The organism is Geofilum rubicundum JCM 15548 (assembly GCF_000974365.1).
GTDB lineage: Bacteria > Bacteroidota > Bacteroidia > Bacteroidales > Marinilabiliaceae > Geofilum > Geofilum rubicundum.
The window spans coordinates 1-57,671 of the sequence record NZ_BAZW01000010.1; the positions used below are offsets into that span (position 1 = coordinate 1).

General features: G+C 44.9%; 50 protein-coding genes, 2 tRNA genes, 3 pseudogenes and 1 CRISPR repeat array (1 of these 56 running past the window's edge). Of the genes and pseudogenes, 32 read left to right on the plus strand and 23 right to left on the minus strand.

Annotation, left to right across the window (positions count from 1 at the left end; all coding sequences use genetic code 11):
* Positions 1-4 precede the first annotated feature (4 nt).
* Positions 5-295: direct repeats of the CRISPR family, unit length 29 nt; unit sequence TTTTAACCGCACCAGCGTGGAATTGAAAT.
* 127 nt (positions 296-422) lie between these two features.
* A pseudogene (locus JCM15548_RS23290) lies at positions 423-1,391 on the minus strand (aldo/keto reductase).
* A gap of 222 nt (positions 1,392-1,613) precedes the next feature.
* Here JCM15548_RS23290 and JCM15548_RS07200 point away from each other — a divergent pair.
* The 3 genes from JCM15548_RS07200 to JCM15548_RS07210 all read left to right on the plus strand — a co-directional run bounded on the left by JCM15548_RS07200 (position 1,614) and on the right by JCM15548_RS07210 (position 4,228).
* Positions 1,614-2,933 (plus strand): serine hydrolase domain-containing protein, encoded by a 1,320-nt coding sequence (locus tag JCM15548_RS07200; protein ID WP_062123877.1) that lies wholly within the window; start codon positions 1,614-1,616, stop codon positions 2,931-2,933.
* Positions 2,934-3,017: 84 nt separating this feature from the next.
* Complete coding sequence (locus JCM15548_RS07205) at positions 3,018-3,377, plus strand: VOC family protein (protein WP_062123879.1); 360 nt, start codon at positions 3,018-3,020, stop codon at positions 3,375-3,377.
* Positions 3,378-3,424: 47 nt separating this feature from the next.
* Complete coding sequence (locus tag JCM15548_RS07210; RefSeq protein ID WP_062123880.1) at positions 3,425-4,228, plus strand: AraC family transcriptional regulator; 804 nt, start codon at positions 3,425-3,427, stop codon at positions 4,226-4,228.
* On the opposite strand, the gene fumC is transcribed toward JCM15548_RS07210, so the two are convergent.
* Complete coding sequence (fumC, locus tag JCM15548_RS07215; protein ID WP_062123882.1) at positions 4,225-5,622, minus strand: class II fumarate hydratase; 1,398 nt, start codon at positions 5,620-5,622, stop codon at positions 4,225-4,227. The genes JCM15548_RS07210 and fumC overlap by 4 nt on opposite strands.
* 145 nt (positions 5,623-5,767) lie before the next feature.
* On the opposite strand from fumC, the gene JCM15548_RS07220 reads away from it, so the two are divergent.
* Positions 5,768-8,014 (plus strand): pectate lyase family protein, encoded by a 2,247-nt coding sequence (locus JCM15548_RS07220; RefSeq protein ID WP_062123884.1) that lies wholly within the window; start codon positions 5,768-5,770, stop codon positions 8,012-8,014.
* 69 nt (positions 8,015-8,083) lie between these two features.
* Here JCM15548_RS07220 and JCM15548_RS07225 read toward each other — a convergent pair whose 3' ends face one another.
* From JCM15548_RS07225 to JCM15548_RS07260, 9 genes are all read right to left on the minus strand, one after another.
* Complete coding sequence (locus tag JCM15548_RS07225; RefSeq protein WP_062123886.1) at positions 8,084-9,502, minus strand: SDR family oxidoreductase; 1,419 nt, start codon at positions 9,500-9,502, stop codon at positions 8,084-8,086.
* An 81-nt stretch (positions 9,503-9,583) separates the two neighbouring features.
* On the minus strand, positions 9,584-10,279 hold the full coding sequence (locus JCM15548_RS07230) for a lycopene cyclase domain-containing protein (protein WP_062123888.1): 696 nt from the start codon (positions 10,277-10,279) through the stop codon (positions 9,584-9,586).
* Positions 10,280-10,380: 101 nt separating this feature from the next.
* A complete protein-coding gene (locus JCM15548_RS07235) occupies positions 10,381-11,154 on the minus strand; it encodes a fatty acid desaturase (protein WP_083985026.1) in 774 nt (257 codons plus the stop codon).
* Between the two features lie 203 nt (positions 11,155-11,357).
* Complete coding sequence (locus JCM15548_RS07240) at positions 11,358-12,230, minus strand: NmrA family NAD(P)-binding protein (RefSeq protein WP_062123889.1); 873 nt, start codon at positions 12,228-12,230, stop codon at positions 11,358-11,360.
* A 20-nt stretch (positions 12,231-12,250) separates the two neighbouring features.
* On the minus strand, positions 12,251-12,463 hold the full coding sequence (locus JCM15548_RS26215) for a DUF6363 domain-containing protein (protein ID WP_369403681.1): 213 nt from the start codon (positions 12,461-12,463) through the stop codon (positions 12,251-12,253).
* Entirely contained in the window at positions 12,361-13,032 is a 672-nt protein-coding gene (locus JCM15548_RS21020) for a patatin-like phospholipase family protein (protein ID WP_083985018.1), read from the minus strand. Before JCM15548_RS21020 ends, JCM15548_RS26215 begins: the two co-directional genes overlap by 103 nt.
* Positions 13,029-13,154 (minus strand): hypothetical protein, encoded by a 126-nt coding sequence (locus JCM15548_RS25160; protein ID WP_262486927.1) that lies wholly within the window; start codon positions 13,152-13,154, stop codon positions 13,029-13,031. Before JCM15548_RS25160 ends, JCM15548_RS21020 begins: the two co-directional genes overlap by 4 nt.
* Positions 13,155-13,219: 65 nt before the next feature.
* The gene (locus JCM15548_RS07255; protein ID WP_062123895.1) at positions 13,220-13,741 is read right to left on the minus strand and encodes a hypothetical protein; all 522 of its coding nucleotides are present in this window, start codon (positions 13,739-13,741) and stop codon (positions 13,220-13,222) included.
* 130 nt (positions 13,742-13,871) lie between these two features.
* Positions 13,872-14,813, minus strand: a complete 942-nt coding sequence (locus tag JCM15548_RS07260) for a glycoside hydrolase family 43 protein (protein WP_062123897.1) — start codon at positions 14,811-14,813, stop codon at positions 13,872-13,874.
* A gap of 245 nt (positions 14,814-15,058) precedes the next feature.
* Between JCM15548_RS07260 and JCM15548_RS07265 the strand changes: the two genes are divergently transcribed.
* The gene (locus JCM15548_RS07265; protein WP_062123899.1) at positions 15,059-17,326 is read left to right on the plus strand and encodes an aconitate hydratase; all 2,268 of its coding nucleotides are present in this window, start codon (positions 15,059-15,061) and stop codon (positions 17,324-17,326) included.
* A gap of 104 nt (positions 17,327-17,430) precedes the next feature.
* On the opposite strand, the gene JCM15548_RS07270 is transcribed toward JCM15548_RS07265, so the two are convergent.
* From JCM15548_RS07270 to JCM15548_RS07280, 3 genes are read right to left on the minus strand one after another with little or no spacing between them, the layout of a single operon-like run.
* Complete coding sequence (locus tag JCM15548_RS07270) at positions 17,431-19,335, minus strand: DUF3858 domain-containing protein (RefSeq protein WP_083985019.1); 1,905 nt, start codon at positions 19,333-19,335, stop codon at positions 17,431-17,433.
* Positions 19,336-19,379: 44 nt separating this feature from the next.
* A complete protein-coding gene (locus JCM15548_RS07275) occupies positions 19,380-20,084 on the minus strand; it encodes a DUF3858 domain-containing protein (RefSeq protein ID WP_157482510.1) in 705 nt (234 codons plus the stop codon).
* Positions 19,985-21,433, minus strand: a complete 1,449-nt coding sequence (locus tag JCM15548_RS07280) for a transglutaminase family protein (RefSeq protein ID WP_062123905.1) — start codon at positions 21,431-21,433, stop codon at positions 19,985-19,987. The genes JCM15548_RS07275 and JCM15548_RS07280 overlap by 100 nt, the downstream gene beginning before the upstream one ends.
* Before the next feature lie 216 nt (positions 21,434-21,649).
* On the opposite strand from JCM15548_RS07280, the gene JCM15548_RS07285 reads away from it, so the two are divergent.
* Complete coding sequence (locus tag JCM15548_RS07285; RefSeq protein ID WP_062123907.1) at positions 21,650-22,126, plus strand: Dps family protein; 477 nt, start codon at positions 21,650-21,652, stop codon at positions 22,124-22,126.
* A gap of 316 nt (positions 22,127-22,442) precedes the next feature.
* Here JCM15548_RS07285 and JCM15548_RS07290 read toward each other — a convergent pair whose 3' ends face one another.
* Entirely contained in the window at positions 22,443-23,486 is a 1,044-nt protein-coding gene (locus JCM15548_RS07290) for a BamA/TamA family outer membrane protein (protein ID WP_062123909.1), read from the minus strand.
* Between the two features lie 134 nt (positions 23,487-23,620).
* Between JCM15548_RS07290 and JCM15548_RS07295 the strand changes: the two genes are divergently transcribed.
* The 3 genes from JCM15548_RS07295 to JCM15548_RS07305 all read left to right on the plus strand — a co-directional run bounded on the left by JCM15548_RS07295 (position 23,621) and on the right by JCM15548_RS07305 (position 25,665).
* Positions 23,621-24,157 (plus strand): IS1096 element passenger TnpR family protein, encoded by a 537-nt coding sequence (locus tag JCM15548_RS07295; protein WP_062123911.1) that lies wholly within the window; start codon positions 23,621-23,623, stop codon positions 24,155-24,157.
* Positions 24,158-24,171: 14 nt separating this feature from the next.
* Positions 24,172-25,089: a tRNA (adenosine(37)-N6)-dimethylallyltransferase MiaA gene (miaA, locus tag JCM15548_RS07300; RefSeq protein ID WP_062123913.1), complete on the plus strand. Its 918-nt coding sequence runs from the start codon at positions 24,172-24,174 to the stop codon at positions 25,087-25,089.
* 132 nt (positions 25,090-25,221) lie between these two features.
* Positions 25,222-25,665, plus strand: a complete 444-nt coding sequence (locus JCM15548_RS07305) for an NUDIX hydrolase (RefSeq protein ID WP_062123914.1) — start codon at positions 25,222-25,224, stop codon at positions 25,663-25,665.
* Between the two features lie 46 nt (positions 25,666-25,711).
* Here the strand turns inward: JCM15548_RS07305 and JCM15548_RS07310 are convergent, their stop codons facing one another.
* Genes JCM15548_RS07310 through JCM15548_RS07320 form a run of 3 tightly spaced genes read right to left on the minus strand, consistent with a single transcriptional unit; the run spans position 25,712 to position 27,952 of the window.
* Complete coding sequence (locus tag JCM15548_RS07310) at positions 25,712-26,443, minus strand: class I SAM-dependent methyltransferase (protein WP_062123916.1); 732 nt, start codon at positions 26,441-26,443, stop codon at positions 25,712-25,714.
* Positions 26,443-27,420, minus strand: a complete 978-nt coding sequence (locus JCM15548_RS07315; RefSeq protein ID WP_062123918.1) for a glycosyltransferase family 2 protein — start codon at positions 27,418-27,420, stop codon at positions 26,443-26,445. The genes JCM15548_RS07310 and JCM15548_RS07315 overlap by 1 nt, the downstream gene beginning before the upstream one ends.
* Positions 27,410-27,952 carry a DUF4199 domain-containing protein gene (locus JCM15548_RS07320; protein WP_062123920.1) on the minus strand — a complete coding sequence of 181 codons (543 nt, stop codon included), beginning with the start codon at positions 27,950-27,952 and terminating at the stop codon, positions 27,410-27,412. The genes JCM15548_RS07315 and JCM15548_RS07320 overlap by 11 nt, the downstream gene beginning before the upstream one ends.
* A 369-nt stretch (positions 27,953-28,321) precedes the next feature.
* Here JCM15548_RS07320 and JCM15548_RS07330 point away from each other — a divergent pair.
* From JCM15548_RS07330 to JCM15548_RS07340, 3 genes are all read left to right on the plus strand, one after another.
* A tRNA-Thr gene (locus tag JCM15548_RS07330) sits at positions 28,322-28,395 on the plus strand.
* Positions 28,396-28,411: 16 nt separating this feature from the next.
* Positions 28,412-28,494 (plus strand) — tRNA-Tyr (locus JCM15548_RS07335).
* An 80-nt stretch (positions 28,495-28,574) separates the two neighbouring features.
* Positions 28,575-29,189: an L-threonylcarbamoyladenylate synthase gene (locus JCM15548_RS07340; RefSeq protein ID WP_062123925.1), complete on the plus strand. Its 615-nt coding sequence runs from the start codon at positions 28,575-28,577 to the stop codon at positions 29,187-29,189.
* Positions 29,190-29,350: 161 nt separating this feature from the next.
* Here JCM15548_RS07340 and JCM15548_RS23295 read toward each other — a convergent pair whose 3' ends face one another.
* The 3 genes from JCM15548_RS23295 to JCM15548_RS07350 all read right to left on the minus strand — a co-directional run bounded on the left by JCM15548_RS23295 (position 29,351) and on the right by JCM15548_RS07350 (position 32,847).
* Positions 29,351-29,485 carry a TrkA C-terminal domain-containing protein gene (locus JCM15548_RS23295; RefSeq protein ID WP_227625562.1) on the minus strand — a complete coding sequence of 45 codons (135 nt, stop codon included), beginning with the start codon at positions 29,483-29,485 and terminating at the stop codon, positions 29,351-29,353.
* The gene (gene trkA, locus JCM15548_RS07345; protein ID WP_227625563.1) at positions 29,482-30,690 is read right to left on the minus strand and encodes a Trk system potassium transporter TrkA; all 1,209 of its coding nucleotides are present in this window, start codon (positions 30,688-30,690) and stop codon (positions 29,482-29,484) included. Before trkA ends, JCM15548_RS23295 begins: the two co-directional genes overlap by 4 nt.
* 87 nt (positions 30,691-30,777) lie before the next feature.
* Positions 30,778-32,847: a ComEC/Rec2 family competence protein gene (locus JCM15548_RS07350; RefSeq protein ID WP_062123926.1), complete on the minus strand. Its 2,070-nt coding sequence runs from the start codon at positions 32,845-32,847 to the stop codon at positions 30,778-30,780.
* A gap of 166 nt (positions 32,848-33,013) precedes the next feature.
* Between JCM15548_RS07350 and JCM15548_RS07355 the strand changes: the two genes are divergently transcribed.
* From JCM15548_RS07355 to JCM15548_RS23300, 6 genes and pseudogenes are all read left to right on the plus strand, one after another.
* Complete coding sequence (locus tag JCM15548_RS07355; RefSeq protein ID WP_062123928.1) at positions 33,014-33,796, plus strand: polysaccharide biosynthesis/export family protein; 783 nt, start codon at positions 33,014-33,016, stop codon at positions 33,794-33,796.
* A gap of 27 nt (positions 33,797-33,823) precedes the next feature.
* On the plus strand, positions 33,824-34,675 hold the full coding sequence (locus JCM15548_RS07360) for a GumC domain-containing protein (RefSeq protein WP_062123930.1): 852 nt from the start codon (positions 33,824-33,826) through the stop codon (positions 34,673-34,675).
* Between the two features lie 47 nt (positions 34,676-34,722).
* Positions 34,723-36,165 (plus strand): polysaccharide biosynthesis tyrosine autokinase, encoded by a 1,443-nt coding sequence (locus tag JCM15548_RS07365; RefSeq protein ID WP_062123931.1) that lies wholly within the window; start codon positions 34,723-34,725, stop codon positions 36,163-36,165.
* A gap of 177 nt (positions 36,166-36,342) precedes the next feature.
* On the plus strand, positions 36,343-37,131 hold the full coding sequence (dapA, locus tag JCM15548_RS07370) for a 4-hydroxy-tetrahydrodipicolinate synthase (RefSeq protein ID WP_227625564.1): 789 nt from the start codon (positions 36,343-36,345) through the stop codon (positions 37,129-37,131).
* Between the two features lie 228 nt (positions 37,132-37,359).
* Entirely contained in the window at positions 37,360-38,112 is a 753-nt protein-coding gene (locus tag JCM15548_RS07375; RefSeq protein ID WP_062123933.1) for a nitroreductase family protein, read from the plus strand.
* A gap of 58 nt (positions 38,113-38,170) precedes the next feature.
* A pseudogene (locus JCM15548_RS23300) lies at positions 38,171-39,378 on the plus strand (serpin family protein).
* 332 nt (positions 39,379-39,710) lie between these two features.
* Here JCM15548_RS23300 and JCM15548_RS26220 read toward each other — a convergent pair.
* A pseudogene (locus tag JCM15548_RS26220) lies at positions 39,711-40,468 on the minus strand (SDR family NAD(P)-dependent oxidoreductase).
* 223 nt (positions 40,469-40,691) lie between these two features.
* On the opposite strand from JCM15548_RS26220, the gene JCM15548_RS23305 reads away from it, so the two are divergent.
* The 5 genes from JCM15548_RS23305 to JCM15548_RS07410 all read left to right on the plus strand — a co-directional run bounded on the left by JCM15548_RS23305 (position 40,692) and on the right by JCM15548_RS07410 (position 46,098).
* Positions 40,692-41,231, plus strand: coding sequence for an AIR synthase related protein (locus tag JCM15548_RS23305; protein WP_227625565.1), 540 nt, complete (start codon positions 40,692-40,694; stop codon positions 41,229-41,231).
* Positions 41,232-41,236: 5 nt separating this feature from the next.
* Positions 41,237-42,919, plus strand: a complete 1,683-nt coding sequence (locus tag JCM15548_RS07395) for an AIR synthase-related protein (protein ID WP_227625566.1) — start codon at positions 41,237-41,239, stop codon at positions 42,917-42,919.
* A 78-nt stretch (positions 42,920-42,997) separates the two neighbouring features.
* Positions 42,998-43,735, plus strand: a complete 738-nt coding sequence (ubiE, locus tag JCM15548_RS07400) for a bifunctional demethylmenaquinone methyltransferase/2-methoxy-6-polyprenyl-1,4-benzoquinol methylase UbiE (protein ID WP_062123939.1) — start codon at positions 42,998-43,000, stop codon at positions 43,733-43,735.
* Positions 43,736-43,804: 69 nt separating this feature from the next.
* On the plus strand, positions 43,805-44,512 hold the full coding sequence (gene porT / locus JCM15548_RS07405; protein ID WP_062123942.1) for a type IX secretion/gliding motility protein PorT/SprT: 708 nt from the start codon (positions 43,805-43,807) through the stop codon (positions 44,510-44,512).
* 14 nt (positions 44,513-44,526) lie between these two features.
* On the plus strand, positions 44,527-46,098 hold the full coding sequence (locus tag JCM15548_RS07410) for an NAD(P)/FAD-dependent oxidoreductase (protein WP_062123943.1): 1,572 nt from the start codon (positions 44,527-44,529) through the stop codon (positions 46,096-46,098).
* Between the two features lie 51 nt (positions 46,099-46,149).
* Here the strand turns inward: JCM15548_RS07410 and JCM15548_RS07415 are convergent, their stop codons facing one another.
* The gene (locus JCM15548_RS07415) at positions 46,150-47,007 is read right to left on the minus strand and encodes an AraC family transcriptional regulator (RefSeq protein WP_062123946.1); all 858 of its coding nucleotides are present in this window, start codon (positions 47,005-47,007) and stop codon (positions 46,150-46,152) included.
* Between the two features lie 268 nt (positions 47,008-47,275).
* Between JCM15548_RS07415 and JCM15548_RS07420 the strand changes: the two genes are divergently transcribed.
* The 9 genes from JCM15548_RS07420 to JCM15548_RS07455 form a co-directional block, all read left to right on the plus strand.
* Entirely contained in the window at positions 47,276-50,365 is a 3,090-nt protein-coding gene (locus tag JCM15548_RS07420) for a SusC/RagA family TonB-linked outer membrane protein (RefSeq protein ID WP_083985023.1), read from the plus strand.
* 57 nt (positions 50,366-50,422) lie between these two features.
* Positions 50,423-51,928, plus strand: a complete 1,506-nt coding sequence (locus JCM15548_RS07425) for a RagB/SusD family nutrient uptake outer membrane protein (RefSeq protein WP_062123948.1) — start codon at positions 50,423-50,425, stop codon at positions 51,926-51,928.
* Between the two features lie 39 nt (positions 51,929-51,967).
* Positions 51,968-52,849, plus strand: a complete 882-nt coding sequence (locus JCM15548_RS07430; RefSeq protein WP_062123950.1) for a hypothetical protein — start codon at positions 51,968-51,970, stop codon at positions 52,847-52,849.
* Positions 52,850-52,941: 92 nt separating this feature from the next.
* Positions 52,942-53,976, plus strand: a complete 1,035-nt coding sequence (locus tag JCM15548_RS07435; protein ID WP_062123952.1) for a hypothetical protein — start codon at positions 52,942-52,944, stop codon at positions 53,974-53,976.
* Positions 53,916-54,443: a hypothetical protein gene (locus tag JCM15548_RS07440; protein WP_157482512.1), complete on the plus strand. Its 528-nt coding sequence runs from the start codon at positions 53,916-53,918 to the stop codon at positions 54,441-54,443. The genes JCM15548_RS07435 and JCM15548_RS07440 overlap by 61 nt, the downstream gene beginning before the upstream one ends.
* 34 nt (positions 54,444-54,477) lie before the next feature.
* Positions 54,478-55,674 (plus strand): hypothetical protein, encoded by a 1,197-nt coding sequence (locus JCM15548_RS07445; RefSeq protein ID WP_227625567.1) that lies wholly within the window; start codon positions 54,478-54,480, stop codon positions 55,672-55,674.
* Positions 55,637-55,960 (plus strand): hypothetical protein, encoded by a 324-nt coding sequence (locus JCM15548_RS23310; protein WP_227625568.1) that lies wholly within the window; start codon positions 55,637-55,639, stop codon positions 55,958-55,960. The genes JCM15548_RS07445 and JCM15548_RS23310 overlap by 38 nt, the downstream gene beginning before the upstream one ends.
* A gap of 42 nt (positions 55,961-56,002) precedes the next feature.
* Positions 56,003-57,019, plus strand: a complete 1,017-nt coding sequence (locus JCM15548_RS07450; RefSeq protein ID WP_062123957.1) for a glycoside hydrolase family 130 protein — start codon at positions 56,003-56,005, stop codon at positions 57,017-57,019.
* A 61-nt stretch (positions 57,020-57,080) separates the two neighbouring features.
* Positions 57,081-57,671: the beginning of a sodium:solute symporter gene (locus JCM15548_RS07455; RefSeq protein WP_062123959.1), read on the plus strand. The gene runs 1,044 nt beyond the window's last position; 591 of the gene's 1,635 nt are visible here — the first part of the coding sequence; the start codon lies at positions 57,081-57,083; the stop codon falls past the right edge of the window.

Here is a 57,671-nt window from a genome sequence, read left to right on the forward strand (position 1 = left end):
CCACTTTTAACCGCACCAGAGTGGAATTGAAATGCATTAAAGACTTTGGATATAGAACCGATGTTCACCTTTTAACCGCACCAGAGTGGAATTGAAATGTCAATAGGGGCTGAAAGTAAGTTGGGGGAAAGCCTTTTAACCGCACCAGCGTGGAATTGAAATGGGAGAGGATCACCGCATGAGGGATCCCTATCACCCTTTTAACCGCACCAGCGTGGAATTGAAATATCATGTACCAGCCACATGCGTGCTCGGTGGCGTTCCATTTTTAACCGCACCAGCGTGGAATTGAAATTACACTATTTCTCTGATTGTATCATCTGACTTTTCTTTTTACCGCACCAGCGTGGAATATTCCAACTGGCAAAAAAAAGGTGCAAAAAAACGAATAGTGGCGTTCTGGTATTGATATGGTTAAATAATCACCAATTATCTTCCGGATCAGGCGTGTAAGATTTGTACCATTCATTTTTACCGCCTTGTGCATAGTCGTAGGATCGATCGAGCAAATCGGCCATCTCATTCTCCGAAAGAGGTTTGAAATGTCGGGCCGTTTCAATGTTTTCTTTTAACATTTTCAGCGAGTCCATGCCAGAACAAAGGGTTGAAATGGGCATGCTCATGGCAAAGCGCAGGCATTCCTCCACCGTGGCGGCCCCTTTATTCACCAATACTCCGTTGCCAGCCATTGATTTCATGCCGATTATCCCGATGTTTTTCTCTACCGCTAAAGGCAATACATTTTGGGTAAAACTCAAATAATGATGATCCATTGGATTAATGGGCATTTGAACAGTTTCCCAATCAAAGCCCCGGTTAATCATTTCCAAATGTATTTCCGGCCGATAGTGGCCTGTAAAGCCGATATGCTTAATTTTCCCCTGGTCCTTCATCTTTAATACAAAGTCCAATACACCGGATGATTAAATTTCATCCACTTCCTTCATTTCATCAATTTCGTGGAATTGCCAGACATCAATCACATCCGTTTTTAATCTTCTCAGACTATCTTCCAGGTGCTGTTGGGCCCTCTTCGGCTCCCGACCATGATGCTTTGTCATTAAAATCACTTTTTCGCGATACCCATTCATTAAAGCTTTCCCCATTCTCTCCTCACTTCGGCCTTTATGATATTCCCAGGCATTGTCCAGAAAATTCACTCCTTCATCAATGGCTGTGCGAATCAGTGCAATGGATTCCTGTTCTGTGAGTAAGTTTTTACCTATATTGTGTCCTCCAACAGAAAGAAGAGAAACCTCCAGTCCTGTTTTGCCCAGCTTTCGATAGGGTAGACCATTTTTTACCACTATGCCGGTAGACATCATTCCAATGGACAGCCCTGCTGCCGTTGCTGCTGTTCTCTTTATAAATTCACGCCGATTGAGTACCATAGTGATATTTTTTTAGTTTATATCTAAATATAATGATTATCAAACTTTTATGCCTGAAAGTCTGTGTTTTTATGTGGTGTGTGGGCTGTTTTTATGGCGATCTTTACAAACCTGTTACTTCTGTAGTCGCCAGTATTAAAGTGGATGAATTAATTAGTTGCATGAAATTTATTAAAAAGTGATATTTGCCTTATCTTTCTTTAGTCACTAATTCACAACAGGATGAAGCTTTTTTTGGTGTTTTTAATGGTGATTGGACTGTCCGGTCCCATCGGTTTTGCTCAGGATGTGGTGTGGACGCCACTCGATAATTATTTAGATACGCTGGAAGCGCACAACAAGTTTATGGGGAGCATCGCCGTTTCTAAAAACGGAGATGTTGTTTATGCGCGGTCGCTTGGCATGGCGGATGTGGAGCTGGAAAAAATGGCGGATGCCCATTCGAAGTACCGAATTGGTTCCATCTCCAAAACATTTACGGCGGTTTTGGTTTTTAAAGCGGTTGAAAAGGGTTTGTTAGATTTGGACCAAAGCATTGACGGTTTTTTCCCGACTATCAAAAATGGAGATAATACCACCGTCAGGCACCTGCTTTATCACCGCAGTGGGATACATAATTTTACCAATGATGAATCCTTCAAGAACTGGCATACCGAGAAAAAGTCGCAGGAAGAGTTGTTGGCGGTCATCACAGAGGCGGGAAGTGATTTTGAACCGGATAGCATGATGGCCTACAGCAACTCCAATTATGTGCTGCTTACCTTCATGCTCGAAAAGATTTTTGACAAACCTTATGCGGATTTACTGACCGAACACATTACGCAACCGCTTGGTTTAGAAAACACCTATCTGGGAGGACCCATTGATCCCCTTAATAATGAATGTCGGTCCTATGTTTTTCATGATAGGTGGGAAGTGAGTCCGGAATCTGACATGTCTATTCCCTTGGGGGCAGGTGGTATTGTTTCGACAACCAGTGACCTGGTAAAATTCAGCGATGCCTTGTTCGGGGGACGACTGCTTACAGATGAGAGTCTGAAACAAATGACCACCGTGCAGGATAATTTTGGGGCCGGACTGATTCTGGTTCCTTTCTATCAATTAAGGGGTTTTGGCCATACAGGTGGGATTGATGCATTTTCTTCGGTGTTCAGCCATTTCTCAGAGGGCAACGTTTCTTATGCCCTGACTTCGAATGGCACTACTTTTAATACCAATGATATTTCTATTGCTGTTTTGAGCACTGTTTACGGTAAGCCTTTTTCGCTACCTGAGTTTAAAATCTTCGAAGTGGATGCTGCCGATTTGGACCAATACCTCGGGGTTTATGCTTCTTCTGAAATTCCTTTAAAAATTAGCATCACCAAAGATGAAAAGGGCTTGATTGCCCAGGCAACCGGTCAGTCGGCCTTCCCGCTTGTGGCGACTGAGAAGCATGTTTTTAAGTTTGAAATGGCCGGGATTGAGATGACCTTCAATCCCTCAGAAAACAGCATGCTGCTTAAGCAAGGGGGAGCGCAATTTAACTTTAAAAGGGAATAAAGATGTCTCGATTTTCCAATTTCCTGATGGGGAGGGGAAGTAGTTTTGTGCCGTGATTTTGATGTTTAATTTAACAACAAGAAAATGGAAAAATTGATTTCATGGGTGGAAATCCCTGCAGCAGACTTCCAAAGGGCAGTGAAATTCTACAACAAGGTTTTGAAGCTGGACATGAAGGGAGAGGATTATGGGACGGAAAAAATGGCTTGTTTTCCCTCCGGAGAAGGGGCCATCGTAATGGCAGAAGGATATGCACCGTCTAAGAATGGGGTTATTGTGAGTCTGTTGGTGCCCGACAGTATTGATTTGACGGTCGCCCGAATTGAGGAAAACGGTGGGAAGCTGACCCATCCCAAAACAAAGATCGAAGCTGAGGGAATGGGTTATTTTGCGGTGTTTTTAGATATTGAAGGAAACCGGATAGGGCTTCATGAAAAGTTGTAGAACAAAGGGGGATTCGCGGCAGCGCATCCCCCTCACAAAAATAGTCAATGAGTTTTAACCTGGCATATCCTTCAGAGCAATTAAAGCCCTATATCAAACAATATTGGGCCATTGAGAATGTCTTGAAAAGCGGGGAGTCCTATTTACAGCGGATCGTCCCAAGCGGCCTGCCAGAAATGATCTTGTACCTTGATCACAAACCAAAGTCTGAAAAAAGGCCAATTGAAGCCCATTGTCTGCTAAACGGGCAGCACAACGACTATTACGACCTTATCATATCTGAAAACTTGTCGATCTTCTCGGTCTTGTTTCAACCCCAGGGCGTGCGAGAGTTTTTTAATTTACCTTTCAATGAACTGACCAACCAAAGTGTGCCTTTGGCGTTTATAAACCAGACTTTGAGCCGGGAATTGGAAAGCCGGCTTTCTGAAGGTATTTCGTTTACCGATCGGGTGAATATAGCTGAGGATATTTTGTCCGGGTTACTGACGGTCCATTCAAAAGACTACGATTTTAAAAGGATGAGCCATTCTCTTGAGCTCATCAAAAAGGCCAAAGGGATGGTGGACATTGACTTTCTTTCCCAACAAGCCTGTTTGAGCAGGAAGCAATTTGAGCGCTTGTTTTCAGAGCACATTGGTATTTCACCCAAGCAATATTTAAGAATTATCCGGTTTCAATCTGCTCTCCACAATAATTCCCAAAGTAACCATTGGTCGATGACGCAGTTGGCGCTTGAAAGTGGCTATTACGATCAGTCTCATTTCATCAATGATTTTAAAGCATTGACCGGATTAACGCCTAAAAAATTCTTTGCCGACTGTGACTCTGTTTCTGATTTTTTTGGTTAGGGGATCATACCGGTCATGGCTGAGGGATCTACCCACTGGTTGAACTGGTCCTCCGTTAGCAGGTTGAGGGCCAGGGCGGCGGCTTTGAGGGTGGTGTTTTCGGCGTGGGCTTTTTTGGCGATTTTGGCGGCGTTTTCATACCCGATGTGGGGGTTCAGGGCTGTGACGAGCATCAGGGAGTTGGTGAGGTGTTCCTCAATGCGGGGGTGGTTGGGTTCAATGCCGATGGCGAGGTGGTCGTTGAACGACTGGCAAGCGTCGCCGAGCAGGTTGGCGGATTGTAAAAAGGCATGGATCATGACGGGTTTGAATACGTTGAGTTCAAAATGTCCGCTGGCGCCGGCCATGGTGATGGTGGTGTCGTTGCCCATGACCTGGACGCAGACCATGGTGAGGGCTTCTACCTGGGTGGGGTTGACCTTGCCGGGCATGATGGAGGAACCTGGTTCGTTGGCGGGGATGGTGATTTCACCGATACCGGAGCGGGGACCGGAGGCCAGAAGGCGCAGGTCGTTGGCTATTTTGGTCAGACTGACGGCCAATTGTTTGAGGGCGCCGTGACTTTCTACGATGGCATCATGGGCGGCCAGGGCTTCAAACTTGTTTTCGGCTGTGACAAGGGGCAGGCCGGTGAGTTCGGCTATTTGGGCGGCCACTTTTTCGGCATAGCCGGCAGGGGCGTTGAGGCCGGTGCCGACCACGGTGCCGCCCAGTGCGAGTTCTGCCAGGTGGGGAAGCGTATGGCGCAGGGCTTTGAGTCCATGCTCCAACTGAGATACATAGCCTGAAAATTCCTGCCCCAGCGTTAAAGGGGTGGCATCCATCCAATGGGTGCGGCCTATTTTAACCACCTGCATCATGTGTTCTGATTTCAGCTTCAAGGTGTCTTTCAGCTGCTCTATCTTTGGGATGGTATGTTCTACCAGTTTTTTGTAGGCGGCTATATGCATGGCGGTGGGAAAGGTGTCGTTCGACGATTGGGATTTGTTGACATCGTCGTTGGGGTGGATGTCCGGATGGCCTTCTCCCAGTTGGTTACCGGCCAATACATGGGTTCTGTTGGCAATTACTTCGTTGCAGTTCATATTCGATTGGGTGCCCGATCCGGTTTGCCAGACGACCAATGGGAATTGGTCGTTGAGTTTTCCCGCAATGATTTCATCGGCTGCCCGGGCTATGAGCCGGGCCTTCTCTTCACTTAAAACCCCCAGTTCTGCATTGGTTAAAGCGGCTGCTTTTTTGAGGTAGCCAAAGGCTTGTATGATTTCTAAAGGCATGGAGCCGGCAGGTCCAATGGGAAAGTTGTCTACTGAACGTTGCGTTTGTGCGCCCCAATACTTGTCGGCCGGCACCTGCACCGGCCCCATGGTGTCTTTTTCTGTTCTATAGCTCATCTTTTTAATTGTTTTTAGGTGAACGGACCTTAATATACCAATTTGTCCATCAACTGTCAATAAAACATCTACCACCTGGCAAGTATTAATGTGTAATTTTGTGGTCTTATGTTAATGCTTATTTCAATCCTTAAAGCCCTTAACGATGAAATTACCATTTATTTTTTTCTTGCTTTTTCTTTCCGTAGTTCCTTTTCAGGCACAGACGGTTGATGTGATGGATGCCGATGGTTGGCTGGAATCGGCTTATGTCAAATGGGCGCCTGTGGAGGGTGCCGACAGCTATAACGTGTACCTTTCCGGAGAAGGCCTGGTGGATCAAAAACTAGATGATCCTTTGATCCGTTCTTACGGGACTTATTTCCGGGCGGATGCTGTGGGACTAAAAGCCGGAACGTATATTTTTAAGGTGGCGGCCGTTGTGGATGGTGTTGAAGGGGCTGTTGCAGAATCGACAGAATTGACCGTGGAGGCGCACGATCGCAGTGGTTTTGCTTTTGTCAATGGAAGGGTGCCGGGAGCCTGTCAGGCAGATGGCACGCCCAAATCGGAGGCAGTGATACTTTATATTACCGAGCATACAAAGAATACGGTCTCTCTGGATGTGACAGGGGCCAATGCCAACCCTTGCGTGGGCCTTCAGGAAATTCTCGATGGTTTCAAAAAAGGCTATGACAATCGTCCGCTCATTGTCAGATTGATTGGACAAATTACTGATTTGACCTACATGCTTGGTGGCGACATCGTCATTGAAAATAAAAACAATGCCAATGGTTTTATTACGCTGGAGGGCATTGGCGATGATGCCGTGGCCGATGGATGGGGCATTCGCATAAAAAATGCTTCCAATATTGAAGTGCGCAATTTGGCGACCATGAATTGCAACAGCAATGAGGGCGATAATATTGGACTGCAGCAGAACAATGATCATATCTGGATTCACCACAACGATTTCTTTTATGGCGCTGCCGGTGGCGATGCCGATCAGGATAAGGGAGATGGTGCGCTGGATGCCAAAAAATCGACCAACGCAACCTTTTCATTTAACCATTTTTGGGACAGTGGTAAGAGTAATTTGTTGGGGAATGGAGGGGAGGAAGTAGGGAACTTTACCTACCACCACAACTGGTATGATCATTCGGACAGTCGGCATCCACGTGTGCGGCAGCACACGGTGCATGTGTACAACAACTACTTTGACGGGATTTCTAAATATGGTATTGGTAATACAACGGCTGGTTCTGTTTTTGCGGAAGGGAATTATTTCAGGAATTGTAAATATCCGATGCTGATTTCCAATCAGGGCTCTGATGTGTATGGCTCAAACACCAATACCTTTTCCGGTGATCCGGGAGGGATGATTAAAGCCTACAATAACCATATCGTTGGTGAAGCACGCTTTGTGGATCAAAAAGCTTTTCCCAATGATTTTGATGCCTATGTGGTTGCCAATAAGTCAGATCAGGTGCCTTCGGACGTGACCACCGTTTCGGGTGGACATGCCTACAATAATTTTGATACCGATGCCGCCATGTATGCCTATTCGGCTCAAAGTCCCGAAGATGCCCGGAACACCGTCATGCAATACGCGGGACGCATGTTCGGGGGTGATTTTCAGTGGAGCTTCAATAATGCGGTGGACGATGCAGCTTCATCTGTAAATACGGCACTGAAAGCGGCGCTCGTGAATTACCAGACGGAATTGGTCGCCGTTCAGGGGGAAGGCTCCGGCGATGGTGGAAGCGATCCGGGCGATGGTGATCCGGGTGATGGCGGAGACGGTGGCGGAGAAGTGAATCCCGGAGATGTCATTCATAATTTTACACTGTCCGGTCTCAACAGTACTTTCTACTCGATTTCCGGTAATTTGTCTGATTCCAAGGGGGCGGTGGTCTATGACGGACTGACTCTGACGCAATGCCTGAAGATTGAATCTGCTACCTCCATTCAATTTTCTATTGACAAAGCAGCCACCATTACGCTGGTATTCAACACCGGCTATAGTGGCAAAATTAAGTTGAATGGCACAGACCATAACATTGCGGACGGTATTTTGGAGATCCACCTGGAAGAGGGCGATCACGAGATCACCAAAAACACCACGGCCAACCTCTATTATATGAGCCTTGCGTACGATTCAACTGTAGGGATGGATGATCGCGGAACAACACCCAAAGTGCTGGTTTATCCCAACCCGGTCTCTAGTATTCTTTCACTTTCATCGGTTGAGGATGTGCAAAAAGTGGAGGTGTATTCCTTATCCGGGATTTTGTTTAAATCTTTAAACTCGGGATTCGATCAGATAGATATGAGCGACTTGAGTGCGGGTACTTATTTGGTGCTCATTCATACCCGGCAGGCGATTGTTAAACAAATGGTTGTTAAGAAGTGATGTTTCATCGCCTTAGTGTACTATAAATGAAGTTAAAAGCTGCCCCACCGGGCAGCTTTTTTTAACCATTTATCTGGCTATTCGCTTCAGTAAACCGTTGAACAGGAGCGCATGAAAAGGCAGAACGGCATACCAATAGAGCCGGCCATACAGGCCCAGTGGCCTGAAAGTGGCGGTCTGGGTGAGTATTTGATGCTCATCTATTTTAAATTCCAGCCAGGCTTCTCCGGGCAGTTTCATTTCAGCATATAAAAGCAGCCTGTTTTCTTCTTTGCTGGCCACCAGAACACGCCAAAAGTCCAGGGCGTCGCCCACCAAAATATCGGTATCACTTCTTCGCCCTCTTCGCATGCCTACGCCGCCATTTAGCTGGTCAATAAACCCTCTGATTTCCCAGAGCCAGTTGCCGAAATACCAACCATTTTTACCGCCAATGGACCAAATCCTGGACAGGGAGGCTTGTTGATCTGTTATTTTTGCTTTCCGTGTGTCTTTAAAGCATCCATTGACCGGAACATCCATGTAATGCGCCACGCCTTTCTTTAACAGCTTGCTTGTCTGGGCATCCTTCCAACTGGAAAGCACTTGGTTTTGTTCTATTTTATCGAAGGCCAGCTGGATGGAGGAATCATAATCGATGAGGTCGATTTTGAGGAGGGCGGCCAGATTGTTGGGTTGACAAATGACCTCAATTTTCATACTGTTGACCAGGTTTTTGGCCAGTGAATAGGAGGTGGAGGTGACAAAATATAACCAATAGGAAGATAGTTTGGGCGTCATCACGGGAACCACGTAAATGTGTCTTGTCAGACCTCTTACGCGGGCAAAATGCAGGAGCATTTCTTTGTAGGTCAGGATGTCGGGGCCACCAATGTCGAAATTTTTATGATAGGTTTCTGGTCGACCAATTACGCCGTATAAAAATTGAATAACATTGCGGATGGCAATGGGCTGACTTTTGGTTTTCAGCCATCTGGGTGCCACCATAACGGGAAGTTTCTCGACCAAATCCCGAATGATTTCGAAGGAGGCGCTTCCTGAACCGACAATGATTCCGGCTCTTAAGGTGGTCAGAGGGATGCTGGCCCCGGAAAGGATGCTTTCCACATTTTTCCGTGACATTAAGTGTTTTGACAAGGCACTTTCGTTAACAATGCCACTTAAATAGATGATTTGCCGGGTCTTTGTTTCCTTAATTCTTTCTTTGAAATGGAGGGCGCAGGTTTGCTCCAATTTTTCGAAGTCATCACCCTGGGTAGACATGGAATGAATCAGATAATAAGCGATGTCAATGTCTTCCGGAATGGCTTTCAGACTTTCCTTTTGCAGAAAGTCGACTTCTATGATTTCTAAATTGGAGGGGACATGTTTTTGGTGAAACCGACTTTTATCTCTTACACAGCCGACTACCTGATGGCCATTGTCAATAAGTACAGGCAATAAGCGTTGGGCAATATAACCCGTTAAGCCGGTCAGTAGGATTTTCATTTTGGTATAATGTTTTCATTCATTCATTCATTCATTCATTCATTCATAGGGGCGCACAGGCTTATGAAAAGCGGACTGCCCTTAATTTTTCTGAGGCTTATATAATTTCTCAAACTGACTCATGGCCAGTAGGTTCAGTAGCATCAGGCTGAAGGCGTAACCCACATCTTCAATGGGAATGGTTCCCCATCTGATGCCCAGGTTTTCGGCGTTATTGTACCAAACGACTTCGCCCTCTATCATGGTGCCGGTTAATAGGCTATTGACCAGGAAGAAGGGGATCATAATGACCAGAAAAGACAGATAGTATCTGTTGAGTATGCCCGTCTTATCAAACAATCCCCAAATAATAGCAAGCACAAGCAGAATGTAGTTGAAGCGGGTATAGGCTTTATCGATATTCAAAGCAACAATGGCCACTAAAATCAGAATAATTGGCCACGACAACATCTTTACAGCACTATTACTTATTCTAAAATTGGGGAAATAGGCTTCCAATACGTAATGAATGAAAATGGAGGCATAAGGGATGAGCATGAAAAAGAGCCATTCTTCAATTGGCAGACCAAAAATCACTAATTCAGAGTGGTACTCAGGATTGAATCCCCAGACGCCGTCTCTGACAAAGAGGACATCGAAATAGATATAAACCGCCCCTACAAGGATGGTGGAGGGTAGCAGACTTTTCCATTTTTTGTAAAAACTGACTTTACGGTCGAAGCTCAGAACAAAGGGTATAAGAATGGAAAAAACCAAAATGGCGGTGTATAGCGGCATGTCTGTTTATGTTTTTATTGTTTTTTCTTAAACAATCAAATAGAGGGGATTGTTTTTGCTGATAATGGTTATTTTGCCTAACGACCTAACAACCTAATGGCCTATCGACCTAATGACCTATCATCGCTTCGCGGGACTGCGCTTCGCTTGCCTCTCGACCTCTCGACCTCTCGACCTCTCGACCTCTCGACCTCTCGACCTATCGACCTTTTAATCCGGTACAGTTTCCACCAGGGCGTGTGGGGTGATGCATGGTGCTCATAATGGTAACCAAAAAAGAAGCACGACAAAAGAGCCCATAAATGATTGCGCTTTTGAGATCTGGCCTTGTGGGGTTTCATCTCCTCGGTGTGTGGTCGGCGGTGGGGCCGGTAGGTGCCAAAGTAGAAAAGCTGAAAGGTGGATAGTATGGAGGGGGTGATCCAAAGGACCAAGAGCTGTTGGTCACTGAAATAGAGCAGGCCAATGTTGTAAAGCGTAGCCATGATAAGAATTTGCCATATGGTGAGGTACTGCTTCATGAAGGAAAACCACCAGATGAAAAAGTTCTGGTGCCCCGTATGATAATCCGGATCATCTTCGGTGGCCACGTGGGCATGGTGCAGGTGGTGCTTCTTCTTAAGTTGCGGGTACCAGAGTCCCGCATACAGGGTGGAGGACAGATACCCAAAGAAATTGTTAATGCGCTTGTTGCGCGAAATGGTTCCATGCATGGCATCGTGGCCCGTAATAAAGAGGCCGGTAAAAAGCCAGGTCTGTATTAAAAGATGCAGCCAAAACCAGACATCTGTCGGGTCAACTGGCTGGTATAGCAGTATGTATCCCAGGTGGGATGCCCAGCTAATCAAAACTAAGAGTGCAATTATAATCCCCATGGCTGAACGGTTATTGTTATTTCCATTGAAGCGACTTCCGAAAGAAGGCACCTGCTTTATGGTATCTGTCTTTTTAAGCCTGATTAAAAGTAAGGCTTTTTTATCGCACTATGAATAACAGTTATTTTCCTTTTATGTTTAGGAGCCTTCACCATCAGGTCATAACAAACAGCAGGTAATGCCCAATGAGCGCCCTGAGAGGCTTAAAGGACATCCAACTTTGACTTTTCCCGACGGATAAATGTGCCTAAATCGCCTGGTTTTTTATGGGTTAATCGTTCATAAATACTTGAAATTTCGGGTTCTTTTTGAAATCTGGGTAAAAAATGAAGAAGAATCATAACCATTATCATGCCTTTGGGCATTCCTTCCTGGTGTTTCATCCGGTAAAAACGGAATGGGTTGATATTTCTATAGCGCAAGGGATTCCGGATAATCTCATTTATCAGATGGGTGACTTCCTGAAAATTTTTGTTTTCATAGCCGGTTATTTCCAGTGCCTGATTTTTGTAGATCTCGAATTGATCAAGAAGCAGGGCACCAAGTTCTCCAATATTATCGGCATCCACCCAATTGAACCTGGCACTACCCGCTGGCAGAATGATTTCCCGCTTTGTTTGGATGTCAGACAGCAAGGTTGTTGTCAGGTTTTGCATGAAATAACTCGGCCGAAGAAAAATGTGATTCAAACCATAGTCTTTGATCAATTGCTCTATCTTGTTATGGGGAATGACCTTACTTTTCTCGGCGCCTTGCACCGACAAAAAGACAATGTCTCTGATATGGCTCTTTTTAATGTACTCAAGAAGAGGTCTGAAATTTTTTTCAATGTTGGACAGATGGGGCGGCCTCAATAAGAAAACCCTGTCCATTCCGCTTAAAGCGGAATAGGTGTCAGGATTTTCAAAATCAAAGTGCCGCAAATTCAGGTTTGAGAAATCTTTAAAAAGAGCGCTCGCTTTCCCGACATCTCTGACACCGACAAAAATTTCATGCGGCAAATCGCTCTTTGATAAATGTTTAGTGACTTCATAACCTATGTTACCGGTGGCACCGGTAATGAAAAGATGCTTCATGGGTGTCCTCGTTATCTTGTTTAGCTATTCCTCAACCAATCTTGCAGGGCTGGCAGCACTTCTTCCATTTGTTGCAGGGCGCTGTCGTAGGACTTTCGCAAAATGTCGGGATTGTTCTCCAGACGCGATACTATAGAGTTTTGGGAGGGTCGAATGACGAAAACCCTGCCTTCTGCTTCCAGCCGGTCCAGTTGGTCGAGGGTTTGGTTGTATTCATGGGCACGCGCTTTAATGCGCTCCACCAATTGGGGATAATGGCGATAGACCAGCCTGAGCATCCAGTCGTTCCTGACAGGCTTTTTGCGATAGCCTTTGGGGCGTGTGAGCACAACCACCGCTCGCTCATTGCCATCCGCCAAGCTTTGTTGACTGGGATGGAATCGCTCAGTCCGCCATCCATATACAACTGGTTGTCAATGTTTTTTGGGCGGGCGATAAAGGGCAGTGAGGAGGTCGCCGTCAGCCAATCCCGAAAAGCGATGGGATTATTGGTCTTGAGTGCTTTGTATTCCGGCTTTCCGGTGCTGATGTTGGTCACCACCACATGAAGACGGGACGATGATTGGTTGTAGGCCTCATAGTCGAAGGGGATAATTTGCGTGGGGATGGTATGGTACACAAAGTCCCAGTCGAAATAGGAACCCCGTTTCAGGTAGTTGCCCAGACTGCAATAGCGTTTGTCTTTAACAAAGCGGTTGACCTCCAGATTGCGCTGATACTGGCGGGACACGTAAGAGACGCTGTAAGCGGCGCCTGCCGATACGCCTATTAAGTAGTCGAAAAACAACTGGTGCTGCATCATGCGTCGAGCACGCCGGCGGTATAAACGCCTCTGAATCCGCCGCCTTCCAATACCAGGGCAACGCCTTTAATGGCGCCATCTTTATCTAATGACAGGGTGTTTTGGGTTGCTTGTGTGCTCACTTTGAAATTAGGTTTGTCTTTTATTAATTTTTCAAACAGGGGGAGGATTATGGTCGATTAAATAGTTAGCCCAGAGCCTCCTTTTCATGGCGGATGCTGAGATTCAGCCAATCACTTAATTTGGCGAGTTCCTCCTCTGCTGCTTCGCGATTTTTGAATTTGCAAATGGCCTGGCCTTGCCGGCTGTTGCCGTCATGAATAAAAATACGCCAATCGGGTTCGGACACGTCCACCGATCGGTTGCTCATGCTGTAAACCCGGTAAGCCATCCGGGCGTGGGTCAATCTCAATTGCATTTTTCGGTGTACATATTTCCACTTTCCCACCTTCCATATGCCCCAAAGGTTATTGTAGAATTTGATGCGAAAGTGTTCGGTATCTATGGCGCATCCGGCTGCAGAGAAGGCCATGAAACTGCCCAGCAGGAGGAGTATCCATCCGGAGATGGATAAATGAATGGTAAAAACACCTACGATCATCAAAAAGGAGCCAACGACACCGCCTGACGGACCAAAACTTTTATCCAGGCGATAATGGATCACCTTAGGCTCTGGTTGGGGAGCCTTATTTGAAGTTGAAATGTTCAATTTGTTGATTTTTGTCGAATAATAACGACTAAAGGTACAAAAAAAAGAGACGATCAAAAACGATCGTCTCTTTTAAGAACAGAACCAAACTTACTCAAATGAATCAACCCGAAGGCTGATTTTTTGTCAACTACTCAGCAGGCTGAACCCCTTCTGAGGTCATTATTACGCGTTTCAGGGTGCCATCTTCGTTGTAGTGAAGATAATCCACACAGACCGAGCGCCGGTAACTGCTGCCGGCTGTTGGGAGAGAACCGTTGTGATAGATAAAATAGTCTTTGCCTTTATATTCAATAATGCTTTGGTGATTGGTATTGCTGTTGCCAGCCACTTCGTTCAAAATATCTTTGAACTCCCAGGGGCCGGTCAGACTTTTACTCATGGCGTAAGCGGTCTTTTCAGGAAATTGATAGGCATAGGTCAAATAATACCAGTCGCCTTTTTTATGAATGTAAGGGGCTTCGGTAAAATAGGGTAGATCGATGGTTTGAATGGGGCCATCCAGCTCAATCAGGTTGTCTTTCAGCTTGGCATAGTAACAAACAACGTTCCCCCAAAAAATGTAGGCTTCCCCATTGTTATCAATATAGACGGCCGGATCTATGTCGTCCCAATAGCTCGACGAGTGCTCGGTGGTCATGTCGTTGGTCACCAGGGCAGCGCCAATGGCATCCTTAAAGGGACCCGTGGGAGAATCTGAAACAGCCACCCCCATTGATTTGCCGGGTATGGTGCCATGCTCAACAGTGACGTACCAGTAAAATTTCCCGTCTCTTTCAACCACGTGCGAGGCCCAGGCCTGACCATCTGCCCATTCAAAGGCAGAAGCCGGGAAAGCACCTTCTTCTTTCCAGTTAACCATATCAGTGGATGAAAAAATGAGCCACTCGTTCAGGACATAGTGGTTCTGGTCGGGCAGTGCCTCATCATGCCCTACGTAGAGGTAAACGGTGTCATTGTAGACTACGGCTGCAGGATCTGCTGTGTATTTATGGGTAATTACCGGATTTTGGGCCAGGATTGCTGTTGATACAATAGCTGCCAACAGGGCGATCAATGTTAGACTTTTCATTTGTTTGCTTTTTATAGGTTTCTGTGTGACAATTTTAGATATTTTTTTTGGAGAAGGCTTCATCTTTTTTGGGTCGGCGTGTGCTTTTCAACAAGTGTCCCCATTTATTACAAATTTGTCCCCGATGGAGACCAGTTAAGCGAACAAAACAAAATACAAGTTGTAACTGTTGTTTAAATGATTGACAATTTTTCCGTATTTTTGAGCTAATAAATAAAAAAACTGATATTAATCACTATTTGACTATGGCATTCGACATTGACATGATTCGCAGGGTATATGCCCAATTTGGAGAGAAGGTGGACCAAACACGCCAATTTTTAAACCGGCCACTCACGCTGACTGAAAAAATTCTTTATGCCCACCTCTCCGGTGAATGGCCCCATCAACCTTTTGAACGTGGAAAATCTTACGTGAATTTTGCTCCCGACCGGGTAGCCATGCAGGATGCTACTGCTCAAATGGCGCTGCTGCAATTTATGCAAGCCGGACGCGATAAAGCGGCCGTGCCTTCTACAGTTCATTGTGATCACCTTATTCAGGCCAAGGAAGGGGCTACAGTGGATTTGAAAAATGCGCTGAATTCGAGTAAGGAGGTCTTTGATTTTCTGGCTTCTGTCTCTAATAAATATGGCATTGGTTTTTGGAAACCGGGCGCAGGTATCATTCACCAGGTGGTGTTGGAAAACTATGCCTTTCCGGGAGGAATGATGATTGGTACCGATTCTCACACGGTGAATGCCGGTGGACTGGGCATGGTGGCCATTGGTGTAGGGGGTGCCGATGCGGTGGATGTAATGGCGGGCATGCCGTGGGAGCTTAAGTTTCCGAAGTTGATAGGTGTGAAACTGACTGGCCAATTGAATGGATGGACCTCTTCTAAGGATGTCATTTTGAAAGTGGCAGGCATTTTAACCGTTAAAGGAGGTACCGGAGCCATTCTGGAATATTTTGGCGAGGGTGCCAGAAATTTATCGGCCACAGGTAAGGGAACCATTTGTAATATGGGTGCCGAAATTGGTGCTACTACCTCCACTTTTGGTTACGATGAAACCATGGCGGAGTATCTGATAGGTACAGACCGCAAAGAGGTGGCTGAACTGGCTGATGGTATTAAGGAACATCTGACAGGGGATGCGGAAGTGTATGCGCAGCCTGAAAAATATTTTGATCAGGTGATTGAGATCAACTTGTCCGAACTGGAACCGCATATCAACGGACCGTTTACCCCCGACCGGGCTACACCTTTGTCGCAGTTTGCCGAGGAGGTGAAGAAGAACAACTGGCCTAAGGAATTGGAAGTCGGTTTGATTGGCTCTTGCACCAACTCGTCGTACGAAGATATTTCGCGGGCGGCATCGATTGCCCGACAAGCGGTGGATAAAAAACTAAAAGCAAAGTCTGAATTTACCATTACACCGGGTTCTGAGCAGGTGCGTTTTACGGTGGACCGGGATGGCTTTTTGAATGATTTTGATAAAATTGGCGGTGTGGTGCTGGCCAATGCCTGCGGTCCGTGTATCGGACAATGGGCACGTCATACAACGGATCCCAACCGTCGCAACTCCATCATTACGTCCTTTAACCGGAATTTTGCCAAGCGTAATGATGGCAACCCCAATACGCATGCATTTGTGGCCTCACCGGAGGTGGTGACGGCTTTTGCCATTGCGGGCGATCTGACCTTCAATCCGATGACGGATACATTGATCAATGAGGAGGGCCAGGCGGTGAAGCTGGATGAACCTCAGGGACTGCAAATGCCCCCCAAAGGTTTTGCGGTGGAGGATGCGGGTTACCAGGCACCTGCCAAAGATGGCAGTCAGGTGGAGGTGCTGGTGGATCCCAAATCGGAAAGATTGCAGTTGCTGGAGCCCTTTGAGCCCTGGAACGGTGAGAATCTGACCGGACTGAAGCTGTTGATCAAGGCCAAAGGGAAGTGTACCACCGACCATATTTCGATGGCGGGACCATGGTTGCGTTTCCGGGGACACATTGACAATATTTCGAACAATATGCTGACCGGGGCCATTAATTACTTTAATGATGCCAGTGATAAGGTGAAAAATCAACTGACCGGGGAGTATGATTCTGTACCTCAGGTTCAACGCACTTATAAGGCGGCTGGTGTTGGTTCTGTTGTGGTGGGCGACCATAACTATGGTGAGGGCTCATCCCGCGAGCATGCGGCCATGGAGCCGCGTCATTTGGGTGTAAAGGTTGTTTTGGTGAAGAGTTTTGCGCGTATCCATGAGACCAACCTGAAGAAGCAAGGTATGTTGGGACTTACTTTTGAGAATGAAGCAGATTATGATCTGATTCAGGAGGATGATACCCTTAATCTCATTGATTTGGCGGATTTTGCCCCGGATCGACCCATCACGGTTGAACTGGAACATGCCAATGGTACCAAGGATACTTTTAAAACCTTGCATACCTATAATGAACAGCAGATTGAATGGTTCAAGGCGGGTTCTGCTTTAAATCTGATTAAACTGGAGAATGCCAGGTAAGGGGTTCTTGGATGAAGACAGCCATTGACGAAGTTTATACTTGATTTGAGCTTGTAAATATTTTATTGTGAAAAAATCCCCGGAGCCTGAGCTCCGGGGATTTTTTATGCTTTTCGTTTCAAAATCACTTTGGCGTTGTCCACTTTCTTAATTTGCCGCAGCGTTTCCTGTAATTCTGTATATTCATCTTTGGGAATGTCCTTGTTATTGAGGGAGAATTGTCGGGTAAAAACAAGGCGATTGTCCTTTACTTCGCAACTGTACTGGTAGCTGAAGTAGTTGTTCTCAATTTTTTTGGCCTCCGGGAAGTGTTCGACTTCGAAGTTTTCCGGAATATTGAGGTGAACACGTGAAATCTCTGTCAGGGGATAGGGAAATTGAACATCAAAAGCACGTTCTTCTGAGGGAGGTAATTTAATTTTTAAAGGACTCAATTGGTTGAGGGGTACAAATAAGCGGTCGCCTGCCCGACTGGCATATTGGCCGGCACTAAATTGAATGGTTAATAAGGCACTTGCCTTCTCATCTCCCTCGTTGGTCAGGTTGAAGTTGTTTATGGTCAGGTTGTTGACAGGCAGATGGGTGAGCAGATAATCCTTTTGCATCTTTTCGGTTCCCATGGTGAGGAAGCCGTATTCTTCAAACAGCAAACCGGAGGCATGAATGGCATAGTCGGCCGTGGCATCTCCGTTTGGATCAATCTTAAGGGTCAATTGCTTATCCAGGATATTGCTTTCCTTGTCATATCCGGGCATATCCACCAATTCGCCACCGTTTTCTCCTACCAGCAAAGCTTTGCGATTGGCTATGGCCGATCCTACATAACCGAAGGGATTGTAGGGGTTGGTACATTCCAGCCAAATGGTGTCCTTGTCCATAGGTACGGCTAAAATCGCATGATTGGTCTGATCAGCGGATGCAAAATCGGTGAATCGGATCCGTTGGTTGTCTGCTCCTATCTCTGCATAGTAGGAAGGTATGTCTATGGCCGATAGCAGGGAGCGGGTGTAATTGCTGAGGGCTTTGCAATCACCGTAACCATATTGATCCACATCTGCTGCCTGCATAGGTTGAAAGCCTTGTATGCCGACACTGATGCAGACATACCTGGTTTTGTGTTGCATGTATTGATATACTGCTTTGACTTTGTCCCGGGTGGTTGGCAAGCTGTCTGTCATCGCCTGAATGCGGTCGATGGTGGCCGCAGGTAGCTGTGTGGTCCCCTCTATGAGGCTTTTCACCCAATTGCCGTACCCCTGCCATGTGGTGTATTCTCCGGAGTACCCCTTATAATCGTATTCCACAGGGGTTAGAGAAATATAGGGAAAGACAGAACGAAAGTCGGGAGCGTAGGCTTCTCTTTTTAAGGCCTGGAAATCTTTTAGGGTCCATTTCTGCTGCCAGGTGTTGACATCCGGCTCTGTTTTATGGGTGATAAAGTCATGGTTCTGTGCCATGTAGGTGTAGGTCAATTCTTTGGGGGTGGTGTATTGAAGAGAGGCCTCTTCAACTGCTACGCCATATCCTTCAACGGGCACCCAAAAGTCGATGTGAAGGATGCCGGTGGTAGTAGTGGAGTAGGTGTATTCTACGGTATAAGGGTATTTGTTAATTTTCGGGGCATAGAACATGGAGCGACTGTCGCTGTAAAAAACGAAATCCTGAAAGTCCGAATAGTCGACGTAATCTTTCTTTTTAATTTGTTGGACAAGGTCGCCCTGAGCATCGTATATTTTCCCAGAAACATGGTTAATTTTGGTATCATCGGTATAGGAAAGTTGAAACAGACCAGCAGATTCACCTTGTTTGTTGAGCACAGTTATGGCTACCGCTACAGTGGTCTTAATTTTGTCAACAGATACACGTTCAATGTCTTTATGGTAGTAACGGTAGATGGCATGGGCATTTTTTTCCAGATTGGCAGGTACCGTCGAATAACCCGACTGGTGCTTTTGGCCGGAAATGACAACTGTTGTCATTAATAAAAGGAACGAAAGGGTAGTTCTCATAGGTGGCTGATTAATAGCGGTTAGGTCAGGTTTGTGGGCAGATACTAGTTTATTTTTTTGAGCACGACTTTTTCACTGTGTTTGTTGAGCAGGTAGGCGTAGGTATCTTTTACCCCCTTATATTCTGCCGGAAGAAAGAGGAGCCGGTTGATTCTGAAATCACTGTAGGTCTGTATGGTATTGCCATTGAGCGCCACTGAAAAGGTGAGCTGCATGCTTTGGTCTTCCATGGCGACTCTGATGGATTCCGGAATGCTCTCTATCTCATAGCCTTCCGGTATTTCTATGGAAGAAATAACCATATGCCGCCGTGGGTAGGAGAACTCAATGGGATACTCTCTGTTGTCCAGTTTTAAAGGATTTTCATAGGTCTTAAAAGCCAAAAGCGGGGAAAAAGCAACGACTTGTCCTAGCCTATCGGTGTGTCCTGTTATGGTAAGTTCCAGTGAATCGATGAGTGATTGGTGTGGAATTTCGAGGTTGGTAAAGGTCTGCCTTTTAATTTTTATGCCGGGATACTCTTTTTCCAGCTTCTCAATGACCGATAAGCTGTCATCCTCAGACGTATAGCGCTTCCGTTTTGCCATGGCCGCATAGCCTGAATTTTCCTGCTTGGCCAAACCTTCAAATGTTCCGTCTTCATTCATTTTTAAGGTGACCTGGGTAAAGGTCGTAAAACTATTGGGGGTTTCCAGACTAATTTCTCCAAATCTGTTGGCATCAATGATGTGCCTTTGCCATTGAGACATCTCTCAGGTAGCAGATCAATGGCTGAGAGTGGATCAGTGGCATCCATCAGAATGTTTTGATCCTCCAGTTCTACCATGGCAATAACGTAATTCAGGTCGGTAATGGACGCATGGGACAGGGGTAAAATGCCATTGCCTTGTGTGCTTAGGACCACAGGGAACGCCTGGATATCCATGCTTTTGAGCAGGGAGACCAAAATCAGGTTGATATCTGCACTGTTTCCATGGCCCGCTTCCCAGGCTTGTTTGAGATGCCGGTCTGAAAGAAAGGAATAACTTCCGTTCCATTTCATTTTTGACTGGACATATTCCAAGGCTTTTTGCACCATTTCTATTTCATTGGTGGCGCTGGCTTTAATCAGATCAGCATCGTTTCCAATAAAATTGTCACGATTCAGGGCTCTACCAAAGCGCTCGTGCTCTAAAAGCTCTTTGGAGACATCGCTCCAGCTGTTGGAGTAGGATTTATAGGGCGAATTCGGAAATCTGGTGCCTTCCAGCTCAAAGGTCATGCGGGTCAGATAGTTTTTTGAGGCCTTTAAAAAGCGTTCTTTTTTAAAGGCGGGGACATGGTTGGCGAAGTAGGTGGTAATTTTCTCCTGATACCGCTCTTCATATTCATGCCTTCTACTTTCTGTAACATTACCTTCTGTGCGATACATGTAAGTGAACTTAAGGGTTCTTGCAGCCGTTTTAGTATTGTGGTGGATCCTGTAATAGCCATATGTTGAAGGTTTGTAATGGAAATACTCAGGTATACCTACCCAATATTCGCTGTATAGCACGGGTACTTCCCGCTGAAAGTACCATTCCTGTATATTGAAAAGAAAATCACTGACGAGTTCATATTCAATTTCAACCACAGAACCAGCTTTTACATCGGGCATTGCAATTTTTACAAGCGTAATGTGATCCGTTTTTTCTTCGTAAATGATTTGTTTGGTATCGAGTTTGGTTTTAATGATTTTCCCATTTTCCAGATTGTAGGTAATGCCTTTTATGCTGGCTATTTTTTCTTTGTTGAGACCCTTGTTGTATAAAGATATTTCAAAATTGCCCAGATCAGAAGCTGCTTTGTCAAGAATTTTTACTCTTTTATGATTTTTAAAGACCATTTGAAACCCTTTGTCTGAGCCGGGGTCACCTTCCCTTATAGTGGTGTTGCGATACACAAAACTGGTAGCGCCTTTCTCGAAGAGATAATAGCCTTGGGCAGACGAGTCAATGGGGCAGACAGACGATTTCATTTCGTCCATGGAAACCTTGCCCAATTTGGGGGTTTTTTGAATTTCTGCCGCAAAAGCCGACAGGGAGAGTGATAAAATCAGGGTTATGGCCGTAAGTTTCATAGTAAAGATTTAATATTATGATACACAAAAATACACTAATTTCTATATCGGCCAAGTCTATAGTCTATTAATTTTAGCTATTTGACCAAAGCAGTTATATGTTCTATCTTTGAGTATCGAAATCAGAATGAAACCATGACACAAACGGGCATGTACGTTTTTATACCACAAACAGGTTGGGTTTAACATGCTAAACCAACCGAAAAAAATCATATTATGAAGAAGATAACAGATATTTTAGGATTAAAAGAGAAAGAATCCGCTGCCGTAGCCGAAAAGTTGAATGAGCTACTGGCCAACTACCAGGTGTTTTATCAAAATTTGCGTGGTTTTCACTGGAACATAAAAGGCGACCGCTTTTTTGTCCTGCATGCTAAATATGAGGAATTGTACAATGATGCCGTCATGAAAATTGACGAGATTGCTGAGCGTATCCTGACCGTTGGCGGAAAACCTTTGCATACTTTTGAGGATTACCTGAAAGTGAGCAGTATTCAGCCAGCCAAAGACAAGTCGGATGCGGAATCAACCATGTCCGTTACCCTTGACAATGTGGCGGCATTGATCAAACTGGAGCGGGAAGTGCTGCCATTGGCGGAAGCTGCTGATGACGAAGGTACTTTGGCCCTTATTTCTGATTATATTTCCCAGAAAGAAAAATTGGTTTGGATGCTGACTTCTTTTATGAAGTAATGTTTTATCCATCAACTATTGAAAAAAGAGGTTGTCCAATAAGTGGCAGCCTCTTTTTTTTCGATTTGAAATGTTCAGTTTCCCAAAAGCCTTCCATCCAGAGCCCCAATTTTCATTAAGCGGCTGTCTGAGAAAATCAAAGTGTCATAACTAAAGCTCCGTGCTACTCCATGAATTCTTCGTGAAGCTCTGTGTAACAATTCTTTTTAAAAGGCTTCCTTCAGGGAGATGAAAAGTCCCTGATGCCCTTCGGAACTCCAGCCTGCGTCTATCCGGATGTGGAGTGGCTCATCGGGCAGAATCCGAAATCTCAATCCTATGCCATTGGAGCAATCAACTCCTTCCTGCTCAACCGGAGTTGACGGGCCGATTGTCCCACTTCGGAAAAGACGACCGCTCCAAAACGCCACCAAACGGGGACACGGAGTTCACCTCTCAGGAGCCAGGCAGAATGATCCACCACGCTTTTGGAATGGCCAATGCCGCGTAAACGGTCTTTACCGCCCAGTTGGGGCAGCATGAAAAAAGGCGTGCCCGGGTCACTGTATTCCCATAAGGACTGAAAAGCCAGTACTGTGCGCCCCACACCATAAAAATGTCTTAAATCCAGCAGGTAGTTGTTATAGGTATTGGCATTCGGACCCCCTTTCTGAAATAGGGTCCATGCGGCTTTAAAATAGCTGCCCGACCGGGGGTAGAGCACATGGTCCCGCTGGTCGAATAAAAGAACCGGACCAGCACCGGCCAGCCATCCGCCTTCACTGCCGCTCAGTTGCTCAAAGGCTAAGTGGGCATTCCGGTTGTCAAATTGGTAGTGCCAAATTTCGCTGCTCATGCCCACATGTAATTGATGCCCCAGGTGTCGCAGTATCTCAGTTTTCAGGCCGTAGCGGCTAGATCGGTAGTCGATCGGCTGCGCTGTTTTATTCTGCGACCACCTGTCCCAATAGCGGTCGTTGATGCGCAGTGCTTCGATGCGGCCTGAAAATTGCCATAGGGATGAGAGGTACCAATCCAGTTCTGAGCGGACTTCTACCATCCCTTTGGTCGAGAATTGCATGGAGGAGGTGAGGGTGTTGACCTCCCTATTGGCAGGTTGGCTATCAGGACTGCCCCAACTGTAAACAGGCATGAGACCAAACTCCAGTCCGGTGCGCGAAGAATAGCCCCCTGCCGGGTAAATGGCCCAAATACCTTTCGGCGTTGGGAAGGTTAAATGGTCAAGCATTCGTTCGCCTAAATCAGCGAGTCCCGAAATGCGGTGCTCCGATTTGAGGGTGGCATGCTTATTGTTCTGACCATGAGCTCCTTCTTTGTGTATCACTGTAAGGAGTAACAGCAGAATATAGAACGGACGCATATTGTGTTTTATTTGGGGTGCAAATTAGAAAAGAATGTCTTACTTTTGCACGCTTTTTGTCCAAAAAGTGAAACAAAGTGCTTTGTTTATCCGTTAGGTGGGAAGTGTAAGCGCTATTAAAAACAACCCTTTTTATGATTTATTTCTTTCGGGCCATAAGTAACGAGTCTGATGAATTTCTTTTCGATATTGCGATTAACAGTGAGGCTAAGTTCGTTGATCTGCATCATTTTATTCAACAGCAGCTCAATTTTGATCCTGCTCAAATGACCTCTTTTTTTCTGACAGATGAAGACTGGCAAAAGGAGAAGGAGATCACGCTGATTGATATGATGGTGGATGACGATAGCTCGGCTGTGATGGATCAGGTGCGTCTGGAAGAATTCCTGAATGCGCCTAAGCAGCGGTTGTTGTATGCGTTTGACCTTTTTGCTGAGCGGGTGTTGTTTATGGAGCTGACCGATATCACGGAGGGTAGTGTGAAGGAAACGACATGCGTTCGAATGGAAGGCACGCCTCCGCCTCAGTTTTCTGAGGAGGGTTTTTCTTTTGATGATGCGCTTTTATCGGATGGCTTTGATGAGGAGGGGGCCGATGATTTCCTCAGTTATGGAGACGATTTGCCGGATGATTATGCCGACGAGGGGAGCGATATGAATGATTTCTATTAATAGTTTGTGCTCGCATGACCAAAACAATGGTTGTAATTGCCGGACCAACCGGTGTAGGAAAAACCAAAACAGGCATTGAACTGGCCAGGGCTTATAACAGTGAAATAATCTCTGCTGATTCCCGCCAGATATATAAAGAAATCCCCATTGGAACTGCCGCCCCCACTCAGGAGGAGCGTGCAGGCGTTTTGCACCACCTGATGGGCACCCACTCTGTTTTTGATGACTACAATGCTTTTGAGTTTGAGCAGGACGCGCTGGCGCTGACGGAGACGTTTTTTCAGAAGCGGGATGTGCTGTTTATGGTTGGTGGCTCCATGATGTACATGGATGCGTACTGCCATGGCATTGATGAACTGCCAAGTATTGATCCCCAGTTGCGTCTCGACTTAATGGAGCAACTGGAGACCGACGGCCTTGAAGCCCTGCGGCTTCAATTGAAACAACTCGATCCGGTGTTTTACACACAGGTTGATTTGAAAAACCCCAAACGGGTTATCCATGCTCTGGAGATTTGCCTGATGACGGGCCAACCTTATTCCCTGCTTCGTACCAATCCCAGGAAGGAACGTCCGTTTAAGATCATTCGTATTGGGCTCAACCGGGATCGGGCCGAATTGTACGACCGCATCAATGACCGAGTGCTGGAAATGATGGGAAAGGGGCTGGAACAGGAAGCGCGGGCTTTGATCGATCATCAGCACCTCAACGCGCTTAACACGGTGGGCTTTAAAGAACTGTTTGCCTGCTATAACGGCGAATATGATTTGGATCGGGCCATTGAGTTGATTCAGCGGAATTCCCGGCACTATGCCAAAAAGCAATTGTCGTGGTTCAATCGCAATCCCGAAATCCACTGGTTTCACCCTTCGGCGATTCATGACATGCTTGAATTAATAGAAAGGGAAAGTGGTGCGCTGGTACACAAATAATTTGTAGCCCCAACGATAAATGAGTAGCTTTGTAACAGAAGGCCGGTTTCCTCTTACGTTTAATCTTTTTCACGGTTTACAAACTTCACCCGGAAGCCGGCCTTTCTTTAATTTTCTATCAGAAAGCTTTTTATGGCGTCAAATTTTAATATTCGGGTTTATGGAATTTGCATCCGTAAAGGTCATGTTTTGCTGTCGGATGAGCTTTTTAACGGCATCAAAATGACGAAGTTTCCAGGTGGGGGACTCGATTATGGAGAAGGCACCATTGATTGTCTCAGACGTGAATTTGAGGAGGAGAAAATTGGGGTAATTACGGCTATAGAACATTTTTACACCACCGACTTTTTTCAGCCGGCCCTTTTTTTTGAAGCGACCCAGCTGCTGAGCATTTATTATAGAGTGGAAGTACAAACCAGTAGGGAGTTTCCAATGAGCGATGAGGTATTGGCCACCAACCTACCGGAGCCTCAAAAATTGCGATGGGCCTCCATCGCTCAGCTCCAACCTGAAGTGTTGACCTTTCCTATCGACCGGGTGGTGGTCCAGCTGCTGAAAGACCAGGCATATTTATAATAGCGTATTGTGATAGCGGCCTGAAGCCGCTCGCTTAAACTATGGGCTATCGCTTTTGAGCGCTTATGACCAGGGGCATACTTCGCTCAGATAATTCAGATCCGTCAAAACCTCCGAAGAACCGGATGCTTTCGAACCCCGATTCCTGAAGCAACATCTTTAAAAAATCACGACGAATGGGGTGGAGGGGAACACTATTGCGAATGATTTGTTTGGTGGATTTTACCGTTAAATGGGTTTTGAAATTGATCATCTCATCCTGCTCACGAAATTCATAGCGACGTTCAAATCTAATGTGGTCATTCTCAATGGTCGGCAGTCCGTCCAGCCCCTCGTCCAGCACATAATCGTAGTTGATGATTTGAATGAGCAGGTGGCCGCCTTGTTTTAAGAGGGTGGCCGACTGGTTAAAAAAGGAAAGGATGTCGCCCGAACGCAATAAATGCACCAGCGTGTTACCAAAACAAACCACCGCATCCAGAGATTGTGGTTCAAACAGCTTGCTTATCTGCAGCATATCTGCTACCTGAAACCTTAATCCGGCCCGGCCTTGTGCTTTGGATTGGGCCATCTTCACCATTTCGCTGTCCAGATCAATGCCTGTAACCTGGGCACCGGCATCAGCCAACAACAGGCTTAGGTTGCCGGTGCCACAACCGATGTCTAAAAGGGTTTTCTGGGTTAAATCTGATAGTTGTTGCGCTGTAAATTTTACCTGCATGGGAGATGCCGGGAATATTTGATCATACCATGGGGCAATACTTTGGTAAAAAGCCATTATTTTCCTCCTAATTTTTCACTGATCTGATAGTGGTTTCTGTCGGGCCTTATGCGGCCCACCAGTTCGGCTATAAATCCGGTCATGAAGAGCTGGGTTCCCAGAATCATGCAGACCAGACTGATGTAGAAATAGGGACTGTTGGTTATAAGGGGGGCTTCCACGTGGTGATAGACCGACCATAATTTGCTAATGCCCAGTCCCAAAGCCGAGAAAAAACCAACGATGAAGGTGATGGTGCCCAATGAACCGAAGAGGTGCATGGGACGGTGCCCAAACTTGGAGATAAACATCACCGACAGCAAATCCAGAAAACCTTTGACGAAGCGTTCGATGCCAAATTTGGTGACACCGTATTTTCGTTCACGGTGTCGCACTGTTTTTTCACCAATATTGGTAAATCCGGCCCGCCTTACCAGAATGGGAATGTAACGGTGCATTTCACCATATACTTCTATGTTGTGGACCACTTCATTTCGGTAGGCCTTTAAACCGCAATTGAAATCATGCAGTTTGATGCCCGATACCACGCGTGCGGTGTAATTAAACAATCGGCTGGGTATGGTTTTCCCCAGCGGATCGTAGCGCTTTTTTTTCCATCCGCTGACCATGTCATAGCCTTCGTCGGTCACCATTTGCATCAAAACGGGGATTTCATCAGGGCTATCTTGCAAGTCGGCATCCATGGTAATAACCACTTCTCCTAAGGCTTCATTGAAACCGCAGTGCAAAGCTGCTGATTTGCCATAGTTTCGCCTAAATTGTATGCCGCGGATTTCCGGATATTGTTGCGACAGTTTTTGAATGACCTGCCAGGAAGTATCTTTGCTGCCGTCGTCTACCATTATTATCTCAAAGGGCTTTTCAAGTGGACGCACCACTCTGCAGATCCATTCTGCCAGCTCAGGTAGGGATTCTTCTTCGTTGAGCAAAGGAACGACAACCGATAATTGTAATTTTTGTGGGTTATTGGACATCTCGCATGACTTCTTGGAAGGGATCTCCCTTACGTTTAACAAATAGGGCGACTACCAGCGATACGATTAATCCGTTGAACAGACCGCCAATCGCATTGGATATTAACAATACCCATGGATTGGTCGACATTTCTATGGATCCCTGCATGTTTTCAACGGCCGATTCTGACATGCCTAAAGCCAGATAAGCTTCTTCAGCTTCTGCAAACATCAGATCTCTTAAACTGGGATCGACAAAGCTAAACATGATGAAATAATAGAAGCCGATGATTATACCAGCCAGTGTGGATATCCGGATTCCAAATAACAGGCCCTGCCCATAGGAGAGAAAACCTCCATGAAACTTGTCCCTGTAACCACGCATGGTTTGGTAAATGATGGCACCGTAAATGATCCAGCTGAAGGCCGCCCAGGCTGAGCCAAACATTTTGTCGACCACATAAAGGAGGAAGAGAAAAAGTGATATCCCTATTCCCAGCTTGGCCCCACTGGAAAACAGGTATTGGGTTCTTGCAGAATTATTATTGTCCATATATTTATAAAGGTGTGTTGTTGTTTTGATTCAGCTAAACTAATAAAATATGTGCTTGCATGCATTACTAAATGCGGATAAAAGCGTGCTTTGTCAGGGTTAAAAATACGAAAATATCATTTACAATCCGGGTGGCCGAAAAAAACAGCCATTTTACTTCATTTATAAATAGCTGGTTTTTTGAAACATCCATCAATAAAGGAAAAAAGAACGAAAAAAAAAGACGAAAGTGCTTGCCATAATTGGGGAATTTTCTACTTTTGTCGTCGGGTAAGTCCTGTACGACCAGCTCCTGCTGAACTCCTCCAGGGTCTGACGACAGCAAAGGTAGGCGGTCGAAGCGGTGCGATACAGATAGCTTACCCACCCGCCAATGTAGCTCAGTTGGCCAGAGCAGCTGATTTGTAATCAGCGGGTCGGGGGTTCGAATCCCTCCATTGGCTCAGATAATTATTTTGCGGGGGGATACCAAAGTGGCCAACTGGGGCAGACTGTAACTCTGTTGTCTTACGACTTCGGAGGTTCGAATCCTCCTCCCCCCACGACAAAAACAGCCAATCACGCAAGTGGTTGGCTTTTTTTGTGCGTGTTATTTCCTTATCTTTGATAGAAACTGTTTGCTATGCTTGTAAAAATCTATCCTGACAATCCCAATCCCCGGGAGATACAAAAAGTGGTGGATGTATTAAAAGCCGGTGGTTTGGTCATTTACCCAACCGATACGATTTATGGATTGGGTTGTGATATCAACAACAGTAAGGCGGTTGAAAAAATTGCCCTGATCAAGGGACTGAATTTGAAGAAGGACCACCTGTCTTTTATCTGTCACGATATGAGTCATTTGTCGGTTTACAGTAAGTCGCTGGAGAACCATGTGTTTAAGTTGCTTAAAAAGCATCTGCCCGGGCCTTTCACCTTTATTCTTCCGGCCAATACCAATGTGCCCAAACTCTTTAAAAACAATAAGAAGACGATTGGTTTCCGCATACCTGATAATCCAATCATCCTGGAGATTGTGCGCGAGTTGGGCAATCCGATCCTGAACACTTCCATTCGCGATGATGATGAAATTATTGAATACACCACCGACCCGGAATTGATTCATGAAAAGTATGAAAATCTGGTAGATTTGGTGATTGATGGCGGGTATGGCGACAATGAAGCCTCCACCATCGTGGATTGTACCCAATATCCCTTTGAAATTATCCGGCAGGGAAAAGGGGATCTGGAGCTTTGATTTGATTCAAAACTTTTTTCCGGATCGAGGTCGGAATGCTTCTACGATTGAAGCGGCCAACAGCACACAAACCTATGATCGATGCCTTTTAATTCAACCGATTAGATATGTGTCCATTGACTCCGTCGATTTTCGGTTCGCGAAATTAGTGGATTGAATATTTACAAAAACATCTTCTCAACCTTTTTAATGCCTGAAGGCAAGGCAAACACAACCACCCGGTCGTTGGGCTGAATACGTGTGTCTCCGTTGGGTATGATTACTTCCTTGCCACGGATGACACCCCCGATGTTCATGTCTCTGGGCAGGTCCAGATCCCGCAGGTGCCTTTGGTAATTTTGGCGCCTTCCTGGGTGATGAGTTCCAGCACGTCGGCATCGGTGGCTGTTAGACATTTGACATAGGATACATTGGCCTTGAAGGTGTGTCGGAAAATGTAGCTGGCAGCAATCAGTTTTTTGTTGATGATGGTGCCTATCCCGATGTTCTCAGCCAAATCGATGTAATCCATGTTTTCGACTTCTGCCACCGTTTTTTTGACACCCATCTTTTTGGCCAGTTGACAGGCCAGAATATTGACTTCCGAGTTGCCGGTTACGGCTACAAAAGCGTCTGTTTTGCCAATGCCTTCGTCCTTTAATAAATCAAGGTTGCGGCCGTCTCCATTGATAACCAGAGTGTTCTCGAGAAAGTCTGCCAGACGGGCACTCTTTTCCCGATTGATTTCAATGAGTTTTATATGATACTGATACTCCAGTTCTTTGGCCACTTTTTTCCCGATGCGGCTTCCTCCCAATATCATGACGTTCCGGACATCGTATTGTACTTTGCCTGCGTCTGACAGTAATTGTGCGGCACCGCTTTTGGTGGTGACCACGTAGGCCAAATCGTTGTGCTCAAACATATCTTTGCCACGTGGAATGATTGTTTTGCCGTCCCGGTTGATGGCTACCGTAAAGTATTCGTTGGTGGTGTGCAGTGCAGATGCCTGTGACAGGGTTAAGCCGACAATAGGGGCGTTATTTCTGATTTTAACCGCATAAAGGAGTAGTTGTCCACCACTGAATTCAAACATCTGTCGGATGCCGACCTGCTTGAGCGATGCCATGATCTCACGAGCCCCTAAATGCTCAGGGTAAATCATTTCGTCCACACCCAACTGCCTGAAATACTCTTTGTTTTCTACTTGCAGATATTCCTGGTTGTTGATGCGGGCAAAGGTCTTTTTGGCGCCCAACTTTTTGGCCAGCATGGCGGACAAAATACTGACCTCCTCGTAGGGAGGTACGGCGATGAACAGATCACAGGTTTTAACCTGTGCATCTTTTAAATCACCAATGGATGTTACCGAACCTACCACGGTCATCAAATCAAAATGCGATTCTGCTTTTCGCAGTTTACTTTCATCGTCATCCATTAATATGACGTCATGATCCTCATTACAAAAAAGCTTCGCAAGGTGATTTCCAACTTCTCCGGCTCCGGCAATCAAAATCTTCATTTGGTTCTCTTATTTTATTAAAAAACAGTAGGCAAATTAATACAATATTATTCAAATACCATAACAAAAGGCTGTTTATCGGTGTCCTTATTTATATCTGTTTGAAAAAATAAAGGCCCCCTTTTCCTTAATGGAGTAAAAGGTGAGGGATGGATGGTCTGTTTCTTTTTTCCATTTCTCAACCAGAAAATGGGGGCAATTGGAGGCCGCAACAATGGTGCGGCAATTCGTTTTTTCTATTAGTTTTCGGATATCAATATTTAAGGGGCCGCCTATTATAATGGTATGGGCCTTATACGCTGCAGATGGAACAATGGTTTCCTTGCCTTTTCCGTACAGAATCAGAACACGTTCTGCGCCGAGTCGTATTTCATGTATTTCCGGCAGTGTGTCGCCTTTGAGTGTCATGGTGTTGGATGGTTGATGGTGGTCATGGTATTGCTTTATATAGTTATTACGTGCATAATTTTTGGACGGCTGGTCCAGTCCTTCAGATTCTATGGTTAATATTTGTCCACCCAGAATGAGGTCAATCAATAGTCCTTGCCTGGTATCATAAACCACCAATTGCTCGCTATTTACTTTGTGATACCATTGAAGGTTTAAACCCCCGGCTAAAGCCAGCAGACTGACCGCAACTCCTATCCAGTATTTTCCGTTGCGCTGGAAGCAAAGCTGCCCGATCTGATGAAGGGCTATGTAACAGATGATAACCAATGGAAAGGACAGCCATAGATGTTCCAGGTAGCCATAGGGCAAGCGCTCAATGGCCAACGCCATTTCTGCCATAAAAAGTAGCAGATCGTTCAATCCACCGGCAAAAATGGTTGAAAGCAGGGGCGAGAACGAAAAGAAGAGAGTGGCTATGGCCAGGAGAAGAATGGGAGCCACCAACGGCAACAGGAGTAGATTGCTTAAAAGGAACCAGGTGGGAAAAGCGCCAAAAGTATATAAGGAAACAGGCAGGGTGGTTATTTGAGCGGCCAGCGCCACCGCTATCAGCGACCAAACATAGCGTCCAACGATAAATCGAAATTGGAGCAGTCCGTTTAGGTAGGGGTAGAAAGCGACAATCCCCATTACGGCCAGGTGGCTGAGCCAATAGCCTACGTGAAACAGAAACAGGGGATTGATCATCAGCAACAGACTGGCTGAAACGGCCAGAGAATTATATATGTTGGCATTTCGGTTGGTGGCCCGTCCAATGTGAATAATGGCAAACATCAGAGCGGCGCGTGAAACGGAGGGAGAAAAGCCCGTAAGGAAAGCAAAGGATAACAAAAAAACTAAAGATAGAAGAATGCTGATGACGTTGGATGGTTTAAAGAAGAGGGACAATACACTTCCCAATAACATGTAAAGAATACCAACATGCAGGCCGGATACCGCCAACAGGTGAATGGCCCCACTTTTAATAAAACTGTCTTGTGTTTCACGGTCCATTCCGGAACGGTCGCCTAACAGCAAGGCCTGGACGATGACCAAAGCAGGTTCTGAAATGCCACTGCTTCGAAAAATGGCGAGACATTTGTTTCGGATAAGGGCTGGAAGAAAACGGAAATTAAAATTTTTGGATGGTTCTAATAAAATCTCATTGGATTTTAGAAAGGCCTGACCGAAAAAACCATTGCGTTGAAGGAACTGCCCATAATCAAAGGCATCCGGATTGGTTGTTGTGGGCAAAGGGCGAATGACACCTTTAAAATGGAGCCGGTCTCCTTCCCTGGGATGCGCATCAAGGGGGCCCTGGATCATTAATAATAATTGGTCGTTCACCCTCAAAGGGGTGGATTGCTGAAAGGCTTCGGGTTGCAGGGTGATGCGGATGCGGTCTTCCTCTCTGAATTCTATAGATTTGATGATTCCGACCCCCTGGGTCACTATAGGGCTTGAAATTGCTTTGGGGGTTTGATGCTGTGACAGAAGGAAGCCGCTCAGCGTAAAGAGGGATCCCAAGGCTAATCCCGGTACCCATCTCAGGTGATATTTGGAACGCCAATACCGGTAGTAGATGAATAGTAAAACGGTAGCCCCGGAGAAGAGAACAATGGTTGTCTTGAGGGGGTAGGAAGTAGGGTTGGTGTATTGTTGCAACAATATACCAAGCACTAAAAACAGAAATATTCTGAAAAAGGGAATGCGATGAAATGGGATCATGGGTTAAGGTTATTTTGCGCATAAATGCAAAATAAATATAATTTATGAATAATACAAGATTTAATATTTGACCAACTTCCTAAAAGCGATGATTAAACCTAAGCAAAAACCCATCATATATCACAAGGTAATTATTAAATTGCAGTCTATTTAAAAGCGTTCTAAAATGAAGTCAACTATCAAGATTTATTTGCTATCCATTGTTGGGGTTTTTTCAGTCATGTCCTGTGTTCCGCTAAAGGAATCTATCTATTTACAAGGGGATATGGCCATTAATTTGGAAGATCTGGAAGGTCAGTATAAAATCGATAAAGCGGATTATCTGGTCAAGCCCAATGATCTTCTTTATATTCGTGTGACCAGTCTGGACGATCGTTCATCGGCCTTTTTAAATAATGAATCCGGTTATAATGCCATGGCGGGTAATGCAATGTCAGCCAGTTTGTTGGGTTATCGTGTGGGTTTGGATGGTGCCATCGATTATCCTTTTTTGGGAAAAATTTACGTGGCGGGTCTTTCTTTGCAGGAGGTGGCAGAAAAAGTGGAATTGGCCGCCAGTAAATTCATTGATCAGAGTGGGGCCATTGTAAAGCTTTTGAACGACCATGTGACGGTTATGGGTGAAGTTAAAAGTCCCGGGCGATTCCTGATGAACAGTGAAGAGATATCCATTCTTGAAGCCGTTGCTCTTTCAGGGGATATGACGGATTTTGCCAACCGGAAAAGGATTCGGCTCATTCGCAAGGATGGTGAAACGCCGCAGATGATCGTCATTGATACAACAGATGAAAAGATTATGTTTTCGCCCTATTTTTATTTGAAACCCGGCGATATTGTTTATGTGGAACCACGTCGATTAAAGCAATGGAACCTCACAGCGATTCCCCTTGGTCTAGCTATGAGCGTGGTGAGTGCCTCCATTCTGGTTTATTCATTGATGCTGAGGTAAGAATTAATTATGTAATTTTTTTTCGATATGAAGAATTTTGAAGAAGTTGAACAGGAAAAAACTTTGGATGTCAAGAAGTTGCTCTACAGGTCCTTACGGTATTGGTACTATTTTCCCATATTTCTCTTTATAGCATCGTTTGTTGCGATTGCTTTGTATCAAACAACCACTCCCATGCACCAAATCAGCATCCAGTTGCTGATTTCTGATGGACAAGAAACAGCGGGTGCCATGAATGTCGGAGATCGGGCGCTTCCTGGTATTTCGTTGGGAGGGACGGGCTTTCTTGAGAATCAAACCATTATTTTAACCTCACGAAAGCAAGTCGAAAAGACGCTGAGGCAACTTGATTTTGAAATTTCCTATTTTGAAAAGGAGATGTTTAAAACGCAGGAGATATATAAGAAGTCTCCCTTCAGGGTTTTAATTGATTCATCTGAGGTAAATCCTACAGGCTTGCATTTTGAAGTTGAGTTTCTGTCTAAAGAGCGGTATCGTCTTTCACTTAAAGACGGGGATTTTTCAAAGGAGTATAAGTTATTTGAAAAAGTGACACACCCTCAGTTTGCTTTCTCCATTGTGCCGGTTGAAGAAAATATCCCCGGCTCTGATTATCATGAAAAGATTTATGAATTTAGTGTCAACAGCCTGAACCAGTTGGTGGGACAATACCAATCCAAACTGGTGTTGGACCAGGTGGTGAATGGATCTTCTATTGTAGAGATATCCATTATGGAAAACAATGTTCAAAAGGGGATTGATTTCCTGAATAAGCTGGCACAAAATTCGGTGGATTATACGCTCGACAAAAAGAACAGAATTGCCCTTAATACCATTGATTTTATTGAAAAGCAGTTGGTGGGCGTAGCGACTCCTTAGGAGCAGCGGAGAACGTACTGGAAAATTTCAGGTCGGCCAACCAGGTCATGGATGTTTCGTACCAGGGACAAATGATTCTGACGCAATCTCAGGAGCTGGAAGAACAAAAATCGGCCCTATTGGCGAAATTGGACTATTACTCTTATCTGAACGATTACATTGAAAGTAACCGCGATATGCAAGAGGTAATAGTGCCGACGTCCATGGGGATTGAGGATCCGGTTCTGGGGCAGTTAATCAGTCAGCTGTCAACCCTTAACGCTGAGCGTTCTGCGTTACGATTCAATGCCACCACTGAAAACCCGAACATTACACGTATCAATGCCAGTATTGACAATCTGAAAAGCAGTATTCAGGAGTCGCTGAGCAGCGTTATTTCGGCCACCAACCTCTCCCTGAACGATATCAACAACAGATTATATAACTTAAGTGGACAGATTCGAAAGCTGCCTGGGACCGAGCAGCGACTGCTTAACATCGAAAGAAGCCGTCAAATGAACAATGAAACCTACACTTTCTTGCTGACCAAGTTGACGGAGGCTCAATTGGCCAAGGCTGCGAATCGCCCGGATAATGAGATCGTTGAAGAGGCTATTTCCAAGGGAATGGTCGTGCCCGATCAAAAGCGGTCTGTTATGTTGGTTTTATTGCTGGGCTTGTTTTTGCCTGCTGTGGTTATATTTATTAAGATATTCTCCAATGATAAGGTGTTGGAGACCGATGATGTAAAGGAATTTTCGGTCCTTCCCATTATTGGAGAAGTTCCCCATGAGCGGAAGAATGGAAAAGTTAGTCTGGCCAAGGCGGCCAATTCTTACAATGGTAACACCATTTTGGCGGAATCTTTTAGAAGTATTCGTACTTCACTGGGGTATTATTCCAACCAAAAGGCCTCTAAAACCGTCTTATTTACCAGTACACTTCCGGGGGAAGGTAAGTCCTTCTGTGCCATAAACCTGGCCAAGTCCTTTGCTCAATTGAATAAAAGAACCTTGCTTATTGAGTTTGATATGCGACGTCCCTCGCTTAGCAAGCAGTCTGGGATTACCAGTAATGGTAATGGCCTGAGTGCTTTCTATACAGGTGATGCCAAGGTAGAAGACATTATCAATAAGGATTCAGAATTAGAAAATTTGCACATCATTTTTGCCGGACACATTCCGCCTAACCCTTCTGAGCTTATTGCCGGAGAGGCTACCAAAAGGCTGATGGAACAGTTGCAGGAAAAGTATGACATGATTATTATTGATACCCCACCGGTGGGGATTGTGGCGGACGCTCACTTACTCACCGAGTATGCAGATGTGAATGTGATGGTGGTGCGTCACAATGTCACTCCTAAGCCTGTTTTGAAAATGAACTTAAGGGATGAAAAAGTTAAGAACATTCCTCATTTGAGTGTCCTGGTGAACGGCATCCCCTTCCAGCGTAAGGAGTACAGCTACAAGTACGGATATGATGCGAATAGTAAATATTTTGCGAAGAACTAATTGGGAATTCCAGAACTGATTTTTGTAAAAGGCGTCGACGTATTCGACGCCTTTTTTATGGTTTGCTCAATGCATTTCTTTTCGATATCTTTACACTTCCGAATGTGGAATACCACGATTTCTTTTGCATAGTCGTGTTCACATTTTGTTTATACATTAAAGAAAATTCATAACACTATGGGTATTGAGAACTTACGCGGCTCAATCGTCGCAATAGCCACACCGTTCAAAGAGAATGGCGATCTTGATTTGGAAACATTTGATTCACTGGTAGAATGGCATGTGGAGCAGGGGACGGATGCTATTGTCGTCTGTGGAACAACGGGTGAAACTCCGGCGCTTTCTGAGGATGAGGATGCCATTATGATTGAGAGGGCGGTTAAAAAAGTCAATGGTCGAATCCCTGTTATTGCCGGTACCGGCAGCAATTCTACTCAGGATAGTATTAAGTACTCGAAAAGAGCCATTGGATTAGGGGTGGATGCACTTTTAGTGGTTGCTCCCTATTATAACAAGCCCTCCGATAAAGGTATTTATCTGCACTTTGCCACCATTGCCAAAGCGGTGGATGCCTCCATCATTTTGTACAATGTGCCTGGTCGCACGGGAAGTAATATTTCTCCGGAGATAGCTGTTCGATTGGCCAATGATTTTAAGAATATTGTCGCCATTAAAGAAGCAGGGGGAAGTATGCCCGTCTTTGCTGAATTGCTGGCCAGGCGTCCGAAATCCTTGAAGGTTTATAGCGGGGATGATTTTCTGGCGACATCCGCCAATTTGTTGGGTGCTGATGGGTGTATTTCTGTGGTGGCCAATTTGATACCCGGAGATTTTCACCAGCTGATGATGGCTTCTTTAAATGGAGATGCTGAACAGTCCCGGGCGCTTTTTTATAAGTATAAATCGTTGATGGAGTTGATGTTTGTTGAGTCCAATCCCATCCCTGTTAAATCGGCGTTGGCATGATGGGGAAACTGGGCGGGACTTTCCGCTTGCCTCTGTGTGAGCTGGAAGAAAACAACCAGGCTGCTTTACGTGCTGAATTGAAAAATCTGGACTTGATTTAAACCCTTTTTTTAACAGGATTTCGCGTTGTTGCCAATTCTGTTCATCGCAACATTATAGAAGGCAGAGTGGCGGAGATCAGCTCCCCCACCCTGCCTCTTTCTTTCCATATCATCTAAAATTTCTACTATGACCGCCTTTGAAACACTTAATCGTCACCGTTCCATTCGGAAATACACCAACCAACCTGTCGGTGAGGACTTACTTAATCGAATACTGACCGCAGGCACCAGGGCATCGACCACAGGTAATATGCAGGTTTATAGTATTGTCGTGAGCAAGGATTCGGTACGGAAAGCGGCTTTGGCGCCTGCTCACTTTAATCAGCCTTCTATAACAAACGCACCCGTGGTGCTCACTTTCTGTGCCGATTTTAACCGGTTTAATAAATGGTGCCGGCAGCGAAATGCCGAACCCGGGTATGATAATTTCTTATCGTTTGTAACGGGGGCCATTGATGCCTTGCTGGTGGCGCAGAATGTCTGCATAGCCGCAGAGGATGAGGGTTTGGGTATTTGTTATTTTGGAACAACGACCTATAATGCCGATAAAATTATTGAGACTTTAAATTTACCCAAGGGGGTTGTTCCCGTTACCACGGTTACTTTAGGGTTTTCGGATGAAAAGCCTGAGTTGACCGACCGCCTGCCTTTGCAGGCCGTTGTGCATGAGGAGACATACCAGGATTATTCACCGGAAGTCATTGATGCTTTATACCGGGAAAAGGAAGGGATGCCTCTTTACCAGGGCTTTGTGAAGGAGCATAATAAGGAGACCCTGGCCCAGGTGTTTACCGATGTTCGCTACAAAAAGGCGGACAATGAACATTTTTCTAAGGTTTTGCTACAGGTGCTTAAAAATCAGGGTTTTTTCCAAGACTGATGACGCAACCCTGAGCCGGTTTTGACATCAAACAGAAGAAACTAAAAATGTTGTGATGATGAAAAAGATATTGGCTCTCATAGGTTTTGCCTTACTCACTGCCTCTTCCTGCAGCGAAAGCGAGGTGACGGAAGTCAAGCCGGAACCGTTCACCCTTAAATCGGCTGATGTTATAGAACAAACCGATGCCTTTAACTGGAAAATATTCAAGGCCGTGAATGATCTGGCGGAGTCGGGCGATAATGTGGTGGTCTCGCCCATCAGTATAACACAGGCCTTTGGTATGGCCATCAATGGTGCAACGGGTGACAACCTGGATGAAATGTTGTCGGTGATTGGATTTACCGACTCTGAAGGGCTCAATGAGGCTTATAAAAACATCCGTGGGGCTTTGTCCACAGCAGATCCCAAGGTGGTTATGGAAATCGCTAACTCGGCCTGGTACCGGATGATTTTTCAATAAATGAAGCGTTCTTTGATGCCTTGCGGATTTATTACGATGCGCGGGTGAGTGGTCTGGATTTTGACAATACGGCTCAAGCTAAGCAGGCCATGAACGATTGGGTGAAGGAGGCCACCAGAGGTAAGATCCCTTCCATCATTGATCAAATTGAACCATCGCATATTTTGTTTCTGATCAATACGGTTTATTTTAATGGAGAGTGGAGTTCCCGCTTTGATAAGAGCCAAACCACCGATGCACCATTTTATTTGGCCAATGGCACTTCTGTCCAGGTCAAAATGATGCAGCAGAAGGAGGAATTTCAGTATTATCAGGGTGAGGATTATTCGGCGCTTCGACTGCCCTACGGTGATCAGTCTTTTGCCATGACCCTCATTTTACCTGAGGGTTCTGGGGATGCCAATGGTCTGGTGAATGATTTGGGCAATGGTTTGTGGGAGCAGTTAGTGGAGCCTGTCACCGTGTCGGAGGTCAATGTGTATTTGCCCCGTTTTAAGGTGGAGTCTACTTATAATCTGATACCGGCTTTGCGCTCTGTTGGAATGGAACGTGCTTTTTATGATGTCAAGGGTTTTCGAAACATGGCTGATGATGACATCATCATCAGTGACGTGCGTCATAAAACTTTTATAGAGGTAGATGAAAGGGGTACAGAAGCGGCAGCGGCCACCAGTATCGGATTTGAGGTGACCAGCATGCCCATGGTTCATGAATTTCGTGTCGACCGTCCCTTTGTTTTTGTCATTTCAGAGAAGGAGACCGGCGCCATTTTGTTTACGGGAAAAATTGAAAATCCTGTATAGGGTCAATAGGTTGATAGGTCGTTAGGTTGATAGGTTGAGAGGTGAGGCGAAGCGGGATGAGAGGGTGAGAAGGGTTGAGTGGGGTAGATGGGGTCAATAGGTCATTGGGTTATTAGGTCGTTAGGTTGGTAGATGGTTAGGTGGAGTGGGGGGGTAATTTATTGGTATTTATTAGGTTGTGTTTATGTGGTTAATGGATGCAAGTGGCTTCAAATCAGCGATTTTTAAGACAGTAACGAGTTGTTAAGCATAAAATAGAGGCCTTCTTCTTGACGGGATGAAGGCCTTGTTTATTATAGACCCGGTCGGTTTTTAGCAAATGGTCTGCTGGCTCAGGATTCTCTGTGATTATACACCGCACTGGCCTGTGCCGTTGGCATCAGCAGCAGGTCGTTGACATTGACGTGGGGTGGGCGGGTCACCATAAATTCGATGGCTTCGGCCACATCTTCGGCGTAAAGAGGGGTGAGGCCCTTATAAACGGCATCTGCCTGCTTTTGGTCCCCATGGTAACGTACCAGAGAGAATTCCGTGTCCACCATTCCCGGCGATATGGACGATACTTTTATATGGTGTTGGAGTAAATCAATGCGCATCCCTTTGGTGAGGGCTTCCACAGCGTGCTTGGAAGCGCAATAAACATTGCCATTGGCATAGGCCTCCTTGCCGGCTATGGAGCTGACATTGATGATGTGACCCGATTGTCGCTCAATCATTCCGGGAATGATGAGCTGACTCATGGCCAAAAGTCCTTTAATATTGGTGTCAATCATGCTTCCCAATCGTTCCAGTCGCCACTTTGTATGGGTTCAGCCGTCGATGCCAGTCCGGCATTATTAACCAGTACATCTATTTTTTGAAAGTCTTCAGGAAGTCTTTCAATGGCATCCGTTGTGGCCTGCCTGTTTCTTATATCAAAACAAAGCAAATAATTTGGCGCCCCTAACTTGTCCAGTTCTTTGCTAAGTACTTCCAAACGATCCGCTCTTCTTCCGGTGATGACCAAACGGTAATTCAAGCGCGCCAGTTTAATGGCCGTGGCTTTTCCAATTCCTGATGTAGCTCCGGTAACCAATGCTGTTTTTTTCATTCTAAGATGATTTATTTGTTTTTCAATTCTGTCGTTTGTTATGTACTGGTTTTTTAGTAATTTTCACATGTCTTAAACCGCTTGATTAAAGTTACAAAACAGTTCCGAAAAATCAGGGACGTTTTTTCGATCTGAGCAGTAAGCCTAACAAGGAATAATTAACTCCTTTATGCAACAGTAAAATTACATATTTTTGTGATTGTTGTTTAATAAACCATCAGTTATGTCTATATCAGAAACCACCTTTCACGATGCCGAAACCTTTAATCTAAGCTCTGAAGAGTTTGAGCGCATCCAGGATATTATAGGGCGTAAGCCCAATCAACTGGAATTGGAAATTTTTTCCATACTTTGGTCGGAACACGCCAGCTACAAGCATTCCCTGAAGTGGGTAAAGCTATTGCCGCATAAAGGGGCGCACGTGGTGGTGGAAGCCGGTCGGGAGAGTGCCGGTGCTATAGATATTGGGGATGGAGACGTTTGCGTTTTTAAAGTGGAGTCGCACAACCATCCCTGTGCCGTTCAGCCCCGCCTGGGGGCCTCTACCGGCCTGCGTGTGGTGACACGGGATGTCTTTGCCATGGGAGCAAAACCTGTCGCTTTTCTGGATTCATTGCGCTTTGGCAATGGAAAGCGGGATACGGCCCGTTGGTTGTTTGAAGAGGTGGTGAATGGCCTGGCTGATTTTGAAAAAGGATTTTCTGTCCCCATCGTGGGGGAGAGACCTTCTTTTGTGATGCCTTTAATACCAGTCCCCTGGTAAACAATATGGTCATTGGTATTGGCAAGAAGGATCATTTGATATCAGCGGTGGCCCAAGGAGTGGGGAATATAGTGGCAGTGGTAGGAGTTCCCACCGGTAAAGAGGGTATTGATGGCGATGCTTTTGCTGCTGACGCCATCACGGATAATGGGACCAAAGGTTTGTCTGTTGACTACCTGAAAAATGTGGAGATTGAGAAGGATCTATTCAAGGTGATCCAGAAGTTCATTGATAAAAAATTGGTACTGGGAATTCAGCCTGTTGGTGCACAGGGGATTGTGGGTGCGGTGACCGAGATGGCGGCACGTGGTGGTGCCGGCGTTGAAATTTCCACTCAGGAAGTGCCCCTGCGTATGGAGGGTTTGAGTCCCAGAGATATCCTGGTGTCTGAAAGTTGGGGTCGCATGTTGATCTGTTTTAATCCTGAGCAACTCGATAAAATCAAAGCGATTGTGAAAAAGCAGGGGATTGAGATGGGCGTTCTGGGTAAAGTTACCAATGATGGACAGCTCACTTTGAATGAAAAGGGAGAGCTGTTGGCCAAATTGCCTGTGAATTATCTTGGTTTAGGTGGTAAAGCACCTGTTTATGAGCCTGTTTATGTGCTGGACGATGCCGAGTTTGTTCATTGTAACGTTGATGAACTGCCTGAGCCTGATCATTATCCGGCGGTGGTTAAAATGATGATGACTTCGCTCAACCTGGTGTCCAAAAAATGGCTGAGCAAGAAATTTTCCAAATCGCTCAGAGCGGATGATATGAGTACCAAATATCCCTCTGATGCATCCATTATTCCGCTCAATGATAAGGGCAAGGCTTTGGTGGCTACCATGGATTGTAATCCGGGTTACATGACGGCGGATCCGTTTAAAGGCGCTCAGATTGCTGTAGCTGAAGCCGCCCGGAATATTGTGTGTGCAGGAGGAAAGCCCATGGCTGTTTCTGATTGTCTTAATTTTGGCAATCCCGGTGACCCAAAAGCCTATGGGGCTTTTGTAGCGTCTGTTAAGGGGCTGGCCCACGCCTGTGAGCTGTTTAAAGTTCCGGTGATTAGTGGAAATGTCAGTTTTTACAATCAGCGCTCTGTTGAGGGCCACATTGTTCCGGTAACGCCTTCACCCATCATCGGCATGGTGGGGCTCCTTAAGGATGCCGAGAAGCACACCACACTGGCCTTCAAGCATAAGGGGGATATGATATTCCTGATCGGACGCTCGCGCGATGATGTAAATGGTTCAGAATACATACGTAAGATACATGGTATCAACACCTCTTTACCGCCTTTTTATGATGAAGCAGAAGAGCAGGAGCTGCATCAGGTTGTTGCCGGTGTAATTGATAAAAAGTTGGTGCGTTCGGTGCATGATGTTTCTAACGGGGGACTGTTTTTTACGCTTTTGGAAAGTGCCGTTCCTGTTGAGTTTGGATTTGATATTACCACGGATGCGGAAGTGCGTAAGGATGCCTTTTTGTTTGGTGAGTCGCAAAGTCGCGTGATTGTCTCGGTGTCGCCCGAAATGCAGGACGCTTTTGTTGATTATATGGTGGAGCAGGAATTTCCTTTCTCAATATTGGGCCATGTTACCAAAGGAGAGGTGCGCATCGATGATGAATCCTATGGTTTTATTAAGGAAATGAAGAAACTGTTTGAAGGGGTTTTAGAGAGCTGGGTGGAAGGCAAAGTGTAGTAGTCGGTTCTCACTTGAATCACCTATTTTTTGGTATCTTTGTAGCGGCGTTTGCCGACTAATATTCTTTAATCAACTATGAGCGTAAAACCTTATGCACAGCAGGAGGGCACTAAAAAAGAGCAGGTTACTGCTATGTTTAACCGCATTGCCCCCAAATACGATTTACTGAACCGTCTCCTGTCTTTTGGGATTGATAAGATCTGGCGCAGAAGGGTTGTTAAATTAATCAGCCAAAAGCGATCTCCCATTGTATTGGATGTTGCTACGGGCACCGGTGATTTGGCCATTGCATTGGCTGAAATCAAGCCAAAGCCTACCGCCGTTTATGCTGTGGATATATCTTCGGGGATGCTTGATCTGGCTGGCAAAAAAGTGCTTAAAAAAGGTTTGCAGCATGCGATTGTGTTAAAGGAGGCCGATTCTGAGTCCCTTCCTTTCAGTAATAACTATTTTGACGCCATCACCGTAGCCTTTGGCGTCAGAAACTTTGGGGACTTGAACCAGGGCCTTTCTGAAATGTATCGGGTGCTTAAGCCGGGGGGAACGCTCATTGTGCTGGAGTTTTCTAAGCCATCTGCCTTTCCCATGAAGCAGCTTTACAGTTTTTATTTTTCTCAGATTCTGCCCCGTTGGGGAGGTTGGATTTCTAAGGACAAAGAAGCTTATTCCTATTTGCCGGCTTCTGTTTTCCAATTTCCTGAAGGTCAGAAATTCGACGATGAGATCCAGCGGGTAGGCCTGGTTCCTGTGCGACGCTGGCGGCAAAGTGGTGGCATTGCCACCATTTATGTATCCGAAAAGCCTTTGCAATAATATCTATATTTGTGCGTTTTAAAGGCATGTGTAAATGATTGTCAGACCATATTTTGAAGGGCACCATCCATGAAGCATTTTTTTCTTTCGTTTTTTTTGTTGTTGACAGTTGGATTGGCTTTTGGTCAACCCACCCAGACGCGTGCACCCAATCTTCCCAACTTTGATGATAAGGCACTCAATTTCGGGTTTTTGATTGGTTTTAATGCGATGGATTACCGGGTGGTGTCTAAGGCGCCAGGACTACAAGGGCCTGGCGGTCCGCGCTATGCGGATGTGGTCAGTCTTAGTCCCGGAATCAATATTGGTATGGTGACCAGTTTTCGCCTGAACAAGTATTTTAATTTCCGGGTGTTGCCGGGCATTAGCTTTGGTCAACGCGATCTGCTTTTTGTTTCAGAGAACGGGGAAGAGGATGAATTCCCTTTAGAGATTAAATCCACCTATATTGAATGCCCGCTGGTCATCAAATTCAATGGTGGCCGAATGACCAATGCCAAGCCTTTCTTAACTGCGGGTATTAATCCCCGTTTTGATTTGGCAAAGAGTAAAAAGGACGGTTTAATGGTACGGCCTTTTGATGTCTTTTGGGAAATTGGGGCAGGCATGGATTCTTATATGAGCTACTTTCGCTTTTCTACAGAACTGAAGCTTTCCGTGGGGCTGATGAATGTGTTAAATCCTCAGGGCACTGGTGAACCGGAAGATGTTTTGTATTCGGATGTGCTGGATAGATTAACTTCTCGTATCTTTGTACTCACATTTTATTTTGAGTAACCAGCTTTTTTTGAATGAAGAATGAAATTGTTCTGCGGCTGCTTCCGTCAGACGCAGCCAACGACGCTACATTGAAGGGTTTTCTTGCTAAAGAACTCAAGGTTTCAGAAGCAAAAATTACCGGTTTTTATGTTCGTCGCCGGTCCATTGACGCGCGCAAGCATCCGGTGATGGTTCAGCTGCACGTGATTACGTGGATAGACGAGCCCGCCTCTCCTGAAATCGTGGTCGACTTTGAATATCCCCAAGTCAGTGCAGCCCGTGAGGTGATCGTGGTGGGGGCCGGACCAGGCGGTCTGTTTGCGGCGCTTCGCTTAATCGAACTCGGTATAAAGCCCATTGTAATAGAACGTGGAAAGCCGGTCGGTGAACGCAAAAAGGATGTGGCCTTGCTCAATCGCAACCATCCTGTTAACCCTGAATCGAATTATGCCTTTGGAGAAGGTGGTGCCGGCACTTTCTCGGATGGTAAGCTTTATACCAGAAGTACCAAGCGAGGGGACTTTCGACGGTTTTTGGAAGTGCTTTATTTTCATGGCGCTTCTGAGGAGATACTGGTAGATGCGCACCCGCATGTGGGAACCGATCGTCTGCCGGCCATCATGAAAAACATTCGGGAGACGATTATTCAAGCCGGCGGAGAGGTACACTTCAATACCCGTGTAGATGATTTTATCATTGAAGGAGATGCCGTAAAAGGCATCGACATAGCAGGTGGTGAACGCATAAACGGGGAAGCGGTCATTTTGGCCACCGGTCACTCAGCCCGGGATATGTACGAATTATTGCATAGAAAAGACATTCAGCTGGAAGCAAAAACCTGGGCCATGGGGGTTCGGGTGGAGCATCCCCAGGACCTGATCGATCAGATTCAGTACCACAACCCGGAAGGTCGCGGCGACTACTTACCGGCTGCTTCCTATAATTTTTCCTGTCAGGTACAGGGCCGTGGGGTCTATTCTTTTTGCATGTGCCCCGGTGGCATCATTGTGCCTGCCATGACCGGGCCCGGTGAGATGGTGGTAAACGGCATGTCGGCTTCAGGCCGCAATTCACCCTTTGCCAACAGCGGTATGGTGGTGGAAATTCATCCGGAGGATTTGCCCGGTCATCAGCAATATGGGGCACTGGCCGGACTGGTTTTTCAAAAGGAAGTCGAGCAACTCTGTTACATCAATGGGGGTAAAAATGTGATTGCCCCTGGTCAGGTACTGACCGATTTCGTTAACGGCCGCTTGTCGGGCGACCTGCCACCCACCTCCTATATTCCCGGTGCGCTTGCTTCTCCCTTACATTTTATTTTGCCCGAATTAATCTCCAATCGCTTACGTGAAGGTTTTAAAATGTTTGGCAAGTGGGCCAAAGGATTTTTGACCGACGAGGCCGTGGTACTGGGTACCGAATCGCGCACATCCTCTCCTGTCAGAATTCCCCGTGACCCAGAAACGCTTCAGCATGTCCAGCTCAAAGGGCTCTACCCTTGCGGAGAGGGCGCCGGTTATGCCGGTGGCATCGCCTCTTCTGCCCTGGATGGTGAAAGGTGTGCGGTAATGGTGGCGCAGGCTTTGGGTGTTTACCGTGAATAGGCGGCTGAAGGTTGGGCTAAAAGGATAAGACGTTGCCAGATTGTCCGGTCATTAATGCTTGATGATTAACTTTTGCTGTGATCTAAACTCTCTGGGTGTACACCCCTTTTGGTTTTTAAAAGTCCGGTTGAAGTTCGACAGGTTGTTGAAGCCACAGTCGAAGCATATTTCTGATATGTTGTTATCCGTTTCGATCAGCATTTTGGCTGCATGGCCAATGCGTAGGTCCGACAAATAATCAGAAAAAGATCTTTGGGTTCTTTTTTTGAAGAAATGACTGAAGGCCGAGGGTGACATATTAACAATATTTGCCACTTCTGATAGTTTTATTGATCGAGAGATGTTATCATATAAATAGGCATTGATGGCATCTATTCGTTTGCTTTTAAAGGGCGCTATGGAGCCTATATAAGAGGCCGATGATAAGGTGGTTTGATTTCTGGATATGGAAAGGTCGTATAGAATGGAAAGAAACTCGAGCAGGGAGTCAAACCCTCTGGAGGTGGTTAAGCGCTCAATTCTTTCTATCATGGAAGCAGTCACTTCGGGAGAGAAGGTAATCCCCAGCTTAGAGCGATCAAGCATCTCTTTAATGGGCGTCATGATGTTTCGCGTTAAAGATTTGTCGCTCAAAAAATTTGTGTGGAATTGGATGGTTATTACATGCGCTTTGCCATCTTCGCCTGTCCAGGCATGTGGCGTATTTGATCCAATTAACACTAGATCCTGAGCCTTATATTCTTTTATGGAATCTCCTATGATTCGTTTTCCCTCAGTATCTAATACCAAATTGAGTTCATACTCTGGGTGATAATGAATGGGGAAATCGAATTTGGCATTAAAATGATTGAGTACTATAAAAAAGTCTTCATCTGTGAGAGATGTTACTTCTCTAACAATTCTTTTCATATTTTTTATTTTAAAAAACGAGGTTTAGTAAATGGTTTTATTTTTAGCGCTTATTTGTTTAGTAACCTGTTCATAATTGGTCAGGTTTCATTTTTAGGTCAAAGTATTGATTTAATGAGTGTTATTATGTTTTTGTATATTATTTCTATCTCTATTTGTAATAATTATTCACGAAAGTACAGTTATTTAGTCTTTAGTGCAAAGGTTTGTGGTTTTTTATATATTACTTTTGAAATGTAAAAAATGCTTAATTTTAACAATTCGATCTATGAAAAAAAGAAGAGAAAAACTGCGGATGGCTTTTCTTGTGATATTCACAGTGTTCATGGGAAGCCTATTCGCTCAGATGAATGGGCTAACTGTAAGGGGTGTAATCACGGATACCTATGGTGAAGCCTTACCAGGGGTTAATATTATGGAAAAAGGCACGACTTCTGGTACTATCACCGATGGTGAGGGCGCGTTTTCCTTAGAAGTAACAAATTCTGATGCCATTTTAGTGGTGTCATTCATTGGGTTTGATACACAAGAAGTAGCCGTTGCGGGGCGCTCGAATATTGCTGTTATAATGCAGGAGTCTCAACTTGGCTTGGAGGAGGTATTGGTAATTGGTTACGGTACTGTAAGAAAGAGTGATTTGACGGGGTCCGTGGCGACCGTAAAAGTTGATGAACTGCAGGATACTCCAGCTAACTCTATAGAGAGGCTATTACAAGGTCGTTCAGCCGGTTTGCAAGTGGTGAACGATTCTCAGGATCCTGGAGCAGGATCAACTATTAGAATTAGAGGAGGTAGTTCTTTAGAGGGCTCCAACGCTCCTCTTGTTGTTGTAGATGGTTTCCCATTGGGTGATGCAGGAGATTTGAAGCAAATAAATCCCGCTGATATAGCTTCAATTGAAGTTTTGAAAGATGCATCAGCAGCTGCCATTTACGGATCTCGTGGTGCCAACGGTGTCATAATGGTTTCTACTATAAGGGCGGCAGAAGGAACAACCCGGGTCAATATTTCTCAACAAACCACTTTGTCGAGATTTGATTCCAAACTGAAAAGATGGGATGATCCTTTGTTGATGGCCATGTTAAGCAATGAAGAACAGCGCAACGCAGGTTTACAGATGCCCTACAGAGGGGTTACAGATACCCAGGGGACTTACTACCCTTCTTTGTATGAGATTCAGTCTGGTGCCTGGCCTTATAACACCCGCTGGGATAAGGAGGTTTTCAGGGATACACCTGTTTCAAGCAATACCAGTGTTTCCATAGGCAGTGCCAATGAAACAACCTCATTTAATTTAAGCCTTAATTACTTGAATGAACAGGGCGTTTACATTGAGGATGATTATCAAAAGGGAACGGTAAATCTGGCAGTGGATCACAAATTATCCGATTTCTTTTCCGTGTCTACATCCAATATCTTTTCCAGAAACGAACGGGATCGCAATGGAGGATTGGCGTATTGGAGAAATCCATTGTGGCCGGTTTATGACGAAACCGGGAATTATTTTACTGCAAATGAGCGTGATTTTGGGCATCCCATTGCCAGAACCAATCATGTTTTGGATAAGACCAATGGCTTAGATTATATCGGTTCTTATGGTTTTACCTTCAACCTGAATGAAACATTGACGCTGAAGTCACAAATGAATTATAAGCATGGCTCTACAGTCACAGATCGGTTTAATCCTAGAGATTACACGGAAGAGGGTTTCTTCCGTAATGGAGCTGCGCACATTGAAAACTGGCAGGATGAAAAGTTATCATCAGAGACTTTTGCCACTTGGGAAAATCAGTTTGCCGGAATTCATGACATCTCTGTTATGGGTGGTTTTTCTTATGAAAATCATACCATAAAGCAGTCGCAATTGCGCGCTTATGACTTTGTCAATGAGGCTTTAGGTAATGAGAACATGAGCGCAGGTAATCCTGAGAGCAATGTCGTTGGTAACAATCTTACAAAAAGAAAGATGTTGTCATACTACGGTCGGGCCAACTATAAACTCCTGGATCGTTATTTATTTACCGGAACAGTTCGTGCCGATGGGTCGTCTGTGTTTGGAGAAAACAACAAATGGGCCTATTTCCCCTCTTTTGCGGTTAGCTGGAATGCACACCACGAAGAATTTATCAAAAACCTGATGGTTTTTGACGAGTTGAAATTCAGAGCCAGTTTTGGAACTTCTGGAAATCAGGCTATTTCTCCTTATCAAACGCTGGCGCGTTATGGCGTAGAGAACTATTTCAATGACGGCGCGTGGAGAACGGCCATCGGACCCGGTTATGTTGGGGGTTACTATGGTGCTGACAGCAGGTATCGTGAGTGGAGAGGTATCCCCAACCGAGGTCTGAAATGGGAAACCACGACTCAATTTAACTATGGTATAGATATGGCTTTTTTAAATCGTAGATTAAGAATTACGGCCGATTATTATGATAAGGAGACCAATGATTTGCTTTACTTGCGTTACCTTGCTCCATCTTCAAGTTATGACCGTATGTGGGTAAATGGTGGTGAAATTAGCAATAAGGGGGTGGAGATAACCATCGAAGGAGACATTATCCGACGTGGTAACTGGAGATTTGGTTCCACTTTAATTTATGCTCAAAACAGAAACGAGGTGATTAGTTTGGGAGATGTAGAAACTACCGGTATTCAAGTCGACAATAATACAGGTATGATGTACCGTCCATCAGGCTATGAGTTTACTCAATTCAGACAAACGGCTAACATTCTGGCAGTCGGTCAACCTTTTAATGTTTTCTACGGCTATAGAACTGATGGTATTGTTCAAAGTCTGGAGGAAGGTCTCGCAGCTGGTATGCAAGGGTATTTGGCAGAACCTGGTGAGTTCAAATATGTGGACATCAATAATGATGGAGAGATTACAACTGACGACCGAACCATTATTGGTGATCCAAACCCTGATTTTACAGCCAGTATGGCCCTCAACTTAAGCTATAAAAGGATTGATTTTTCCATGTTCTTGAATGGTGTTTTTGGTAACGATGTCGTGTATCAGAATAGGTTGGATCAGGCTGATGTTCGACCACTGCGTTGGACACAGGACAATCCTACCAATGATTATCCCCGCTTATACAGTGGGCGTCAACTGAGGTTCTCAGACTGGTTTGTTGAAGACGGATCATTCGTCAGAATTCAAAATGTATCTTTAGGGTATAATGTAAATGTGGATAATCTTGAGTTTATATCTAATCTGAGAGTTTATTTAAATGCGACCAATTTATACACCTTTACCAAGTTCTCCGGATATGATCCGGAAGTAGGTTTGGATGGCATATATTGGGGTGGATACCCGCGTTTTACGCAATACACTTTTGGATTGAACATGACATTTTAGATAATTAGGATAATAAATGCCAGAATTATTTACTACAGTTTTTAAATAGAACTTATTATGAGAAACAAAATATTAATATCATTACTAGCTGTGACGTTCACGATCACCTCTTGTGATCTGACTGAAGAGCCATATGGGTTTTATTCCGATGATAATTTTTATACAACCCAGGAAGATGCCAACTCAGCTTTGCTATACACTTACAATGCATTTACCTTTATTGAATATACACGTGGATTAAACTCTATTGGTGATTTGCCTACAGAAACCACCGATCTAAAGCCGGATGAAGGTCAGGATGCACAGGAGTTGTATGATTGGAGGGCGGCTACCATTTCTACCAACTTAACATTGGAGAATTTCTTTAAATATGGATATGTGGCCATTAACAGAGCGAATGTGCTTATTGAACAAGTTGAATGCAGTGCTTTCCCTGAAGCATTTAAAAACCAAATTATAGGAGAGGCCCTGGTGCTTAGATCCTGGAGCTATTTTCACCTCATTCGGGTGTTTGGCCTGGTTCCTGTACATAATGCACCGGTAAGGCAACTTGAAGACACCAGTGCGCCACTGGCTCCCTCTTTGGATGCCTTGTACGACTTGGTAATTGCAGATTTGATTCGTGCTGAAGAAATGCTGGAAGTCAATAAAAGTGTAGCACGCGTTGGTAGAGTCGATAAGGTCGCTGCCCAGTCCATTTTGGCAAAGATTTATTTAACCATTGCTTCGTCCAAGCAAAATGGTGTGAAGTTGTACCGGGATATGACCAAAGATGTTGATGCGATGTACGAAAGTGCTGCTTTTTGGGCAGGAAAGGTGATGAATGACCAAACTGACTACTTCCTGGATCCAAATCTTACAAATGTTTATGATGTCAATCAACCTCATGGTCCTGAGCATATTTTTATTCTTAGTCACGACCGTTCCGGCGCCAACGAGGGTAATTATTCCAAAACGCCCTTGATGTTTATGCCTTGGGTTAATGGTGTTCCTTTCTTTCTGAAATATGAAGATGGAAGGCTGGTCAGAACAACACATGGCTGGGAAGTTTATCGTGTATCGCCTTCCTTTTTTGCGACCTTCCATGAAGATGATCAAAGAGGTATTGATTTGATTCATGATGAGGTTTATGATGCAGATGGCAACGTAGTAGGAAGCATCGCTCAGGGATCTTTTACCCATCCTTTTACTGTGAAATATCAGGATCCAGAATTTGAAGGTGATAGAACCAGTGCTCGTCCGTTTTTGATCAGATTTGCGGATATTGCCTTGACTTATGCCGAGGCGGTCGGACCTACCACTGAAGGTTATGCTTGGGTCAATGCTGTTAGAGCAAGGGCCGGACTTCAGCCTTTGGAAGCAGGCCTCAGTGTGGCGGATTTTCGTCAGGCAGTGATTCAGGAAAGAGCCTGGGAGTTGTGCTATGAGGGGCATTATTTATTTGATTTGAGAAGGACCGGGACTGTCACAACCAAAGTCCCTCAGGCCACCGGATTGGATGAAGATGAAGCCTCGTTTTATCCATTGCCACAGCGTGAGCAAATGTTGAATGATGCTTTGTAGAAATAGTCTGATTAATAGATCACAAAAATAATAGCGATTATGAAAATATTGAAATATTTTATATTGGCAATGGTTCCGTTGATGGTCTCTTGTGAAAAGGATCCAATGGAGGATATAAACAGTGACGACTGGCACAAACAAAAGGATGTTTTGGAGATACTTTTTGATGGTCAGATAGGAACTGCTGATATTTCCAGAGAAGGAAATGAGGGGGCGATTTCATTTATGTTTGATTTGAGTCAGGGTGAGATTTCAAATGTAACACTTGCAGGTATTGTCAGCTCTTATGGGAGCAGCACTTCTGTTTTACCTGGTCAGGTTTTAGATTTTTCTGGTGACTATCAGGAAACTATTACTGTGACCCCGGGAAATGGTGAGCCAATGAACTGGATTGTGGAATTAATTCCATTTGAAGAGCCTTTGAATGGAGTCTTTAATGTTACTGATTTGAGGGTTTTTGTTGATGTAATCAGTCAGCATCCTGAATGGGGTGGACATACAAAGGATGATCCAATTCAGAATTATCTGCCTGAAACAGCTGCTGAATACGATAATACAATTGAGTTTGAATTTGCAGGTGTTAATGCACAAGGTAATAGCTTTGGTACTTTTACTCATGGGGCTGGAAATGATGGCGCCTATGGTGAATTTACTAATAATGCCGAAGGCGTTGATTTAAATGCGAAATACCGTGTACTGCCTAAAGATGGTGGCACGTGGACGCGTAATCCTTCGGATAACTCCGTTACCTTAACAGATGGACAGGGGAATACTAAAAATGCAGTACTGCTTGAAAACGATGGCACATTCAGTATTCGCTTTGAATATACAGTTGAAACGGATTGGGATAATTTGTGGGACAGTATGACTCAGATCAGGCAAATGACTAAGTTTTTTTGGTACGTTATTGAAAAAGAGTAATTGAATATATTTATGGGTGGTGGAAATATCCACCATCCATAAAGTATTTTGTTCAAAGGAATGCTTTGGTTTCATAAAAGAAAGGAAGAGCTATGAGAAATTTTGTTTTTGGACTATTGGGTCTGATGTTTTTGCTGTCATGCAGTGATGATAAAGCTGGTGACGGTTTAGAGAAGATTGACGAACGAGATAATTTAACCATTAAAGATGATCCTTTGGTGTCATCCTTTGTTGGTAATGGCGTTCAGTGGGGTGGGTATGATATTTTACAGGCCTGGACCGGTAGTCCTACTCTTTCTGAAGCGAATTGGGAACTTCTATTGAAACGGGTCGAGTTCATGCGTCCACCCCTCGTAAGAATCATGATGGGGCCCGGATGGAACTATCTGGTAAACGGGCAATTTAACCCATCGAAAAGCGAGGCTGTATTGTTTCCTATTCTTGATTTCTGTCAGGCGCACAATATTACTGTTATGCTGGGCGAATGGGGACACTCGGGTGGGAATTCAATTGATCAGCAATGGCTGGGCCAGGCGGCTGATTTTTTGAAGTACCTGTTGGATGTGCGGGGGTATACTTGTATAAAGTATTACAATATGGTCAATGAACCCAATGGCGATTGGTCGTCTATTAATGGCAATTATGCCCTTTGGCAGGATCTGCAGGAGCAATTTTACGATGAGGTGATAGCCAGAGGACTGGATGACCGGGTTGGAATGATAGGTCCCGATGTGGCGGTGTGGGGAACTGGCTTACTCAATTGGGTGGCCAACGCTTATTTGAATTTAGATGACATCATGTGGGCCTACGATATCCATACTTATCCCTCAGAGGTAGAGGTCAGAGACGGATCTTACCAGGAATTGTTACAGGCGTATAGAAATGCAGCTTCCCCTACTAAGCCTATGATAATGGGTGAGGTGGGTTTTAAATACCTGCCGGGTCAACACTGGGACAGGAAAATCAACGCAGAATCGATGCCGACCCTTATGCCTCGGATGATAGCAATATGTTTATATATGACGCTTTTTATGGAATTGACATGGCGGATGCCCTCATCCAGAACATGCTTGCAGGCTATGCCGGAGCTATTATTTGGGGATTGGATGATGCTCAGTACAATATAGATGGAGGCAGCTCCACAGAATTAAAAAGGTGGGGGTTTTGGAATATTTTGGGGGCTGATCGATTTGAGAATCCCGACGATGTAAATATCAGGCCATGGTTTTACCCCATGTCGTTATTGGCACGCTACTTCCCTGCAGGAAGTACTATTTATGACATGGACTTGCCCAACAAAAGAGGATTGCGAGCTATTGCTGCAGAAAAGAATGGAAAGTACACCATTGCCATTGTTAATTCTCATCTCACCGAATATGCCATTAATCTTAAGATGGAAGCACAACTGGCAATAAACGGACTGGATCATTACGAGTATCTTTCTCATAGTGGTTCGGATTTTACCGGAGCTGTTAACAATGATGGATTTCCTGTGCCACTGGCGTCTGATTTGTCTTTTGATTTTTCTGATGATGCACGCCATAGTTTCATTGTTAAGGGACAGTCGTTTCATCTTTTTACCAATATGGAATAAGCCTGTTGGCAGTAGTAATCGAAAAAATAACGCTATGTGGAAATTTAGTTTAGTAGCCTTGGTGGCACTTGTTTTAGGAGCATGTAACAATCCTCAGCAGCAGTTCTCTGTGGCCATTACCAATGAGGTCATTAATCCCAATTATATTGGTAACGGCGTGCAATGGGATGCTTATCCCGAAGCTGAGATATGGGGCGCTGCGGTATCTGACAAAGATTGGAATACGCTTTATAAACGACTGGATTTTATGAAACCCAATTATGTCAGGTGCCTAATCAATAGTCCCTTCAGATATTTTGATGCTGAAACAGGTGCCTACGATCGCACTAGAAATATTGAGCCATTGGAAAGGTTGCTTCAATATTGTCAGGATAATAACATTACGGTACTTTTTGGGGAATTTAACCCCCCCACCTGGGATATGAAGGATGACCCGAAATGGATAACAATGGCTGCTGATTATTTAAATTATCTTGTAAATGATCTAGGCTTTAGCTGCATTAAGTATTATAATCTGTTCAATGAGCCTGACGGAAATTGGGCTTCTACCAATGGTGATTTTTATTTATGGAAGAAAATGATCTACGCCTTTCATGATGAAATGCAAAAATATCCTGGCTTAGCTGAGCAGGTAAAAATTGCGGGTCCGGATATTGTGAAGGATTATAATAATTCTGCATCACCTTATAAGTCCTACGAGTGGGTGGAGCAGACAGCTAAGCAAATGGATGACGTCATAGGATTATACGATATCCATGCGTATCCGGGTCAGCATCAGGTGAGAAGTGGCGCCTTTGCTGAAGCTATAAAGATTTATAAAGCGCAAGTGCCTGCTGATAAGCAAATTATCTTTGGTGAAGCTGGCTATAAATACTGGCGAGCAGAGGATTCTTTATTAATGCAGGAATATGAACGACGAGCAGAAGCCAATCCTAATACCAAGGGGAGTGATAGTAACATGTTGGTTTATGACTTTTTCTATGGTTTGGATATGCCCTTACTGGCTATGGAGGTGATGAATGGCGGCTATTCTGCTGTTGCTGCGTGGATGCTCGACGATGCCATGCATTCACAAAATGATGCAGGCAACACGGAGGACATTAAACTTTGGGGCATGTGGAATATTTTGGGGGAAGAAGTATTGGATGCCAGAGGAAGAAGAGATACGTCCCTGGTTTTACAGCTGGTCTTTAATGTGCCGGTATTTCCCTGGTGGAACGGACATTGTTAAGGTCGAATATGAAGATCAACCGGGTGTCCGCGTCGTTTCAGGCGTGTTTCAGGACAAGCGAACCATTGCGCTTGTTAATTTTTCTGATAATGATTACGATGTTTTGTTGACCTTACCTGAAGCTTTCAAAAATGGGAAAATGTATTTTTATGTCAATGAGGATATGAAGAAGGACGAAAATGGATTCCCGGTTCCTGTTTTTACTGGTGTTGAATTCAACCAAGATTTCCCGATTCAATTAAGCAATCAGAGTTTTGTCTTACTCACCAACGTTGAATATTTATAGTTATTTGTTAGCATATAGTAAAAAATAAAAAAGGAGATACTGATGAAGTTGCAGAAAAGTGATAGGAACCCGATACTTGCCCCTTTGGAGAAAAACCACTGGGAGAATTTGGTTGTTTGCAATCCGGGAGCGTGGTATGAAGATGGTAAGTTTTATTTGTTATATAGAGCTGCAGGCGATGATGAAACGCATATCATTCGTTTTGGCTTAGCAATAAGTGATGACGGGATTGATTTCCAGCGTGTATCAGATGAACCTGCTTTTGGGCCGTCGTTGGACGGGCCCGATAGTGGTGGCGTAGAAGATGCAAGGATAGTTAAGTTTGGGGATGAGTTTTTTGTTACCTATGCTTACCGCCCCTTTCCTCCCGGCCGTTATTGGACTTTCCCTCATGATGTGGTGGCATTACCTGAAGTCGGAGAGGATGCGCCTGTTGTTTATCGGAATAACATTGCCAATTCAGGATTGGCCATGACTAAAGATTTTAAAACCTGGCAACGTTTGGGCAGAATAACCCAAACCAATCTGGATGACAGGGATGTCATTCTTTTTCCTGAAAAAATTAATGGTAAATATGCCTTGCTGCATCGCCCAAAGCAATGGATTGGAGAGGCTTATGGAACCGATTTTCCTGCTATTTGGATAACCTTCTCGGAGGATCTCATGGTGTGGAATGGCAAAAGTCAAATACTGCTGGCTGGTCGCGAAGGTACCTGGGAAGAAAAAATTGGAGGCAGTACACCACCCTTAAGGACTAAAGATGGTTGGCTCTTGATCTACCATGGAGTTGAGAAAAAGGGTAAAGGGTATTATAGAGTCGGTGTTGCTTTGCTGGATTTGGACGATCCGACCAAAGTCATTGGTAGATGCAGCGATTGGGTCATGGAACCGGAGCATGATTATGAAATGGAAGGTTTTTATAAAGGTTGTGTTTTTCCTACCGGGAATGTAATAGTGGATGATACGCTGTTTGTTTATTACGGTGCAGCTGATAAATACGTGGGTTTGGCAACCTGCTCGTTGAATGCCTTACTGGATTATATAAAAGCCGCAAAATAAAGGAATTAATAAGAGAGTGCTGTTACGCGAAGATCGTTGTTTAAATTTTATATTGTAATATATGGAGCTCCATTATTTTGATGTGTTGATTATCGTCGCCTTCATGGTCGGCATTGTGTGGTGGGCATTGAAACATGGTAAAAGTCGTGATTCGGACTCGTATTTTCTGGCAGGGAGAAGTTCAACCTGGCCGGTTATTGGGCTGTCATTGTTCGCAGCCAGTGTCTCCAGTTCTACCCTGATGGGGCATTCAGGAGAAGGATTTATCAGTGGCATTGCCGTCTTTAATTACAACTGGATTTCTATCCTGGTGATGGTCTTTTTTGTCATGTTCTTTCTTCCGTTTTATATTAAATCAGGCATTTTTACGATGCCCGAATTTTTAGAACGCAGGTTTGATAATCGCTCAAGGGTTTATTTTTCATTTATTACAATAATCGGGAATGTCTTTTTGGATGCTGCGGCTGCTCTTTATACAGGTGCTTTGATCATCAAACTGATTTTTCCGGATGTCGAAATTCAATGGATAATATTGGGGATGGCGCTGGTAGCAGGGAGTTATACGATTATTGGGGGCTTGTCTTCTGCCATTAATGCAGATGTCATTCAAGCTGCCATTCTAATCGTGGGTTCCACTATTTTATCCTTTTTT

Excerpts from the sequence above, each read along its gene's own strand:
- JCM15548_RS07200 (WP_062123877.1), top strand. The coding sequence starts at position 1,614 with ATGAAGCTTTTTTTGGTGTTTTTAATGGTGATTGGACTGTCCGGTCCC.
- JCM15548_RS07205 (WP_062123879.1), top strand. The coding sequence starts at position 3,018 with ATGGAAAAATTGATTTCATGGGTGGAAATCCCTGCAGCAGACTTCCAA.
- JCM15548_RS07210 (WP_062123880.1), top strand. The coding sequence starts at position 3,425 with ATGAGTTTTAACCTGGCATATCCTTCAGAGCAATTAAAGCCCTATATC.
- fumC (WP_062123882.1), bottom strand. The coding sequence starts at position 5,622 with ATGAGCTATAGAACAGAAAAAGACACCATGGGGCCGGTGCAGGTGCCG.
- JCM15548_RS07220 (WP_062123884.1), top strand. The coding sequence starts at position 5,768 with ATGAAATTACCATTTATTTTTTTCTTGCTTTTTCTTTCCGTAGTTCCT.
- JCM15548_RS07225 (WP_062123886.1), bottom strand. The coding sequence starts at position 9,502 with ATGAAAATCCTACTGACCGGCTTAACGGGTTATATTGCCCAACGCTTA.
- JCM15548_RS07230 (WP_062123888.1), bottom strand. The coding sequence starts at position 10,279 with ATGCCGCTATACACCGCCATTTTGGTTTTTTCCATTCTTATACCCTTT.
- JCM15548_RS07235 (WP_083985026.1), bottom strand. The coding sequence starts at position 11,154 with ATGGGGATTATAATTGCACTCTTAGTTTTGATTAGCTGGGCATCCCAC.
- JCM15548_RS07240 (WP_062123889.1), bottom strand. The coding sequence starts at position 12,230 with ATGAAGCATCTTTTCATTACCGGTGCCACCGGTAACATAGGTTATGAA.
- JCM15548_RS21020 (WP_083985018.1), bottom strand. The coding sequence starts at position 13,032 with ATGATGCAGCACCAGTTGTTTTTCGACTACTTAATAGGCGTATCGGCA.
- JCM15548_RS07260 (WP_062123897.1), bottom strand. The coding sequence starts at position 14,813 with ATGAAAAGTCTAACATTGATCGCCCTGTTGGCAGCTATTGTATCAACA.
- JCM15548_RS07265 (WP_062123899.1), top strand. The coding sequence starts at position 15,059 with ATGGCATTCGACATTGACATGATTCGCAGGGTATATGCCCAATTTGGA.
- JCM15548_RS07270 (WP_083985019.1), bottom strand. The coding sequence starts at position 19,335 with ATGAGAACTACCCTTTCGTTCCTTTTATTAATGACAACAGTTGTCATT.
- JCM15548_RS07275 (WP_157482510.1), bottom strand. The coding sequence starts at position 20,084 with ATGTCTCAATGGCAAAGGCACATCATTGATGCCAACAGATTTGGAGAA.
- JCM15548_RS07280 (WP_062123905.1), bottom strand. The coding sequence starts at position 21,433 with ATGAAACTTACGGCCATAACCCTGATTTTATCACTCTCCCTGTCGGCT.
- JCM15548_RS07285 (WP_062123907.1), top strand. The coding sequence starts at position 21,650 with ATGAAGAAGATAACAGATATTTTAGGATTAAAAGAGAAAGAATCCGCT.
- JCM15548_RS07290 (WP_062123909.1), bottom strand. The coding sequence starts at position 23,486 with ATGCGTCCGTTCTATATTCTGCTGTTACTCCTTACAGTGATACACAAA.
- JCM15548_RS07295 (WP_062123911.1), top strand. The coding sequence starts at position 23,621 with ATGATTTATTTCTTTCGGGCCATAAGTAACGAGTCTGATGAATTTCTT.
- miaA (WP_062123913.1), top strand. The coding sequence starts at position 24,172 with ATGACCAAAACAATGGTTGTAATTGCCGGACCAACCGGTGTAGGAAAA.
- JCM15548_RS07305 (WP_062123914.1), top strand. The coding sequence starts at position 25,222 with ATGGCGTCAAATTTTAATATTCGGGTTTATGGAATTTGCATCCGTAAA.
- JCM15548_RS07310 (WP_062123916.1), bottom strand. The coding sequence starts at position 26,443 with ATGGCTTTTTACCAAAGTATTGCCCCATGGTATGATCAAATATTCCCG.
- JCM15548_RS07315 (WP_062123918.1), bottom strand. The coding sequence starts at position 27,420 with ATGTCCAATAACCCACAAAAATTACAATTATCGGTTGTCGTTCCTTTG.
- JCM15548_RS07320 (WP_062123920.1), bottom strand. The coding sequence starts at position 27,952 with ATGGACAATAATAATTCTGCAAGAACCCAATACCTGTTTTCCAGTGGG.
- JCM15548_RS07340 (WP_062123925.1), top strand. The coding sequence starts at position 28,575 with ATGCTTGTAAAAATCTATCCTGACAATCCCAATCCCCGGGAGATACAA.
- JCM15548_RS23295 (WP_227625562.1), bottom strand. The coding sequence starts at position 29,485 with ATGAACATCGGGGGTGTCATCCGTGGCAAGGAAGTAATCATACCCAAC.
- trkA (WP_227625563.1), bottom strand. The coding sequence starts at position 30,690 with ATGAAGATTTTGATTGCCGGAGCCGGAGAAGTTGGAAATCACCTTGCG.
- JCM15548_RS07350 (WP_062123926.1), bottom strand. The coding sequence starts at position 32,847 with ATGATCCCATTTCATCGCATTCCCTTTTTCAGAATATTTCTGTTTTTA.
- JCM15548_RS07355 (WP_062123928.1), top strand. The coding sequence starts at position 33,014 with ATGAAGTCAACTATCAAGATTTATTTGCTATCCATTGTTGGGGTTTTT.
- JCM15548_RS07360 (WP_062123930.1), top strand. The coding sequence starts at position 33,824 with ATGAAGAATTTTGAAGAAGTTGAACAGGAAAAAACTTTGGATGTCAAG.
- JCM15548_RS07365 (WP_062123931.1), top strand. The coding sequence starts at position 34,723 with ATGGATGTTTCGTACCAGGGACAAATGATTCTGACGCAATCTCAGGAG.
- dapA (WP_227625564.1), top strand. The coding sequence starts at position 36,343 with ATGGGTATTGAGAACTTACGCGGCTCAATCGTCGCAATAGCCACACCG.
- JCM15548_RS07375 (WP_062123933.1), top strand. The coding sequence starts at position 37,360 with ATGACCGCCTTTGAAACACTTAATCGTCACCGTTCCATTCGGAAATAC.
- JCM15548_RS23305 (WP_227625565.1), top strand. The coding sequence starts at position 40,692 with ATGTCTATATCAGAAACCACCTTTCACGATGCCGAAACCTTTAATCTA.
- JCM15548_RS07395 (WP_227625566.1), top strand. The coding sequence starts at position 41,237 with ATGGTCATTGGTATTGGCAAGAAGGATCATTTGATATCAGCGGTGGCC.
- ubiE (WP_062123939.1), top strand. The coding sequence starts at position 42,998 with ATGAGCGTAAAACCTTATGCACAGCAGGAGGGCACTAAAAAAGAGCAG.
- porT (WP_062123942.1), top strand. The coding sequence starts at position 43,805 with ATGAAGCATTTTTTTCTTTCGTTTTTTTTGTTGTTGACAGTTGGATTG.
- JCM15548_RS07410 (WP_062123943.1), top strand. The coding sequence starts at position 44,527 with ATGAAGAATGAAATTGTTCTGCGGCTGCTTCCGTCAGACGCAGCCAAC.
- JCM15548_RS07415 (WP_062123946.1), bottom strand. The coding sequence starts at position 47,007 with ATGAAAAGAATTGTTAGAGAAGTAACATCTCTCACAGATGAAGACTTT.
- JCM15548_RS07420 (WP_083985023.1), top strand. The coding sequence starts at position 47,276 with ATGAAAAAAAGAAGAGAAAAACTGCGGATGGCTTTTCTTGTGATATTC.
- JCM15548_RS07425 (WP_062123948.1), top strand. The coding sequence starts at position 50,423 with ATGAGAAACAAAATATTAATATCATTACTAGCTGTGACGTTCACGATC.
- JCM15548_RS07430 (WP_062123950.1), top strand. The coding sequence starts at position 51,968 with ATGAAAATATTGAAATATTTTATATTGGCAATGGTTCCGTTGATGGTC.
- JCM15548_RS07435 (WP_062123952.1), top strand. The coding sequence starts at position 52,942 with ATGAGAAATTTTGTTTTTGGACTATTGGGTCTGATGTTTTTGCTGTCA.
- JCM15548_RS07440 (WP_157482512.1), top strand. The coding sequence starts at position 53,916 with ATGCTTGCAGGCTATGCCGGAGCTATTATTTGGGGATTGGATGATGCT.
- JCM15548_RS07445 (WP_227625567.1), top strand. The coding sequence starts at position 54,478 with ATGTGGAAATTTAGTTTAGTAGCCTTGGTGGCACTTGTTTTAGGAGCA.
- JCM15548_RS23310 (WP_227625568.1), top strand. The coding sequence starts at position 55,637 with ATGTGCCGGTATTTCCCTGGTGGAACGGACATTGTTAAGGTCGAATAT.
- JCM15548_RS07450 (WP_062123957.1), top strand. The coding sequence starts at position 56,003 with ATGAAGTTGCAGAAAAGTGATAGGAACCCGATACTTGCCCCTTTGGAG.